This is a genomic window from Pantoea sp. GM_Pan_4 (assembly GCF_026541005.1).
Classification (GTDB): Bacteria; Pseudomonadota; Gammaproteobacteria; order Enterobacterales; family Enterobacteriaceae; genus Pantoea; species Pantoea dispersa.
In genome coordinates this window covers 272,731-327,728 of record NZ_JALNUZ010000003.1, presented here as the reverse complement: position 1 = coordinate 327,728, position 54,998 = coordinate 272,731, and the positions used below count along the sequence as shown (strand labels likewise).

The 54,998-nt window shown below is 59.3% G+C and carries 57 protein-coding genes (2 of these 57 only partly in view); 23 read left to right on the top strand and 34 right to left on the bottom strand.

What is annotated here, in order from left to right; translation table 11 throughout:
• Nucleotides 1-688, top strand: the 3' portion of a protein-coding gene (locus tag OXR61_RS10580) for an alpha/beta fold hydrolase (protein WP_021508981.1). It extends 476 nt beyond the left edge of the window; the window shows 688 of its 1,164 coding nt (coding positions 477-1,164); its start codon lies off the left edge, out of view; it ends in the stop codon at nt 686-688.
• A 91-nt stretch (nt 689-779) separates the two neighbouring features.
• Here OXR61_RS10580 and OXR61_RS10575 read toward each other — a convergent pair whose 3' ends face one another.
• Nucleotides 780-998 (bottom strand): hypothetical protein, encoded by a 219-nt coding sequence (locus OXR61_RS10575; protein ID WP_021508980.1) that lies wholly within the window; start codon nt 996-998, stop codon nt 780-782.
• Nucleotides 999-1,329: 331 nt separating this feature from the next.
• On the opposite strand from OXR61_RS10575, the gene OXR61_RS10570 reads away from it, so the two are divergent.
• From OXR61_RS10570 to OXR61_RS10555, 4 genes are all read left to right on the top strand, one after another.
• Nucleotides 1,330-3,042 (top strand): ATP-binding cassette domain-containing protein, encoded by a 1,713-nt coding sequence (locus OXR61_RS10570; RefSeq protein WP_267412047.1) that lies wholly within the window; start codon nt 1,330-1,332, stop codon nt 3,040-3,042.
• 143 nt (nt 3,043-3,185) lie between these two features.
• Complete coding sequence (locus OXR61_RS10565) at nt 3,186-4,361, top strand: efflux RND transporter periplasmic adaptor subunit (protein WP_031279986.1); 1,176 nt, start codon at nt 3,186-3,188, stop codon at nt 4,359-4,361.
• Nucleotides 4,358-6,295: a MacB family efflux pump subunit gene (locus tag OXR61_RS10560; protein WP_021508977.1), complete on the top strand. Its 1,938-nt coding sequence runs from the start codon at nt 4,358-4,360 to the stop codon at nt 6,293-6,295. Before OXR61_RS10565 ends, OXR61_RS10560 begins: the two co-directional genes overlap by 4 nt.
• Nucleotides 6,296-6,471: 176 nt before the next feature.
• Nucleotides 6,472-6,750 carry a hypothetical protein gene (locus OXR61_RS10555; RefSeq protein WP_021508976.1) on the top strand — a complete coding sequence of 93 codons (279 nt, stop codon included), beginning with the start codon at nt 6,472-6,474 and terminating at the stop codon, nt 6,748-6,750.
• 352 nt (nt 6,751-7,102) lie between these two features.
• On the opposite strand, the gene OXR61_RS10550 is transcribed toward OXR61_RS10555, so the two are convergent.
• The 5 genes from OXR61_RS10550 to OXR61_RS10530 form a co-directional block, all read right to left on the bottom strand.
• Nucleotides 7,103-7,318 carry a YdgH/BhsA/McbA-like domain containing protein gene (locus OXR61_RS10550; protein WP_021508975.1) on the bottom strand — a complete coding sequence of 72 codons (216 nt, stop codon included), beginning with the start codon at nt 7,316-7,318 and terminating at the stop codon, nt 7,103-7,105.
• A 114-nt stretch (nt 7,319-7,432) separates the two neighbouring features.
• Nucleotides 7,433-7,591, bottom strand: coding sequence for a hypothetical protein (locus OXR61_RS10545; RefSeq protein ID WP_021508974.1), 159 nt, complete (start codon nt 7,589-7,591; stop codon nt 7,433-7,435).
• 141 nt (nt 7,592-7,732) lie between these two features.
• Entirely contained in the window at nt 7,733-7,948 is a 216-nt protein-coding gene (locus OXR61_RS10540; protein ID WP_021508973.1) for a YdgH/BhsA/McbA-like domain containing protein, read from the bottom strand.
• Nucleotides 7,949-8,268: 320 nt separating this feature from the next.
• Entirely contained in the window at nt 8,269-8,820 is a 552-nt protein-coding gene (locus OXR61_RS10535; protein WP_021508972.1) for an NlpC/P60 family protein, read from the bottom strand.
• Between the two features lie 259 nt (nt 8,821-9,079).
• Nucleotides 9,080-10,597: an MDR family MFS transporter gene (locus OXR61_RS10530; protein WP_021508971.1), complete on the bottom strand. Its 1,518-nt coding sequence runs from the start codon at nt 10,595-10,597 to the stop codon at nt 9,080-9,082.
• A 78-nt stretch (nt 10,598-10,675) separates the two neighbouring features.
• Between OXR61_RS10530 and OXR61_RS10525 the strand changes: the two genes are divergently transcribed.
• The gene (locus OXR61_RS10525) at nt 10,676-11,338 is read left to right on the top strand and encodes a TetR/AcrR family transcriptional regulator (protein WP_021508970.1); all 663 of its coding nucleotides are present in this window, start codon (nt 10,676-10,678) and stop codon (nt 11,336-11,338) included.
• Nucleotide 11,339: 1 nt separating this feature from the next.
• Here OXR61_RS10525 and OXR61_RS10520 read toward each other — a convergent pair whose 3' ends face one another.
• Nucleotides 11,340-11,495, bottom strand: coding sequence for a hypothetical protein (locus tag OXR61_RS10520; protein ID WP_021508969.1), 156 nt, complete (start codon nt 11,493-11,495; stop codon nt 11,340-11,342).
• A 183-nt stretch (nt 11,496-11,678) separates the two neighbouring features.
• On the opposite strand from OXR61_RS10520, the gene OXR61_RS10515 reads away from it, so the two are divergent.
• From OXR61_RS10515 to OXR61_RS10500, 4 genes are read left to right on the top strand one after another with little or no spacing between them, the layout of a single operon-like run.
• Nucleotides 11,679-12,245 (top strand): peroxiredoxin, encoded by a 567-nt coding sequence (locus OXR61_RS10515; RefSeq protein ID WP_021508968.1) that lies wholly within the window; start codon nt 11,679-11,681, stop codon nt 12,243-12,245.
• Nucleotides 12,246-12,259: 14 nt separating this feature from the next.
• On the top strand, nt 12,260-13,489 hold the full coding sequence (locus tag OXR61_RS10510; RefSeq protein WP_021508967.1) for a thioredoxin family protein: 1,230 nt from the start codon (nt 12,260-12,262) through the stop codon (nt 13,487-13,489).
• Between the two features lie 17 nt (nt 13,490-13,506).
• Nucleotides 13,507-14,058, top strand: coding sequence for a sigma-70 family RNA polymerase sigma factor (locus tag OXR61_RS10505; RefSeq protein WP_021508966.1), 552 nt, complete (start codon nt 13,507-13,509; stop codon nt 14,056-14,058).
• Nucleotides 14,051-14,680, top strand: coding sequence for an NrsF family protein (locus tag OXR61_RS10500; protein WP_021508965.1), 630 nt, complete (start codon nt 14,051-14,053; stop codon nt 14,678-14,680). The genes OXR61_RS10505 and OXR61_RS10500 overlap by 8 nt, the downstream gene beginning before the upstream one ends.
• Nucleotides 14,681-14,701: 21 nt before the next feature.
• Here the strand turns inward: OXR61_RS10500 and OXR61_RS10495 are convergent, their stop codons facing one another.
• Nucleotides 14,702-15,766 carry an SDR family oxidoreductase gene (locus tag OXR61_RS10495; protein ID WP_021508964.1) on the bottom strand — a complete coding sequence of 355 codons (1,065 nt, stop codon included), beginning with the start codon at nt 15,764-15,766 and terminating at the stop codon, nt 14,702-14,704.
• 100 nt (nt 15,767-15,866) lie between these two features.
• On the opposite strand from OXR61_RS10495, the gene OXR61_RS10490 reads away from it, so the two are divergent.
• Entirely contained in the window at nt 15,867-16,769 is a 903-nt protein-coding gene (locus OXR61_RS10490) for a LysR family transcriptional regulator (RefSeq protein ID WP_021508963.1), read from the top strand.
• A gap of 7 nt (nt 16,770-16,776) precedes the next feature.
• On the opposite strand, the gene OXR61_RS10485 is transcribed toward OXR61_RS10490, so the two are convergent.
• The 7 genes from OXR61_RS10485 to OXR61_RS10455 form a co-directional block, all read right to left on the bottom strand.
• A complete protein-coding gene (locus OXR61_RS10485) occupies nt 16,777-17,427 on the bottom strand; it encodes a methionine ABC transporter permease (protein WP_021508962.1) in 651 nt (216 codons plus the stop codon).
• A complete protein-coding gene (locus OXR61_RS10480) occupies nt 17,411-18,508 on the bottom strand; it encodes an ATP-binding cassette domain-containing protein (RefSeq protein WP_021508961.1) in 1,098 nt (365 codons plus the stop codon). The genes OXR61_RS10485 and OXR61_RS10480 overlap by 17 nt, the downstream gene beginning before the upstream one ends.
• Nucleotides 18,509-18,510: 2 nt before the next feature.
• Nucleotides 18,511-19,311: a MetQ/NlpA family ABC transporter substrate-binding protein gene (locus OXR61_RS10475; protein WP_021508960.1), complete on the bottom strand. Its 801-nt coding sequence runs from the start codon at nt 19,309-19,311 to the stop codon at nt 18,511-18,513.
• Between the two features lie 20 nt (nt 19,312-19,331).
• Nucleotides 19,332-20,693 carry an LLM class flavin-dependent oxidoreductase gene (locus OXR61_RS10470; RefSeq protein ID WP_021508959.1) on the bottom strand — a complete coding sequence of 454 codons (1,362 nt, stop codon included), beginning with the start codon at nt 20,691-20,693 and terminating at the stop codon, nt 19,332-19,334.
• Complete coding sequence (locus OXR61_RS10465) at nt 20,690-21,892, bottom strand: SfnB family sulfur acquisition oxidoreductase (protein ID WP_021508958.1); 1,203 nt, start codon at nt 21,890-21,892, stop codon at nt 20,690-20,692. Before OXR61_RS10465 ends, OXR61_RS10470 begins: the two co-directional genes overlap by 4 nt.
• A gap of 9 nt (nt 21,893-21,901) precedes the next feature.
• On the bottom strand, nt 21,902-23,107 hold the full coding sequence (locus OXR61_RS10460; RefSeq protein WP_021508957.1) for an SfnB family sulfur acquisition oxidoreductase: 1,206 nt from the start codon (nt 23,105-23,107) through the stop codon (nt 21,902-21,904).
• Between the two features lie 341 nt (nt 23,108-23,448).
• The gene (locus tag OXR61_RS10455; RefSeq protein WP_021508955.1) at nt 23,449-24,873 is read right to left on the bottom strand and encodes a hypothetical protein; all 1,425 of its coding nucleotides are present in this window, start codon (nt 24,871-24,873) and stop codon (nt 23,449-23,451) included.
• A gap of 184 nt (nt 24,874-25,057) precedes the next feature.
• Here OXR61_RS10455 and OXR61_RS10450 point away from each other — a divergent pair, with 184 nt between their 5' ends.
• Nucleotides 25,058-25,945, top strand: a complete 888-nt coding sequence (locus tag OXR61_RS10450) for an alpha/beta hydrolase-fold protein (protein ID WP_267412038.1) — start codon at nt 25,058-25,060, stop codon at nt 25,943-25,945.
• An 8-nt stretch (nt 25,946-25,953) separates the two neighbouring features.
• On the opposite strand, the gene OXR61_RS10445 is transcribed toward OXR61_RS10450, so the two are convergent.
• On the bottom strand, nt 25,954-27,063 hold the full coding sequence (locus tag OXR61_RS10445; RefSeq protein WP_031279983.1) for a lactonase family protein: 1,110 nt from the start codon (nt 27,061-27,063) through the stop codon (nt 25,954-25,956).
• Between the two features lie 373 nt (nt 27,064-27,436).
• On the opposite strand from OXR61_RS10445, the gene OXR61_RS10440 reads away from it, so the two are divergent.
• A complete protein-coding gene (locus OXR61_RS10440) occupies nt 27,437-28,075 on the top strand; it encodes a LysE family transporter (protein WP_021508952.1) in 639 nt (212 codons plus the stop codon).
• 113 nt (nt 28,076-28,188) lie between these two features.
• On the opposite strand, the gene OXR61_RS10435 is transcribed toward OXR61_RS10440, so the two are convergent.
• The 4 genes from OXR61_RS10435 to OXR61_RS10420 form a co-directional block, all read right to left on the bottom strand.
• The gene (locus OXR61_RS10435; protein WP_021508951.1) at nt 28,189-28,989 is read right to left on the bottom strand and encodes an inositol monophosphatase; all 801 of its coding nucleotides are present in this window, start codon (nt 28,987-28,989) and stop codon (nt 28,189-28,191) included.
• Nucleotides 28,990-29,003: 14 nt separating this feature from the next.
• Complete coding sequence (locus OXR61_RS10430; RefSeq protein WP_021508950.1) at nt 29,004-30,065, bottom strand: ABC transporter ATP-binding protein; 1,062 nt, start codon at nt 30,063-30,065, stop codon at nt 29,004-29,006.
• Nucleotides 30,062-32,284, bottom strand: coding sequence for an iron ABC transporter permease (locus tag OXR61_RS10425; RefSeq protein ID WP_021508949.1), 2,223 nt, complete (start codon nt 32,282-32,284; stop codon nt 30,062-30,064). Before OXR61_RS10425 ends, OXR61_RS10430 begins: the two co-directional genes overlap by 4 nt.
• 89 nt (nt 32,285-32,373) lie before the next feature.
• A complete protein-coding gene (locus tag OXR61_RS10420) occupies nt 32,374-33,402 on the bottom strand; it encodes an ABC transporter substrate-binding protein (protein ID WP_021508948.1) in 1,029 nt (342 codons plus the stop codon).
• A 217-nt stretch (nt 33,403-33,619) separates the two neighbouring features.
• Here OXR61_RS10420 and OXR61_RS10415 point away from each other — a divergent pair, with 217 nt between their 5' ends.
• Entirely contained in the window at nt 33,620-34,654 is a 1,035-nt protein-coding gene (locus OXR61_RS10415) for a LacI family DNA-binding transcriptional regulator (protein ID WP_021508947.1), read from the top strand.
• Nucleotide 34,655: 1 nt separating this feature from the next.
• Here the strand turns inward: OXR61_RS10415 and OXR61_RS10410 are convergent, their stop codons facing one another.
• Complete coding sequence (locus OXR61_RS10410) at nt 34,656-35,558, bottom strand: LysR family transcriptional regulator (protein ID WP_021508946.1); 903 nt, start codon at nt 35,556-35,558, stop codon at nt 34,656-34,658.
• A gap of 131 nt (nt 35,559-35,689) precedes the next feature.
• On the opposite strand from OXR61_RS10410, the gene OXR61_RS10405 reads away from it, so the two are divergent.
• Nucleotides 35,690-36,382, top strand: a complete 693-nt coding sequence (locus OXR61_RS10405) for an SDR family NAD(P)-dependent oxidoreductase (protein WP_021508945.1) — start codon at nt 35,690-35,692, stop codon at nt 36,380-36,382.
• Between the two features lie 5 nt (nt 36,383-36,387).
• Here OXR61_RS10405 and OXR61_RS10400 read toward each other — a convergent pair whose 3' ends face one another.
• Entirely contained in the window at nt 36,388-37,317 is a 930-nt protein-coding gene (locus tag OXR61_RS10400) for a LysR family transcriptional regulator (RefSeq protein ID WP_021508944.1), read from the bottom strand.
• A gap of 79 nt (nt 37,318-37,396) precedes the next feature.
• On the opposite strand from OXR61_RS10400, the gene OXR61_RS10395 reads away from it, so the two are divergent.
• Together OXR61_RS10395 and OXR61_RS10390 are read left to right on the top strand one after the other, a co-directional pair.
• Nucleotides 37,397-38,218 (top strand): MBL fold metallo-hydrolase, encoded by an 822-nt coding sequence (locus OXR61_RS10395; RefSeq protein ID WP_021508943.1) that lies wholly within the window; start codon nt 37,397-37,399, stop codon nt 38,216-38,218.
• A gap of 3 nt (nt 38,219-38,221) precedes the next feature.
• On the top strand, nt 38,222-39,583 hold the full coding sequence (locus tag OXR61_RS10390) for an amidase (RefSeq protein ID WP_021508942.1): 1,362 nt from the start codon (nt 38,222-38,224) through the stop codon (nt 39,581-39,583).
• Here the strand turns inward: OXR61_RS10390 and OXR61_RS10385 are convergent.
• The 4 genes from OXR61_RS10385 to OXR61_RS10370 form a co-directional block, all read right to left on the bottom strand.
• Entirely contained in the window at nt 39,558-39,965 is a 408-nt protein-coding gene (locus tag OXR61_RS10385; RefSeq protein WP_021508941.1) for a DUF2000 family protein, read from the bottom strand. The two genes, OXR61_RS10390 and OXR61_RS10385, sit on opposite strands and share 26 nt — an antisense overlap.
• Nucleotides 39,966-40,000: 35 nt before the next feature.
• The gene (locus OXR61_RS10380) at nt 40,001-40,858 is read right to left on the bottom strand and encodes an AraC family transcriptional regulator (RefSeq protein ID WP_021508940.1); all 858 of its coding nucleotides are present in this window, start codon (nt 40,856-40,858) and stop codon (nt 40,001-40,003) included.
• A 27-nt stretch (nt 40,859-40,885) separates the two neighbouring features.
• The gene (locus OXR61_RS10375; protein WP_021508939.1) at nt 40,886-42,181 is read right to left on the bottom strand and encodes an SLC13 family permease; all 1,296 of its coding nucleotides are present in this window, start codon (nt 42,179-42,181) and stop codon (nt 40,886-40,888) included.
• A gap of 92 nt (nt 42,182-42,273) precedes the next feature.
• Complete coding sequence (locus OXR61_RS10370; protein ID WP_021508938.1) at nt 42,274-43,173, bottom strand: LysR substrate-binding domain-containing protein; 900 nt, start codon at nt 43,171-43,173, stop codon at nt 42,274-42,276.
• Nucleotides 43,174-43,270: 97 nt separating this feature from the next.
• Between OXR61_RS10370 and OXR61_RS10365 the strand changes: the two genes are divergently transcribed.
• On the top strand, nt 43,271-44,041 hold the full coding sequence (locus OXR61_RS10365; RefSeq protein WP_021508937.1) for a 2OG-Fe(II) oxygenase: 771 nt from the start codon (nt 43,271-43,273) through the stop codon (nt 44,039-44,041).
• Here OXR61_RS10365 and OXR61_RS10360 read toward each other — a convergent pair.
• Entirely contained in the window at nt 44,026-45,108 is a 1,083-nt protein-coding gene (locus tag OXR61_RS10360) for a DUF2817 domain-containing protein (RefSeq protein WP_021508936.1), read from the bottom strand. The two genes, OXR61_RS10365 and OXR61_RS10360, sit on opposite strands and share 16 nt — an antisense overlap.
• 38 nt (nt 45,109-45,146) lie before the next feature.
• The gene (locus OXR61_RS10355) at nt 45,147-45,917 is read right to left on the bottom strand and encodes a transporter substrate-binding domain-containing protein (protein WP_267412036.1); all 771 of its coding nucleotides are present in this window, start codon (nt 45,915-45,917) and stop codon (nt 45,147-45,149) included.
• Nucleotides 45,918-46,184: 267 nt separating this feature from the next.
• Between OXR61_RS10355 and OXR61_RS10350 the strand changes: the two genes are divergently transcribed.
• Nucleotides 46,185-46,859 (top strand): heavy metal response regulator transcription factor, encoded by a 675-nt coding sequence (locus OXR61_RS10350; protein ID WP_021508934.1) that lies wholly within the window; start codon nt 46,185-46,187, stop codon nt 46,857-46,859.
• Complete coding sequence (locus OXR61_RS10345) at nt 46,856-48,235, top strand: heavy metal sensor histidine kinase (RefSeq protein ID WP_021508933.1); 1,380 nt, start codon at nt 46,856-46,858, stop codon at nt 48,233-48,235. The genes OXR61_RS10350 and OXR61_RS10345 overlap by 4 nt, the downstream gene beginning before the upstream one ends.
• A 37-nt stretch (nt 48,236-48,272) precedes the next feature.
• Here the strand turns inward: OXR61_RS10345 and OXR61_RS10340 are convergent, their stop codons facing one another.
• Nucleotides 48,273-48,926: an oxygen-insensitive NAD(P)H-dependent nitroreductase NfsB gene (locus OXR61_RS10340; RefSeq protein WP_021508932.1), complete on the bottom strand. Its 654-nt coding sequence runs from the start codon at nt 48,924-48,926 to the stop codon at nt 48,273-48,275.
• Nucleotides 48,927-49,030: 104 nt separating this feature from the next.
• Complete coding sequence (locus OXR61_RS10335; RefSeq protein ID WP_021508931.1) at nt 49,031-50,032, bottom strand: zinc-binding alcohol dehydrogenase family protein; 1,002 nt, start codon at nt 50,030-50,032, stop codon at nt 49,031-49,033.
• 136 nt (nt 50,033-50,168) lie between these two features.
• Here OXR61_RS10335 and OXR61_RS10330 point away from each other — a divergent pair, with 136 nt between their 5' ends.
• The 3 genes from OXR61_RS10330 to OXR61_RS10320 all read left to right on the top strand — a co-directional run bounded on the left by OXR61_RS10330 (nt 50,169) and on the right by OXR61_RS10320 (nt 52,235).
• Nucleotides 50,169-51,086, top strand: coding sequence for a LysR family transcriptional regulator (locus OXR61_RS10330; RefSeq protein ID WP_021508930.1), 918 nt, complete (start codon nt 50,169-50,171; stop codon nt 51,084-51,086).
• Between the two features lie 494 nt (nt 51,087-51,580).
• The gene (locus tag OXR61_RS10325) at nt 51,581-51,952 is read left to right on the top strand and encodes a type II toxin-antitoxin system RelE/ParE family toxin (protein WP_021508927.1); all 372 of its coding nucleotides are present in this window, start codon (nt 51,581-51,583) and stop codon (nt 51,950-51,952) included.
• Complete coding sequence (locus tag OXR61_RS10320; protein WP_021508926.1) at nt 51,936-52,235, top strand: helix-turn-helix domain-containing protein; 300 nt, start codon at nt 51,936-51,938, stop codon at nt 52,233-52,235. The genes OXR61_RS10325 and OXR61_RS10320 overlap by 17 nt, the downstream gene beginning before the upstream one ends.
• Nucleotides 52,236-52,312: 77 nt before the next feature.
• On the opposite strand, the gene OXR61_RS10315 is transcribed toward OXR61_RS10320, so the two are convergent.
• The 4 genes from OXR61_RS10315 to OXR61_RS10300 all read right to left on the bottom strand — a co-directional run.
• Nucleotides 52,313-52,780: a hypothetical protein gene (locus OXR61_RS10315; RefSeq protein ID WP_021508925.1), complete on the bottom strand. Its 468-nt coding sequence runs from the start codon at nt 52,778-52,780 to the stop codon at nt 52,313-52,315.
• A 185-nt stretch (nt 52,781-52,965) separates the two neighbouring features.
• On the bottom strand, nt 52,966-53,895 hold the full coding sequence (locus OXR61_RS10310) for an ABC transporter substrate-binding protein (protein ID WP_021508924.1): 930 nt from the start codon (nt 53,893-53,895) through the stop codon (nt 52,966-52,968).
• A 9-nt stretch (nt 53,896-53,904) separates the two neighbouring features.
• On the bottom strand, nt 53,905-54,639 hold the full coding sequence (locus OXR61_RS10305; protein WP_267412031.1) for an ABC transporter permease: 735 nt from the start codon (nt 54,637-54,639) through the stop codon (nt 53,905-53,907).
• A protein-coding gene (locus OXR61_RS10300; RefSeq protein WP_021508922.1) for an ATP-binding cassette domain-containing protein crosses the window boundary here: on the bottom strand, nt 54,623-54,998 show its 3' portion. The gene runs 341 nt beyond the window's last position; only the last 376 of its 717 coding nucleotides appear in the window; its start codon lies off the right edge, out of view; the stop codon is at nt 54,623-54,625. Before OXR61_RS10300 ends, OXR61_RS10305 begins: the two co-directional genes overlap by 17 nt.

The window sequence follows — 54,998 nt, the reverse complement described above, 5'->3', positions numbered from 1 at the left end:
GGCGCTCCGTGAGCAGGTCATTGAAGACAGTCTGAGCGCCGGAACTGAAGCGAAGGCTGCCTGGCCCGACATCGCCATGCGCGAAGACATTACAAGTGCAGTTGCCTCCATTAATGTTCCCGTAAGAGTCATATCAGGAGAGCTGGACCGGGTCGATACCCCGGAAACGTTGCAAAGAGAGCTGCTGCCTCGCATTCCTCACGCAGCAATGATGATTGTTCATGGCACAGGACATCTTTCGCCGCTGGAATCACCTCAAGAAATTGCAGGATACATTTCCAATTTCGCAGCTTCGGTTGAGAGGAGCGATACTGTCCATCGATCGCCAGCTGAAACCATTGCTGCATTTGATGAAGCATTTAATGCCGGAAATATTGACGCATTGATGTCTGTTTTCAGTAACCGTGCCTCGATGAGAATGCCCAGCAATGTTGTCATCGAAACTGATCCTTATGCATTGCGTATGGCTTTTACCACGTTGATAGCATCAAGGCCAATTATCAGAAACCAGATCCATACTCTTATCCCTTCAGGTGACCTTATTCTTGCCATCATTAAATGGTCGCTGACTACGACATTAGAAGACGGCACTCAAAGAGATGATTGCGGCGTCGCCACACAGGTGATGGAACAAGGGGCGGATAAGGGCTGGCGGATACGCATTTCAAACCCGACGGGAATTAACTGACTGGTCAATGTCCGCTTTTGCTCAAAGCGGACATGGACTTGTGCACCGTCCGCTTTATGCCAAAGGCAAACAACCCAAAACAATCAGGTTTTTATTCGATGCGTTTCACATCAGGATGATGCTCAGTTGCAGCTTCATGAAAGATATCACCCAGCCAGCCTGCAATTTCGTCTTCTGGCATATCATCTGGAATAGCAATATCAAACATTCGTGAGAATTTTCTTTCTGTCACGTCGGCGCGAAATACCTGCCAGCCATCATCCTTGCGCAGAACACCAATGTGGCGGCCAAAAACGTCATAAATCAACATATTCAATCTCCTGTGACATCAATCAGACTCTGACGCCATACTATACCAACGCCGATACAAATCGCTGGAAAAAGCCGCACACCGCCACTATTATCGGCTGACTTATTCACCTGCTGATAACTAAGGAGGAACTCTATGCCGTCGTGTGAACTGTTTGTTTACTCACACTTCTATGGTGACTGGATCCGCTCAGGTTTTACCGCACTCGTGCTGCGATAATCCGCCTGAGCGAAGTTCTGACAATCTAATCCCTTCTCTCCGGCTTACCGGGTTGTCGTCAGCGAAATTCTGACGTCAGGCCTTTTTGCGCCTGCAACTTGAGAGTAAGTAGATGAGCACACTCCTTTCCGCACATGCCGTCGGCTTCGACAATGCCTTTGGCCCGCTTTTCCATTCCCTGGATTTCAGCCTGAAAAAAGGCGACCGCATCGGCCTGATTGGCGACAACGGCAGCGGTAAAAGTACCCTGCTGAAAATTCTCAGCGGTGAACTGGCCGCCAGTCACGGCAGCGTCACACCCGCCAGCCACTGTCTGCTGGCGCGCATCGAACAACACCTGCCGGAAACGTTATTCGGGGCCTCATTGCTGGATGGCGTTATCGCCCGGCTGCCCTCAGCACAGCGCAGCAGCGAGCGCTGGCGTGCTGAGGCGCTGCTGCATACGCTGGGTTTCAGCACAGCGCAGCAGTCACAAACCGCGGCGACGCTGAGCGGCGGACAGCATATGCGGCTGTTGCTGGCGCGCGCGCTGATTCTGCAGCCCGATTTACTGTTGCTGGACGAACCGGGTAACCATCTCGACCTGCCGACCCTGCTGTGGCTGGAGAATTTCCTGATCGGCTGGCAGGGCAGCTTTTTGCTGGTGTCCCACGACAGCGCGCTGCTGGACCGCGTCACCAACTGCAGCGCAATCCTGCGCGATCGCACGCTGCATGTTTTCCGTCTGCCCTGCACGGCCGCCCGCGAGGCGCTGGCGCAGCAGGATGAGGCCGATGCGCTGCGCCACCAGGCACAGCAGCAGGAGATCGCCCGGGTTGAGAGCAGCGCAAAACGGCTGGCGGTCTGGGGTCGAACCTATGACAACGAAGGTCTGGCGCGTAAAGCGAAACAGATGGAGAAGCGCATCGACTGGCTGAAAGCTGCGCAGACCACGCTCAGCGCCGGCAGTCCGTGGCAGCTGCAGTTACAGGGCGAAGCGCTGCAGGCGGATCGCGTGCTGGCGCTGCCGCCGATGTCGATTCAGCCTGCTGCCGGGGCGCCGACCCTTTTTTCCCTGCCCGCGCTGCAGGTGAAAAGTGGCGATCGCATCGCGATTGTCGGCCACAACGGCTGCGGCAAATCCTCACTGCTGCGCCAGCTGTGGCATAGCTGGCAGCAAGGCGACAGCCCGCTGTTTCATCCGCGCGCCCGCGTCGGCTATTACGACCAGAGCCTGCAACAGTTGCGTGACGACCAGACATTAAGCGCGGCATTGCACGGTTTCGCTGCGCTGAGCGATGAGCAGTGCAAAATGGCACTGATTAGCGCAGGCTTTCCCTGGCTGCGCCACCAGCAGAAGGTTGCCTCCCTCAGCGGTGGTGAGCGCTCGCGCCTGCTGTTTGTCGGCCTGACGCTGGCGCGCTACTCGCTGCTGCTGCTGGATGAACCGACCAACCATCTGGATATGACAGGCAAAGAGGAGCTGGCGCAGGCGCTGCAGCAGTTCGCCGGCGCGGTGCTGCTGGTGTCTCACGACCGCAGCCTGATCGCCAGCAGCTGCAATCGCTTCTGGCTGATTGAACAGCAGCAGCTGAGCGAGTGGCACGACTGGCCGCAGGTGACCGCCAGGCTGGCCACCGCCCATGTGCCCGTCGATCACCCGCTTGCCGCTGCTGCCGTCGATGACCGCCCGGGCGATGAAGATGCGCTGTTGCAGGCGCTGCTGGTGCTGGAAGAAAAGCTGCAGCAGGACGAAGCGCGTAAGGCAAAGCATCAGAAACCGGCGCAGCAGCAGCAATGGCGCAGGGAGATTGCGCAGCTGAAGCAACAGCTGAATCTGCTCTGAACGGATTGACTGATGGGGTATCGCTAACCCACAACCTGCGCCAGGGATGGCGCACTCCTCTGCGGCTGACAAAATTCCGCAGAATTTTTCTCCAGTTTGTCCCGCTTAGTGATTATTATTCTCGCTAAATTTAAGGGACGATGATGCACACAATGACGAAAAAATGGCTGTTTGCCGCGCTGACCGCGCTGGTGATGATTCTGGTTCTCTGGGCGTATTCGGCGTCACGCAGTAAACCCAATCCGCTGATGACCGCCGCGGTGCGCCAGGGCGACATTGAAAACGTGATTGCCGCCACCGGCAAAATGGACGCGATTGAGCGCGTTAACGTCGGTGCGCAGGTCTCCGGTCAGGTGAAAAAGCTGTATATCAAAGCCGGCGACAACGTGCGCAAGGGCCAGTTGATCGCGGAGATCGATGATCAGCCGCAGCGCAGCGATCTGCGTAATGCGCAGGCGGCGCTGAGCGTGGCGCAGGCGGATTTACAGACCCGTCAGGCTACGCTGGTACGCCAGCAGGCGCAGTTTCAGCGCCTGCAGCAGATGGTCAAAACTAACGCCGTTTCCCGCCAGGATTTTGATACCGCCGCCGAAGCGTGGCGCATCGCCCAGGCAGAGCTGACGGCGCAGCAGGCGCGGGTGATTCAGGCGCAGATCGAAGTGGATAAAAAGCAACTCGATCTCGGCTACACGCGCATCATGGCACCGATTGACGGCACGGTGGTGGCGATCGTCACGAAGCAGGGCCAGACCGTAAACGCCGTACAGAGCGCCCCAACCATCGCCAAACTGGCGCAGCTCGGCACCATGACCATCAAAGTGCAAATCTCCGAGGCGGACATTACCAATATTCAGCCCGGCCAGCAGGCGTGGTTTACCACTTTCGCCAATCCGGATAAACGTTACAACGCCACGCTGCGCAGCATCGAGCTGGCTCCTGAGTCGGTGATGAAAGATGATGCGCTGATGGGTAACAGCGAAAACAATACCGTGAGCAGCACGAACGCGGCGGTGTATTACAACGCCCTGCTCGATGTGCCGAACCCGGATAATGCACTGCGCATCTCCATGACGGCGCAGGTTAATCTGCTGCGTGACCAGGCGAAAAACGCGCTGCTGGTGCCGGTACAGGCCACGAAAAAGGCCAGCGATGGTCGTACTTACGTCGAAATCGCGGATCAAAATAATCAGCCTGAGAAGCGCTACATCACCACCGGCATCAGCGACAGCGTTGACATTCAGGTGCTGAGCGGGCTGCGCTTAGGGGAAAAAGTGATCCTTGCCACGCAGCAGCCGGGCGCGGACAAGGTGGTGATGTGAATATCATCGAACTGCACAACATTCAGCGCAGCTACGTCAATGGTTCCCAATCCCTGCAGGTGCTGAAAAACATTAATCTGCAGATTGCCAGCGGCGAAATGGTGGCGATCATCGGGCCCTCGGGCTCAGGCAAATCCACGCTGCTGAACATTCTTGGCTGCCTTGATGCGCCGGACAGCGGTAATTACCTGATTGGCGGTAAAAATACCGCCACGCTCTCGCCCGATGCGCTGGCGCAAGTGCGGCGCGAGCACATCGGCTTTATCTTTCAGCGCTATCACCTGATGCCAGATCTCAGCGCGCTGAGCAACGTTGAAATACCGGCGATTTACGCCAATTTATCCGGCACCGCACGCCGTCAGCGCGCCGCACATCTGCTGGCACGGCTCGGATTACAGGGGCGCGAACAGCATAAGCCGGGCGAGCTGTCAGGCGGCCAGCAGCAGCGTGTCAGTATTGCGCGTGCACTGATCAACGGTGCCGAAATTATCCTCGCCGATGAGCCCACCGGCGCGCTCGATTCGCACTCCGGTGAAGAAGTGCTGCGCATCCTCAGCGAACTGAACCGCGAAGGTCACACGGTGATTATCGTTACCCACGATATGAAAGTGGCGCAGCACGCGGAACGCATCATTGAAATTCAGGACGGCGAGATTTTTGCCGACAGCGGCAGCGCTGCCACGGCCGCAAAAACGCGCTTTACGCCAGCGCCACGCAAGCGGCAAAGCAGATTCCGCGGTCTGCTTGACCGGCTGCGCGAATCATTACGCATGGCGCTGAATGCCATGAACGCCCACCGCCTGCGCACCGCACTGACTATGACCGGCATCATCTTTGGCATTGCCGCCGTCGTCACCGTGGTGGCGCTGGGCCAGGGCGCGCGGGAAAAAACGCTGGAGAGCATTTCCGGACTGGGTACCAATGTGGTTTCTATCTATGCCGGGGGCGATTATGTCGAGGATGATGCGCATCCGGTACAAACCCTGGTGATGGCCGATGCCGATGTGATTGCGCGCCAGCAGTTTGTCGCCGCCGTCAGTCCGGAGATCATCGCCACACAGCCCATTCGCTACCTGGCCAACGCCTCCAAAACTTCAGTTTCCGGCGTAGGCGTCGACTATTTTCGCATTCAGGGCATTAAGCTGGTGGAAGGCAGCAACTTCAGCGATGAGCGGCACGCGCGCCAGGAAGTCATTATTGATATCAACACACGCAATAAATTATTTGGCGAACAGGGCCCGAGCCCGATTGGCAAAATGATTGTGCTGGGATCGGTGCCGGTGCGGGTTATTGGCGTGGCCAACAATGAAGATGGGCTTTCGCCCAACCGTCTCAGCGTCTGGCTGCCGTGGAGCACGGTGATGTATCGCATCAGCGGTCAGACCGCGCTCACCAGCATAAGCATCAAACTTAAAGATGATGTGGTGAGCGGTGCGGCGGTGGAATCGCTCACCCAGCTGCTGACGGCGCGCCACGGCACCAAAGATTTCCTGATGTTCAACCGGGACAAGTATCGTAAAGCGATAGAAGGTGCGGCGGCCACGCTGACGCTGCTGATTTTACTGGTGGCTTCGATTGCGCTCATGATCGGCAGTATTGGCGTAATGAACATCATGCTGGTGTCGGTGACCGAACGCACCCACGAGATTGGTGTGCGCATGGCGGTGGGTGCGCGACGCGGCGACATTATGCAGCAATTTATGATTGAGGCCGTGCTGGTGTGCCTGGTGGGCGGATCGCTCGGCGTGGCGCTGTCTCTGGTGATAGGTCCGGTCATTTCACTACTGGCTGGCGGCGTGCTGACCGCCATTTACTCGTGGCAATCGGCTGGCGCAGCGTTTGCCTGCTCAACCATTATCGGCATGATATTTGGTTATCTGCCCGCGCGCAAAGCCGCACGAATGGATCCGGTCGCCGCGCTCGCCAGCGAATAAAATCAGCAACCGGACCGGCACATTATTCATGCTGGTCCGGTCATTTCAGGTCTAATCCGAAAGTCATTAAATCAATTAGCCCCGCAGGTCATCATCGGCGTAGACTGAATGCGTCTCTAATTTAGACACATCACCGATTATCTATTCGATGGCTATCACTCGCCCGAGAGTAAGTTATGTTAGAACCGCACTATTTTTATTTATGTCACGATCCGGACGCCGGCTGGGTATTGCATAAAAAAGGCTGTTACGTACTGGAATTTGAGGAAGAGAAGCGCTTTATCGGCTCTTTGTATACCGTGCATCAGGCGCTGACGGTAGCGCGTATCCACCATCCGCAAATAGCCTGTTGCCGCGACTGCCTGCTGGACAAAGGCCGGTCGAAAAGAACGCCGGTTAATAAAGAGAAAAATCTGATTCCCTCTCGCCATTTTGACGACGACCAGAAAAAATAACGGTGCAGATTACGCAAACGTAATGTGTTTTGAAATGGTGAAATAAACTCACCCGCTTCGCGTTTATTTAGCCGCAACCGGATTCATTTCTGACAAAATAACCGACGGGTAAGTCGGGAAATCCACTCAGCGTTTATCGCCTGACGGTTTGATATTAAAGCAGTTATCCACAACTGACGTGCAAAGAGGCTGGCTTATCCTGTGGATAAACGCCTGGGCTCCGCCTGTTGCGCCCGCTGAGCAGGATTGGTCAAATTTCGAACGCCAGCCTGCTGCTTTTGATAGCTTTCAGTCGGGCCGGAAACAGCAAAGCCGCCCGAAGGCGGCCTTAACGCAGTGAACCAGTCTGAACTTAGTTATACAGTTCAGCCGTCATGTGCACGCGGTTGTTGGTGTTGGCTTCAGTAATTTTATACTGAGCGCCCTGCTGTTGCGCCTGCGCGGCGATTTTAGCTTCTGCACCGTCCAGCGTAGAGGAAGTCACGGTTACGCTCTGGGCAAAGCTGGCAGCTGACATCAGTGAAAGAGCGGCAACAGCGGCGATTGACATAGCTTTAATGGTTTTCATGGTCTTATTCCTTAATGGTTGTGGCTGAAGGCTGTGTGCCTTCGATGGAACTAATAATAACTCAGGTTACTATACTGCAATTGATAATTAGTGCGGTTATCGTGATCGTGCTAATTATTCCTGATTGCCCGGTTGCGCCAGCTCAGCGCGCACCGTCGCAATAAATTGCGGCCAGTGGGCAAAACGAATCACCGGAACGTGAGCATGGCGTTGCGTGCGTAATGCATCTGCAAAAGCCAGCGCCTGCCGGTTGATATCCACGTTGTTCAGCATATTGCGTTCTCCTGCCAGACGGTCTGCGCTGCAAATTCAGCAACATCGCCAGAATGATTGTTACGCCGCGAGCCTGACTGCACGACAAAAAAGGCCGCCCGTCAGGCGACCCGTTCTGGCACATCCCTGTGCAACCATCCGTTATTTGTAGAGTTCAGCGGTCATGTGCACCAGGTTGTTGGTGCTGGCTTCCAGAATTTTATATTGCGCACCCTGCTGCTGAGCCTGAGCGGCAATTTTCGCTTCGGCACCATCCAGTGTGGTGGAGGTGGCTGAAACGGTTTGCGCGAAGCTGGCAGCAGACATCAGGGAAAGCGCGGCGGTGGCGGCAATGGTCAGTGTTTTGATAGCTTTCATGGTCATATTCCTTAGCGTTTGATGAGAAGGCGCTGCGCCTTCAATGGGGATAATAATAACCATGTTTACTATTACAAAATTGATAATTAGTGCGAATACTATGATCGCACTAATTGTTAACGCGTGATATTTAAATTATTTATTTATAATCAACAGGTTGAATGTATTTCAATGCCCATAAAGCGGCACAGAGCGTTAAAGCAGCCATCATGTTGGATGCGAATTGCCACTGAAACAGGAGACGAATGGTTGACGGCGGGATGGGTCTGAGCACGGGCGCGAAAACGTCGCGCCGCGGCTTTGTGGAAGGATGTCTGACTTCAGACTTTATTTTTATAATTGAAACTGATCTGCGAATTTTGCTCGCGCGGAAGTCGTCTGGCTTCTAAATATACCGATTTCCAGTACGGATTATTCAGTGACGAGCGCATCACACCCTGGCTGACTGATGCATGCAGGAACTGGCGATCGGTGTCGTAAAAGCCGACGTGCAGCTCATGCTTAATGCGGAAGAACACTAAGTCGCCAGGCTGTAAATGCGCCTGATCGACCGGCTTACCCATGGCAATCAGTTCACGCGTTGTGACGCGATCCATGGGAATATTGAAACGATCTTTTAAGGTGCGCCAGACAAATCCGGAACAGTCAACGCCGGATAATTGCGTTCCGCCCCACTGATATTTGGTGCCTTCCCACGAATGCATTTGATCGTGCAAAGCGGCTATTACCGGAATTAAATCGGGCTGTTTACCACCGTCCTGCGAGGTATCAACACTTTCCTGCTCCGGTGCTGGCGAGGAGTGAGACGAGCAGCCAGCCAGGGTTAATAACATCAGGCAGGCAATCAGGTTGCGGGCCGCAGTAGCAATCATAGGGTGACGTTTCACAGTGGATAACAGGGATAGCAGATTTATACCGTAAAGAAGTTGCAGAAATAAAGCGTCTCCGCCCGAATTCTCGCTGTCTTCACTATTTTTACCTAAGTTTACAGAAAGGTAACGCTATGTATTTAGGATAAAAATCTATATCTTTTGCTGCTTTGCGCCGACAGCGCATATTTATCCGGCAAATTGCGTTTAAATTTTATTCCGCAGCCTGACCGACGGACCTGCTGCGAAATAACCGGAAAGCTTATTTGCGCACGTTATCGCGCAGCGGCGACTCCGGCAGCAGCAGCGAAAGTATAAACGCCAGCAGCATAACGCCGGCGGCCATCTGAAATGCGGCATGCACCGCATCACTGAACACCAGCAAATAAGCCTGACGCAGCGCTGCAGGCAAATGGTTCACGGCGACCGGATCCAGCGAAGGCGGCAGCACATTACCCTGCTCTATCAGTCGGGTCGCTCCGGATTTCAGCACGTGACTGAACACAGCGCCAAACAGCGCAACGCCGATCGAACCACCCACCGAGCGAAACAGCGTAACCGATGAGGTCGCTACGCCGATGCGATCGGGCGTCACCGCATTTTGCACCGTCAGCACCAGCACCTGCATAGTCATGCCCATTCCCATGCCGAGCACGCTGGAGAACAGATAAATGTGCCAGAGCGGCGCATCCAGCGTCAGCGTTGTCATCAGCGCCATCCCGGTTGTGGCCAGTAGCGTCCCGGCGATGGGGAATAAACGGTATTTCCCGCTGCGGCTAATCATGCGACCACTAATGATCGAGGTGACCAGCAGCCCGCCCATCAGCGGTAACAGCTGTAGTCCGGCCTCGGTGGGCGTGGCGTTTTTTACTACCTGCAAATAAAGCGGCAAAAACGTCACGCTGCCAAACAGCGCCATGCCGATAATAAACGCCATCAGACTGGCGAGGGAAAAACTGCGATTGCGGAACAGATCGAGTGGAATGATCGGTTCCCACGCGCGTCTCTCCTCATAGACAAACCCCAACACGCCAACCAACCCCATGGCCAGAATGCACCATAGCTGGGGATCTGACCATTCGCGCAGCGTGCCGCCTTCACTGGTAAACAGCGTCACGCCCACCAGCGCCAGGCTGAGAAACACCGCACCCGGATAATCGATTTCATGGGGTTTGCGTCGGCTATCCGCTTTAAACACCGCATTAATGATCAGCAGCGCCAGCAGGCCGAGCGGCAGGTTAATGTAGAAAATCCAGCGCCAGGACATGTGCTGCACAATAAAACCGCCCAGCAGCGGCCCAATCACCGTCGCCAGACCAAACACGCCGCCAAACAGGCCCTGGTACCGGCCGCGTTCGGCGGGCGGAATGACATCCGCGACCGCCGCCATGCTCACCACCATTAATCCGCCGCCGCCCAGTCCCTGCAGCGCGCGGGTAAAAATCAGCTGCGGCATGTTTTGCGCCAGCCCGCACAGCGCCGAGCCCAGCAAAAACAGCACCACCGAGATTTGCAGCACCGTTCGGCGGCCAAACAGATCGCCAAATTTGCCGTACAGCGGCACAACCAGGGTTGAGGCCAGCATGTAAGCAGTGACGATCCACGACAGGCGATCCAGCCCGCCCAGTTCGCCGACGATAGTCGGCAGCGCGGTCGAGACGATAGTCTGATCAAGCGCGGACAGCAGCATCACCAGCATCAGCGCGCCCATCAGCAGGCGAATGGAAGGCGGGCTGGTTGCCCCGCTGTCGCGCTGCGATGTGATAGATTGAGGTTTCATAACGACACCGTTTGAAATTAATTAAATGCACAATTAATATTAACCGAAGTCTGACACGAAACCCGTGAGTACGTAAAGATGACCGCACAAAAAGTGATGGAGAGCAAGACAGCGCCTTCTGATAAACCCCGCCGGCCGGGCCGTCCACGCGGCGGCGCAATCAATGCCCAGCAGCGCGAGCATCTGCTGGACATCACGCTCGCGCTGTATGCGCAAAACGGCATCGCGGAAACCTCGCTCAACGCCATAGCCCGTAAAGCTGGCGTCAGCCCGGCCATGCTGAATTACTATTTTCAGTCGCGCGAGTCACTGCTGGATACCGTGGTCGCGGAACGCTTTGTGCCGTTACGGCAACGGCTGGAAGCGCATTTTGTCGAAGAGAGTAGTGACCCTGTCGCTGCGATCAGCGGATTCATTAAGGAGTTTGCGGATATCGTGCTGAGTCATGACTGGTTCGCACCGCTGTGGCTGCAGGAAGTCGCCAGTGGTCAGGGGCTGGGCGGCACGCTGAAACAGCGTCACGGTCATGCCGGACGCGAACGGATTCGCGCGTTGCTGATTCAATGGCAGCAGCAGGGATTACTGAACAACCAGCTGAATGTCGATGTGCTGATGACCTCAATTCTCAGCATGGTACTGGTGCCCTTTACCCGCTTTGCCCACGAGCCGGGCTTTGATACCGAAATGATTCTGCAGCACACCCTGAGCATGGTGTGCCACGGTATACAGCCGCGCAACTGAGTCAGGCGTCGTCGCCGTGGGTCAGCGTCTCCAGCTGCTGCCAGAAATCTTCCGGCACCGGCTGCACCCGGGGTGGCGGCTCGGCAATGTGCTGTTCCAGGGACGCCAGCAGCTGCTGGGTTTCACTGTTCTGTTTATCGCAAGACGTTGAAGACATATCTAAAACCTAAAAAAACATCAGGCGATTATTGTAAGGATTTCACGCAAAGAATAAATAAACGAGACGGGAAAAAGGGATCTGCCCTGCTTTTTTTTGCCCTTCGCGCAACTTTTTACCGACTGCGGCGAACTGTCTGACTGAACACCCCTAACCGGACCTCTTTCACCGCAGGAGCAGATCATGACAACTATCAGGCATCTCATCGCTACCCTCACCCTCGGCACCACGCTGAGCCTCGCCGCCTTCGCTGCCAGCGCGGCGCTGCCCGTCGGTGCCAAAGCACCTGACTTTGAACTTCAGGGCGCGCTGGCCGGTAAGCCGCTCACCTTCTCGCTGCAGCAGGCGCTGCAAAAAGGGCCGGTGGTGCTCTACTTCTTCCCGGCGGCCTTCAGCGCGGGTTGTACCATCGAGGCGCACGACTTCGCCGAAGCCACGGATGATTTCAAAAAAATGGGCGCCACGGTGATTGGCGTCACTGCCGGTAACACCGAGCAGATCAGCGATTTTTCTAAGCTGGAGTGCCGTGACAAATTCGCCGTGGCTGCCGATCCGGGTGCCAAAGTGGCCGCCGAATATAAAACGCTGATGCAGATAAAAGGCAAAACGCTGTCTGACCGCACCTCTTATGTGATTGCCCCCAACGGCAATATTCTGCTGAGCTATACCGACAGAAACCCGGATACCCACATCGAAAAAGCGCTGGCGGCGGTGAAAGAGTATGACGCTGCGCATCCGCAAGCGCAGTAAGTGAGAGGGCAGCCATGTTAACCGCGATGCTGGCCGCCTTTTTGGGCGGCATCATCCTCAACCTCATGCCGTGCGTCTTTCCGGTAATTTCGCTGAAAGCGCTTGGCCTGTTGCGCCATCAAAGCCAGGCTGCCAGCGCGCGCCGTGAAGGCCTCGGTTTCCTGCTCGGCGTGCTGATGACCATGATGGCGCTGGCCGGCATTCTGCTGGCCGCGCGCGCGGGTGGCGCCGCGGTCGGCTGGGGCTTTCAGCTGCAGTCACCGCTGGTGATCGCCCTGCTGTCGCTGGTGATGCTGGCTGCCGCGCTTAACCTGCTTGGCGTCTTTGAGGTGGGACTGGCGGTGCAGCGCGTCGGGGCCATCGACATCCAGCGCGGCGCTTTTTTGCGTTCCGCGCTGACCGGGGCACTGGCGATCATCGTAGCCACACCCTGCGCCGCGCCCTTTATGGCCAGCGCCATCGGCTACGCGCTGGTGCAGCCCCCTGCGGTTGCGCTGGTTATTTTCTTTGCGCTGGCGCTCGGCTTTGCCGCGCCGTTTACCCTGCTGTCGCTGTTCCCACCGCTGGCGCGATTTTTACCGCGCCCTGGCGTCTGGATGGATATCCTTAAGCGCGGGCTGGCCTTTCCCATGCTCGGTGCCTGGGCCTGGCTGGTGTGGATTCTGGCCCAGCAGGCGGGCAGCAGCGCGCTGGCTGTTGTGCTGGCCGCCTCGGTGGTGCTGGCGTTTGCCGGCTGGCTGTATGGCATGGCGCAGCAGCGCCGCTTTGCCGAAAAAGGGCACAAAGCGCTGTTCAGCGTCACGGCGATATTGCTGATTGCGGTGATCGCGCCGCTGCCGGGGCTGATCAAGCCAGGCGCGGCGCTGCAAGGCGATATGCAGACGCAGGTCAGTAAACAGACGTGGACGCCGCAGGCGGTGGCCGCTCAGCGCGGGCATGGCAAAGCGATTTTTGTCGATTTTACCGCATCATGGTGCATCACCTGTCAGGTGAACGAGAAGACCTCGCTGTCGACCCAGGCGGTGAAAACCGCACTGGCGAAAACCGGTACGCTGTACATGGTGGCAGACTCGACTAAATTTAACCCGGACGTTGATGACGTGATGAGTGAGTTTGGTCAGGGCGGTTTACCAATGTACCTGGTGTATCCGGCTGATGGCGGACCACCGAAAGTACTGCCGCAGGTGCTGACACCCGGCATCGTAGTGGATGCGTTAAACCAGGCGGCAGCGAAGAAGACGTAACGGCAACAAGGCAGCGTATGCACACAGGCGATAGCGCACGTGAAAACTGGCCCGGACTGATGGAACGCGCGCAGGCCGGGGATCAGTGTGCCTATACCCGGCTGCTGCGGGCGCTGGTGCCGGTGATACGCGCGCAGGTGCGGCGCAGGCTGAGCGATGAAGCCTTAACGGAAGATGTGATTCAGGATGTGCTGCTCACGCTGCATCGCGTACGCCATACCTACGATCCCGCTTACCCTTTTCTGCCCTGGCTGACGGCGATAGTCTCGGCGCGCGCCATTGATGCCCTGCGCCGCCGCGGCCGCCAGCTGCACTGCGCGCTTGACGACGCTCAGGCCGCCGATCCCGCCAGCACGGCAGAACAGCAGCAGCTGGACACCCGGCAGGAGCTGGCGGGCTATCTCAGCCAGCTGCCGCTGCGTCAGCGTGAAATCGTTGAGCATGTTCATTTGCATGAAATGAGCCTGAACGAGGCGGCGGCACACCATAATCTGAGCGTATCGGCGGTGAAATCGCTGTTGCACCGCGCGCTCATCAATCTGCGCCGCTTTGGAGCAAACCATGACTGACCATCATTTGCTGATTGAAAAACTGGGGCGCGATCTGCGCCCGGTGAAACGCCCGCCGGCGACCGGAAAACGCGTGCTGGGCTGGCTGGCGCTGGCGCTGCCGGCCGGCATCGCGGCCAGTTTGCTGGTGCCGCGCACTCTGACCGACTGGTCGCAGGCCGGCGCGATACAGGCCGCACTGCAACTGATGCTGGCCTTTATCCTCGGGCTGCTGGCGATGCGCAGCGCCTTTGAACTCAGCATTGCAGGGCGGCGCGGCATCAGCGCAAAGCTGCTGTTGCCGCCGGGTCTGCTGTGGCTGGGATTGAGCGCCAGCAGTCTGCTGCAGACGGCCACGCCGCTGCAGCAGCACGACACGCTGCCGTGCTTTGTTTTCCTGCTGGTGGTGAGTCTGCCGATGCTGCTGCTGACCATCATCAGTCTGCGCCGGACGCGGGCGCTCTATCCGGCCCGCAGTCTGGCCATGGCGGGCCTGGGCGTCGCCTGCATGGCGGTAAGCCTGCTGGCGTTCTGTCATCCGGTGCACCTGCATGCGCTGGATTTGCTGCAGCACCTGGCGGCCATCGTGAGCATCATCGTGCTGACCGTATTGCTTGGCCGGCGCTGGGTGCAGATCGCCTGACGACGCCGGCCAGTAACGCTATCAGGGAATGATGCGCTCCGCACGCAGTCGGTCGAACAGCTGGGTGAAGGAATCCAGCGTGGCGCGATAGCCGGTAAAGCCGGCTTTACGGCTCTTGCTCATATCGGTAAATGCCTCCATCGGCCGGCCCAAATCCGCATCGGTGTGCCACCACGACGCCAGTTTATCGATGTCCGCTTCACGCAGCTGATAGCGCACAGCGATCTCACGCCAGGCCGCTGCGGCTTCCTGCATGCGTCCTTCCAGCGGCATCATCTGCGCCGGATAGTCTGCAGCTTCAATACCGAAATAGTCTGCCAGACGCGGCCACAGCCAGTTCCAGCGGAAGACATCGCCGTTCACCGCGTTGAAATCCTGATTGGCAGCCCCCTCAGCACGGGTCGCCCACAGCAGCTGTTCCGCCAGTAAACCGGCTTCGGTGACATCGGCCAGACCGTTCCACTGCTCCGGCGAGCCGGGAAAGATGAACGGCCAGCCTTTTTCACGGCACAGCGTGGCGTAAACGGCCAGCGTCTGCCCCATGTTCATGGCGTTACCCAATGCATAACCGATGATGGTGTGCGGACGGTGCACGCTCCAGCTGTAGCCATATTGCTCTGCGCCTGCAAACACTTCATCTTCCTGCGCATAGTAAAAGTTATCGACCGGCTGACGTCCCTGTTCTTCGCGGAACGGCGTCACCAGCACCGCACCTTTGCCATACGCTTCGAATGGACCAAGATAGTGCTTCAGCCCGGTCACCAGTGCCACATGCGCACCGTTCAGCCGCTCGCCGAACGCGGCAATGACGTTATGCACCATGCCCCCGTTAACGCGAATGTTCTCTTTTTCATTCGCCTGGCGTGACCAGACGCTAAAGAACAGCGCATCCGGTTTTTCCTGCGCCAGCGCATTGCGCACCGCTTCTGCATCGGTCAGATCGGCCGTCAGACTGCGGCAACCTTCCGGAATAGCACCGCGTCCGCGCGACAAACCGGTTACCTGCCAGCCCTCGCTTTGCAGCCTTTCCGCCAGCGCACGGCCAATAACCCCGCTGATCCCCACGATTAACGCCTGTTTTTGCATGTCGAATCTCCTCTGTTGCAGTTATCCTTAGCGTAATAGAGAATTAAATTCTTAGCCGTGGCATTAATTCACATCATTCCTGAACTGGGTTCACTAATACATGCACGATCAGCGTCTGAAAGACATCGTTCCTTTTGTCGCCAGTGTTGAAAGCGGCAGTTTTGCCGCTGCCGCTGAGCGTCTGCACCTGACCGGTTCCGCCATCAGCAAAAGCGTGACGCGGCTGGAAGCGCGGCTCGGCTCTCGCCTGCTGGAGCGCACCACCCGCAGCCTGACGCTCACCGACGCCGGCAGCGCCTATTATCAGACCTGCCTGCGCATTATGGAGGAGCTGGCGGAAGCCGAAGCAGTGCTGGCGGCGCAGCGCACCATTCCTTCCGGGCGATTGCGGCTGGCGGTGCCCAATACCTATGGCCGGCTCGGCGTCATGCCGCTGCTGATTCCGTTCTGTCAGCAGCATCCGGATGTGGAACTCAGCCTGACCTTCTCGGATCGCTTTATTGATCTGTTTGATGAGGGCATTGATGTCGCGGTGCGCATCGGCGGTTCGCCGGATCTGCCCGCCTCGCTCGGCTGCCGGGCGATGGGCCGCGAGCGTATGGTGTTTTGCGCCGCGCCGGACTATCTGGCGCGCGCAGGCAGACCAACCAGCGAGAGTGAGTTGCTGCGGCATCGGGCGATTCTGTACGAGCGCGTTGACGGCAGCACCAAGCCGTGGCTGTTCACCACGGAGGATGGACATCCGCACTGGCGCCAGGTGCCGTCTCGCATGGCGCTGGGCGACGTGGATGCACAAATGCAGGCGCTGTGCGCTGGCCTCGGGGTGGCGCAAATGCCGTCTTGGCTGGTGCGTGACGCGCTGGCGAGCGGCGCGCTGGAAGTGATTGTGCCGCAGCAGCAGCCGGACGGTCTGCCGCTGTCGGTGATTTGGCCACGGCGCAAACAGCTACTGCCGAAGGTCGACGCGCTGCTGGCGGCGCTTGACGGCCTGCAGATCAGGTAAAACGCCTTTAGCGATGGTTCAGCCGGCGCGACAGCCGGTCGCCACACAGCTGCAGCAGCGTGACCAGTGCCACCAGCACCACGATCACCGTGAGCATGACCTGCATATCGAAACGCTGGTAGCCGTAACGATAAGCCAGATCGCCCAGCCCGCCGGCGCCGATCGCACCGGCCATCGCCGAGGCATTAATCATCGTCACCAGCGTAATGGTAAAACCGCTGACGATGCCAGGCCGCGCTTCCGGCAGCAGCACGTGCCAGACAATATGCCAGCGCTGAAAGCCCATCGCCTGCGCCGCTTCCGTCAGCCCTTTATCCACTTCGCGCAGACTCACCTCCGCGATGCGGGCAAAAAACGGCGTCGCCGCCAGCGTCAGCGGCACCACGGCCGCCCAGACGCCGTAGGTAGTGCCGACAATCCAGCGGGTAAACGGGATCAGCGCCACCATCAGAATCAAAAACGGAATCGAGCGGAACAGGTTCACCAGCCAGCCCAGCAGCCGGTTGAGCAGCGGATTGGGGAACAGATCGCCGCGCCCGGTTACCACCAGAATCACCGCCATCGGTAAACCGATCAGCAGTGCCAGTAGCGACGACACGCCGACCATCAGCAGCGTATCCAGCAACCCCTGCCATAAACGATCAATAGCCAGTGACATAACCTGCAACCTCCAGTTGGTCCGCCAGCGGATGAAGCGCGGTAAGGGCTGCCGGCGCGTCGTGCCGGGCATCCAGCAGCAGCAACAGCTGGCCGGTGGGTTTGCGATCGACCCATTCAACCGCACTAAACAGTAGCGTCAGCTCGCCGCTGACCTGTGCGCTGATCGCCGCCAGATCCGGTTGCGCGCCCTGCCCGCTGTAGCGCAGCCGCACCAGCAAACGCGAGTCCACGTTCTGACGTTGCGGCGTAAGCAGCGGCTGGATGGCCTCCGGCAGCGCGCCGAATTGCGGATTAAGCAATTGCCGCGTCGTCTCATGCTGCGGATCGCTGTACACCTGCCACACCGGACCGCGCTCAATGATTTCACCCTGATCGATCACCGCCACCTGGTGACACAGGTCGTGCACCACGTCCATCTCATGGGTGATCAGCACAATAGTGATATGACGTTGTTGATTGATTTTTTTCAGCAGCGCGAGGATGGCGCGTGTGGTTTCCGGATCCAGCGCCGAGGTTGCCTCGTCGCACAGCAGCAGTTCCGGATCGTGCACCAGCGCGCGCGCAATGCCGACGCGCTGCTTCTGCCCGCCAGAGAGTTGCGCCGGCCAGGCATGCTGGCGCGCTTCCAGCCCAACCAGCGCCAGCAGCTCATCCACTTTTTGCCGCCGTTGCGCCGCCGGTATGCCGGCCACCTTCATCGGCAGTTCAATGTTTTGCCGCACCGTTTTAGCGGACAGTAAATTGAAGTGCTGAAAAATCATGCCGGTGCGGCGCCGCCACTGCACCAGCTGGCTGGCGCTCAGTGAACTGAGATCGATACCGTCAATCACCACCGCACCCTGCGTCGGATTTTCCAGCCGGTTCAGACAGCGGATCAGCGTCGATTTGCCCGCGCCGCTGCGGCCTATGATGCCAAAAATTTCGCCGCGTTTAACCTGCAGGTCGATGTGCTTCAGCGCATCCTGCGACTGGCCGTCATAGCGTTTGCTCAGCCCGCGGATCTGCACATGCGCACGGCCCGCGACCGGCGTCGTCGTGTGCAGCGCCGCCTGCTCGCCAGGAAGAGTCAGGCTGACCATGATTACTGGCTCCAGCCCGGCTGATACAGCTTGCCGTAGAACTCATCCAGCTTCGCGCGCACCACCGGCGAGTGCTGATAGATATCAACAAACTTTTTGAGACGCGGATCGTCCTGATGTCCATCGCGAATCACGAACTGAATCACATATTCCGGATGCTCAAGGCCATCAAATAACAGGGCCTTGTTAGGGTCGATGGTCTTCGACAAACGCAGATAGTGCGGATACCCCTGTGCCAGGTCGACCTCATCCAGCGAGCGCGACAACTGCACCGCCTCCACTTCGATGATTTTCAGGTGTTTTGGATTGCTGGCGATATCATCCACGGTGGATTTCAGCCCGCTGCCCGGTTTTAACGTAATCAGCTGCGCTTTTTGCAACAGCAGCAATCCGCGCGCACCGTTAATCGGGTCATTGGCAATCGCCACCGTGCCGCCGTCCGGAATCTGATCGATTGCCGTGTGCTTCTTCGAATAGAGCCCGATGTTATTGATGATGGCGGGCGCATACGGCACCAGATGGAAACCGCCCTCGCGGTTGGCATTATCAAGAAACGGCTTGTGCTGGAACAGGTTGACGTCAATGTCGCCATTTTCCACGCTCACGTTCGGCGCAGTCCAGTCAGTGAACTCCACCAGCTCGACCTGCAGTCCCTGCTTTTTCGCTTCAGCCACGGCGGTTTCCAGCGGCGGCGCGAAAGCCGCCGTGGTACCGACTTTGAGGGCACCGCTGTAGTCACCGGCGGCAAACGCGCTGGCGGTTAATATTGCGGCGCTCAGCGCCACTAATGAGGCAAATTTCATCCTGATTTCCTGAGGTTAAATTAACGAACGTCAGCCGCAGGCCGCCAGCGCGCGGCCGGGTGGCGCGCGGGCAGACGATCCTGCTGCTGAAAAATTTTTTGCCGGAGCGATCCCGGCTGATAGGCGGTTTTGAAGCGGCCGCGCTGCTGAAGTTCCGGCACCACCAGCTCAATAAAATCGCGGTAGCTTTGCGGATTCAGGATGCGCGTCAGATTGAAGCCGTCGATGTCGCCTTCATCAATCCAGCGGATCAACTGGTCGGCGACCTGAGACGGGTTGCCGACAATCACCGGATAGCGGCTACCGAGCGCATGCTGCTCCAGCAGCTGGCGACGCGTCCAGCCGTTATAGGCTTTGCTCACCGATTCAATGGCGCGCGTGTCGCCGCTGTGAATCGGTTCATCGAGGCCAAACGCAGCGAGATCGACGCCAATTGAGCTGGAGAAGTGCGCAATGCCGGCTTCAGCACTGGCGTATTCCAGATAGCTGCGGTGCTTCTCCTGCGCTTCGCGTTCGCTGGCGGCGACGATCACGCTGACGCCCATAAAGATGCGTAAGTCGTCCGCCTGACGACCCGCCGCCACCGCCGCGTGGCGCAGACGCTGCGCCTGCTCGCGCAGCGCCGCCGGCGAGCTGGCATTCACGAAACTGCACTCGGCGTGCCGCGCAGCAAACGCCACGCCGCGCGCGGATGATCCTGCCTGGAACAGCAACGGCGTGCGCTGCGGCGAAGGGCTGCTCAGGTGATAGCCCTGCACCTGATAAAATTCACCCTGATGATTGATCGCGTGAATCTTCTGCGCGTCGGCATACAGCCGGCGCTGTTTGTCGGCCAGCAACGCATCGTCCTGCCAGCTGCCTTCCCACAGCTGATAAGTGACATCAAGAAACTCATCGGCCTGGTCGTAGCGCCGATCGTGCGCCAGCAGTTGCTGCTGACCCATGGCGCGCGCCGCGCTGTCGAGATAGCCGGTCACGATATTCCAGCCGATGCGACCGTTGGTCAGATGGTCGAGCGTCGACAGGCGGCGGGCAAAAGGATAAGGGGCTTCGTAGCTGAGATTGGCGGTCACGCCAAAGCCCAGATGCTGCGTCACACTGGCCATGCCGGAAATCAGCATCAGCGGATCGTTCACCGGCAACTGAATGGACTCGCGCGCCGTCAGGCCGATACCCTGCTGATACACATCGTAAACGCCGAGAATATCGGCAATGAACAGTCCGTCGAACAGGCCGCGCTCCAGCAGACGCGCTAAATCCAGCCAGTACGCCAGCGAATTGAACTCCACTGAGCGGTCCTGCGGATGGGTCCACATGCCATGGTGAATATGCCCAACGCAGTTCATGTTAAAAGCATTGAGCAGAATCTGTTTGCGGCTCATAGCGTTCCCCGTCGCGGCGGCAGCACGCCGTTAAGCAGATAGTTGCCGATGACCGGATATTTCCAGCGTACCGGGTCATGCAGCGTATGGGTACGCGCGTTGCGCCAGTGGCGATCGAGGTTGTGCTCGCGCAGGCTGGCGCGCGATCCGCCCAGCTCAAACAACAGATTGCCGGCTTCCAGCGCCACCTCAGTGGTCCAGGCACGCGCTTTCGCCACTTCAACCGATGCCAGCGCGACGTGCTCAGCACTCGGGTTGCGTTGGGCGATATCGACCGCCTCCCCGGCGACATCCAGCAACGCATCACCGGCGCTGAGTCGTGCGGCGAGCCGCCCGGTGCGATCCAGCGTCAGCGGATCGTCACAGGCTCGCTCGACGCCGCTGTCCGGCCACGGCCGCGCGCGCTGCTGCACAAAAGCCAGCATGTCGTTGAAGGCCGCGCGGGCAATGCCCTGGTCGATAGCCGCATGCATAATCTGGGCAAACGGTCCGACGGTGGTCGGCCGCTCAAACGCGCTGTGAAACGGCACCACATCGTCCGGCGCGATCGCCACATCACGAAACTGCACGCTGCCGCTGCCGGTGGTGCGCTGGCCGAAACCGCTCCAGTCATCAATCACCGTCACACCCGGCTGATGGCGCGGTACAAACACCAGCTGTTCTTTGCCGTCATCGGCGATGGCCAGCGTCGGGATGCGGTCGGCAAACAGCGCCCCGGTGCAGTAAAATTTGTCGCCGTTGAGGTGCAGCCCGCTGGCGGTCTGGCTGAAGGCGGTGGTGCGCTGATGCGCCGCCGCAGAGCCGAACTCCGCCAGCGCGTTACCATAGTGAACGCCCGCCAGCACTTCGTTGTACAGCCGCTGCTGCTGGGCGTCGCTGCCGTTAACGCGCAGCACTTCCAGCGCGTAGAAGTGGTTTTGTGGCACCTGACCGATCGATGCATCGGCAGCGCTGAGAATGACAAAAATCTGCGCCAGTTCTGCGCTGGAAATCTCAATGCCGCCCCACGCACGCGGCACGGTAATGGCACCTAAGCCGGACTGGAAATAGTGCTGAAGTTCAGCATGTGGCAGCTCACGCTGCCGATCGCGCTGCGCTGCGCCGCTGCGAAAGCGTTCAGCCAGCTCTTCTGCCACCTGCAGGGCCTGCTGCGCACTGCGGATGCGTGCTGCCGGCTGTTTAGCGAAAACCTGCGTCATCATCGCTCCTTAAATCCACGCATGACGCGCGGGCAGAACATCATTGAGGTAATAGTTGCCGATGGCGTGCGTTTTCCAGCGCACCGGATCGTGCAGCGTATGGGTGCGCGCGTTGCGCCAGTGGCGATCCAGCCCATGCTTCAGCAATGTGCCGCGGCTGCCGCTCCACTCCAGCAGCTTTTCACTGGCTTTCAGTGCAATTTCGGTGGTCAGCACTTTGGCTTCTGCAACCGCGATGGAGGCGCGCGCGCAGTGCGCAGCGGTAAGCGCATGCGGGTCAATGCTGTCCAGTACGCGCGCCGCCCGCACCAGCAGCGCGTTGGCGGCGCTCAGTTCGGTGCTGATACGCCCGACATCGGCGAGAATGTAAGGATCTTCTGCGTTGCGGCTCACGCCCGCGTCCACCCACGGACGCGAGCTGCTGTGAATAAACGCCAGCGCCTCATCCAGCGCGCCCTGCGCGATCCCGGCGTCAATCGCGGCCTGGATCAGCTGCGATACGGCACCGCGCAGCGTTGGCTTATCGGGCGACGGTAGCGCAATGGTCAAACCGGCATCGACCGCCACCTGCTGGAGTTTCACCGTGCCGCTGGCGGTGGTGCGCTGACCGATACCCGACCAGTCGTCGATAATCTCCACCCCTGCCGTCGGCAGCGGAATGAACGCCATCACCGGCTGGCCCTCCTGCTGCGCGGTGGTCACCAGAATGTCGGCAAACAGTGCACCGGTGGAATAGAACTTTTCACCGCTGAGCCGTAAACCCTCCGGACCTGACACCAGCTGCGCCTGCACATCACGCGTGTGTTTGCTGTTCTTTTCCGGACCACCGTTGCCCAGCCGCTGTCCCTGAACCACCGCGCTGAGCAGGCGCTGCTGCTGTTGCGCGCTGCCTTCCCCCAGGATGAACTGGATCAGCCCGAAGTGGTTTTGCGGAATCTGGCCAAGCGACGGATCGCTGGCGGAGATCAGGCGGAACACCTCCGCCACGGTACCAAAAGACAAACCGCCGCCGCCAAACTGGCGCGGCACGCTGATACTGCCCAGCCCCAGCTGGGTGAACTGATCGAGCAGTTCACGCGGATAGATACGCTGTTGGTCACGTTCGGCTGCCCCGGCTTTCGCCTGTTCCGCCAGGTGGCGGGCGGCGTCGATTGCCGCCGCGTCAGACGTGATCACCGCCGCGCGCTGAAGTTGTTGAGCCCTGATTTGCGTCATCGCTGGATTCACTTTTTATTTTTGCTGTGATTCACAGGCTCATTCTGCCAGGGCAGAGAGCCGTAACTTAATAACAGATTGAGCGCGATGATAATCAGCGGGAATAACAGCGGTAAAGAGCGCGGTTATGCTATATCCGGCAAACGGCATGCAGAAAGGGAATAAAGAATTTATCAGGGATAAGAAGGCGTTAGCGGGCGCGGAGATGCAGGGTTATTACGCTGAGTGATACGGGTGAATTATCTTAAGTATTAATTCCGCTATCGATAGTGATAAATGACATTATTGCTTTATTGCGCCATGGGCTGGCGCAATAAAGTGGGCATTACGCCATCCTGGTATTACGCCTGCGCCAGATACATCGCCGGGGAATAGTGGCGCGTCGATTCACTCTTCTCACTGTGCGGTGTACTGGTACTGTCGATCAGCTTCGCCAGCTGATAGGTCTTCACCGTTTCCTGCTGCGTCAGCTGCCGGGCGAAACGGGCGGTGAGATTGCCCTGCGCATCCTGCGTCACCTCAGTGGTGCTGCGCGTTTCATCGTGAATCTGGTGGTAGTGATAGTTTTGTGATTCTTTGGTTTCATTGAGCGCCAGCGGCGAACTGGCGCTCAGCGCGGTATGAAAACTGGCGTTCAGCTTAAACAGGGTTTCCTGCGTCATGTGCTGCGTATCGCCGTTCTTCTGCTGGCTGCTGCGCTGCGCCACATCCAGAGCGAAAGTATCTTCTTCTTCCGGCTTCAGCGGATTACTGGAGCGCGCCGTCTGGTGATAGCTGGCCGAGAAATCCGCCAGGCCGCTGATGGCACCGGCCTGCGCCGCATGCGCGCCTACGGTGATCGCCTGCGGGGTGCGCATCGCCACGCCGGCCGCCGCGCTGGTGCTGTTTAAGCTCTCGAAACCCTGCTTAAACAGTGCCAGCGCCGCGCGATCGCCGTGACCGCGCGAAGCGGCCTGATCAAATTTCGCGCTCCACTGCGCCAGGGCGCTCTGCTGCTGACCGGCGTTGCTGGCCTGCGCCAGGCTGCGCATGTCCGTCGTCAGTTTGAAACTGGCGTCAGCATTATGGAAACCCAGCCAGCGTGAACCCGGGTCGGCATGCAGATTCAGCGACTGCATCACTTCGCCGCTGCGACGCAGGTCGGTTTTCAGATCAACGCTGGCCAGCTGGTTACTGTCAAAACTGAGCAGGTCACCGACATCCAGTTTACCGTTGCCGTTATCCAGCCCGCTCAGGGTTTTCTCCAGCGCGCCGGAAAGTTTGGCAATTGCCGCAGCTTCGTCATCGTTCAGCTTACCGTGAGTGGTTTTCAGCGCCACCGCTACGCCATCCTGCTGCCGCGTCATCTGCAGGGTGAGGCTAACGCCGGACTGAGTGGTAATCTCCAGCGCCACCGCGCTCTGCGTGTCAGTTTGCGCGCCGCCGCTGGCCGGTACGCTGATGGTGACATCGTCACGCTGCTGCGTCAGTGCGCTCAGCAACGCGCTGCCAATGCCGTTCATGCTGACGCCCGTGCTGCGCAGCGCACCCATCGCCTGCGTCTGCATATCAGGCGAAAGAGGCGTGCTGGCGGTGACGCGCGCCGGCGTCATTTGGTACACCGCAGAGATGGCGTCGGTGGCTTCGCTAAAGGTGACTTTCGCTGAGGCGTCTGCCGTCAGACTATTTTGCCGGGTCGCATTGCTTGCCGTGCTGCTGGTCACGCGTGCGCTGGCGCTGCTGAGATGGAGCTGTGAGAAACTACCCGGTCCGATACCGTTAATCATCCTGACTATCCTCGCTGGTATTATACCGCTACGTTATCGGCGATCCTGACGAAATCTTTACACTTCCGCACGGCGCATGACGGTGCAAAATGGTTGTTGAAATTAATAATCATTATCACTAATCTGTCTGGCGCTTTCGCTGTGACACGGAAGTAATTGACTCGCCAGCTAGTAAGGAAGCGCCATGGTTTATCGCCTTATCATTCCGCTGTTCACCCTGCTGAGCCTGCTGCTCGGTCCCGCTGTCGGTTTCGCCCGGCCTGATATGACGCCGCTCGGACCCAACATTGCCGACAAAGGCTCTGCCTGGTATCGCTTCACTGTAAACACGTTTGATTCCGCTGACGGCCAGCGCCATTACAAAGTGTGGACGGCGGTACCACGTAAACCGGCACCGGCCGCAGGTTACGCGGCGCTGTATATGCTGGATGGCAACGCCGTGATGAACCATCTCAGCGAAGCGCTGTTGCAGAAGCTGGCGGCAGGCAACCCGCCGGTGCTGGTGGCGGTAGGCTATCAGACCCCGCTGCCGTTCGATCTCGCTGCGCGCACGCTGGATTACACCCCGCCACAACAGGTGCAGGATCGTCGCGGCCGGCCAGCCGGCGGCAGCGCCGCATTCCGCCAGCTGCTGGAACAGACTATCGCGCCGCGTGCCGAACGGAATCTGCCGATCAATGCGCAGCAGCGTGCGCTGTGGGGCCACTCTTACGGTGGGCTGTTTGTGCTGGACAGCTATTTAACCTCCGGATTTTTCCAGCGCTATTTTGCCGCCAGTCCTTCCCTGCGCGGCGACGCAACGCTGTTGCAGCAGATGGCGGCGGTGACGCCCGCATCGTTCAAGCAGAAGCAGCTGGTGCTGATGGAAGGCAACGGCGAATTCCGTTCTGGCGTCAGCGATGTGCTGAGCCGGATTCGCACCACCCTCGACGGCATGCAGGAGAACGGCCTGGCGGCTCGCTTCCAGCTGTTTCCCGGGCTCAGTCACGGCCAGATGTTTCCGGCTTCGCTGGAAAGCGCGCTGTCGGCCATGGCGGAAGACGGTGCGCCGTCACGCGCACCGGATGAGTGAAAGGGCAGCTAGTTAAAGAATTTGATGTCGGTTGGCGTTGCCAGCTTCGCCGCCACACCGCGCGCGCTCAGCTTGCCGCTGTGCGCATCAAAATCAAACAGCGTAATGGTGTTGGTAAACACGTTGGTGACATAGAGATGTTTACCGCTGTTATCAAACGCCAGCGCGCGCGGCTCAATACCGTCGGCGGCATAGCGCTGTGGATCTGTCAGGCTGCCATCGGCGGCAATCTTAAACACCAGCAGATGATTGTCAGATCCGCGGTTAGCGGCAATCAGGAATTTACCCTGCGGGCTGAGAATGATGCCGCCACCGCTTTTATAGGCGGCGCTGCTGTTTTGCGTATTCAGCGCCACCTGTGCCTGCCGTTCCAGCCGGTCATCAGTGACGCGGAACACCACGATTTCGCCCGCCATTTCAGTAATCACATAAGCATGTTTACCGTCGGCGGAGAACACCATGTGGCGCGGACCCGCACCTGGCGCAAAGCTTACATCACGGCTGGTATCCGCCTGCAGCGGCTCTCGCCGATCCGCGTGGTAGCGATAGGCATGCAGTTTGTCGTCACCGAGATCGGCCGCATACAGATAGCGGCCATCATGGGTAAAGGTGGTGGAGTGCGCATGGCCGCCATCCTGCCGATCTTTTACCACGCCGCTCCCCTCGCTGAACGCGAAATGCTGGACCTGTTCGCCCAACTTGCCGTCCGACGCAATCGGGAACACCGTTACCCCTGCTCCGCCTTTCGCCACCGAATAGTTGGCGACAAACAGGAATTTGCCGTCCGGGCTGAGAGTGGCGTGCGTCGGCTGCTCGCCGTGGCTGTCGACCTGATTCAGCACCCGCACTGCGCCCTGTTTATCGATCGCCAGCGCGGTAACGGCACCGGCATTCTCTTCATTGGTGGTGTAAGCAAACCGCCCGTCGCGTGATTTAACGATCCACGACGGGCTTTTCATCCTGATCACCTCCAGCGGCTTGAGCGTCCCGTCGCTGTTGACCTGCATGCGATACAAACCTTCACTGGGTCGATCCGGCTTTTGTACCGCAGGGGCATCCGGAATACTGGTCCAGGTGCCGACTAATGCTGTTTGATGATGTTCCGTGTTCTGCGCCATAGCACTCCCCGCCAGCGTCAATAGAGCCAGTGATATTGCCACGGTTAAGTTTGTTGCTAAACCGCCAGTTGCCGGTTTTGGGTATCCACTCATTGTCTTTCCACCATAATCGGAATTTTCACGGGCCTGCGCCCAAACCAGGTTGATTTTTTTGTATTGAAACGGACGTTGTTAACGTCTCGTTAACGACTATAGTGGCATTCCCTGCGCGCAAAGCTGCGCAGGCCGATCGGCTTCACAAATCGGTTTATTTAATTGTGCCTTTGCTAATGGGTCATAGCGTTTGGTTATGGATGGCAGGAAGCAGTGTAAAAAGCCCCGGCACGCATGCTTTAATCTTTCCTTTACCGAACTCAGGGATGGTCACGACGTTATGCTGCCGTTTTCTAATGGTTTTTTATTGAGTTTATCGCTGTGTCTGGATATCGGACTCGCCAACATCGCCATGCTGACGCTGGCGATGCAGCGCGGTTATCTGCACGGTTTCTGGCTGGGCATGGGCACCTGCGTGGGTGATTTAATTTACGCCTTACTGGCGATGGCTGGCATGGCGGTGGTACTGCAGTTTACGCCGGTGCGCTGGTTGCTATGGATTGGCGGCGGCATCTTGCTGCTGTGGTTTGCCGCTAAAATGCTTTACGCCGCGCTGGCCAAAAAAATCGACATTCCCGCGGCTGAAACCCAGCCTTATCGTTCACTGCTGCGCGAATTCCGGCGCGGCATCGTGCTGGCGATGTCGTCCCCGACCGCGATTCTGTGGTTCGCCAGCGTGGGCGGCGCGCTGATAGCGCGCATCGGCCACAGCGATGTGGGCGCGACCTCGTGGTTTCTCAGCGGCTTTTTCCTCGCCGGCGTGGTGTGGACCTGTGTGATCTGCCTGATCGGCAGCATGGGCGGCAAGCTGCTGGGCGAGCGCCTGCTGAAATATTCCTATCTCGCCTCGGCGCTGATTTTCTGTTATTTCGCGGTGTATGTGATTTGGTCGGGATACCGCGAGTTCGTAGCAGTTTAAGTCACCACGGAATCGTTAAAAATCACTGATTATCCCGTTACGACAGCGCAAGCGTTGTAAGGTCGCCCTCCATGGCGACCAGGAAAACGCCGCGCTGCGCTGGAACGCGCCTCTCAAACCCCGGCGATGCGCCGCAGTTCCGCCTGCGCGCCCGGCGCAACCGCCAGCACCTGCGCGCCTTTCAACAGCCGGTCGCCCTCGGTGTTAAACGGGTGATACCAGCCGCCGGCCTCTTTCACCAGACAGTAACCGGCCAGGCAATCCCACGCGTGCATGTAGGGTTCGAAATAGCCCACCACGCGTCCGGCCGCCACCCACGCCAGCATCAGCGCACCAGATCCGATACGGATAAAGTTGCCCCCCGCTGCCAGCAGTGACGCCAGCAAGCGGCCCACCTCTTCCGGGCTGACATAGCTATTGGCACCAAAGCCGGTAACGTGATTTTGCAGCGTACGTGACGGATCCACCTGCAAACGGCGGCCATTCAGCGTTGCGCCCTGGCCGAGCGCGGCGACGTAGCACTCCTGATAGGTCGGCGCAAAGATCACGCCAATCACCGGTACGCCGTCATGCAGCACCGCAACGGAAACGCACCAGTTTGGCATACCGTTGAGGAACGGGCTGGTGCCGTCAATCGGATCGACCACCCAGGTATAGCCTGACGTGCCCGGCTGCAGGCCGTACTCCTCGCCAAGAAAACCGTCGTCAGGGAAGCTGGCGCGAATCTGCTGGTCGATCATCTGTTCCACCTCGCGGTCAGCGCGTGATACCACATCCTGCAGGTCGTGCTTAGTTTCGACCACCAGCGTGTCACGCTGATTGAAGTAGGCCAGCGCCTTCTCCCCGCCCGCCCGCGCGACGCGTTCGGCCAGCAGCAGACGCGATTGCAGCGCGTCATTTTTCGTATCACTCATGCGTTATCCTTAAATTAACCGGCAATCAGGGCCAGACCCTGAGGTTTAAAATCAATCGCCACCCGGGCGGCCAGCGGCAGCTGCTGCTCCATCTGCGCATCGACGATAAACAGCGAGCCCAGTTCCGTGTTGACCTCGTATTCGATGTGATCACCCAGCCAGGTGGCATGCGTCACCTCACCGCGCAGTGCGCCTTCAGCACCGCTGTGCAGGGTAATGAACTGCGGTCTGACCGACAGCTGCGCGGATCCGGTCGCAACGCCGTTACCGCGCACGCGATAGCGCTGCCTGCCGAGTCGCACCAGCGCTTCGCTGCCTTCTACCTGTTCGACTTCGCACGGCAGAATATTGGCTTCGCCCATAAAGTCAGCGATGAACACCGAATTGGGCGCGTGATACAGGCTTTCCGGCGCGCCCTGCTGAGCAATATCGCCCTCTTTCATGACAATAATTTTATCCGACACCGCCAGCGCCTCTTCCTGGTCGTGCGTGACATACACCGCCGTGAAGCCCAGCCGCTGCTGCAAATCACGAATATCGGTGCGCACCCGGCGGCGCAGGCGCTCGTCGAGATTGGAGAGCGGCTCATCCAGCAGCAGTACCTGCGGCTCGAGCACCAGCGCGCGCGCCACCGCAATGCGCTGCTGCTGCCCACCGGAAAGTTCGGACGGCAACCGCTGCCCCTGACTCTCGAGCCCCACCAGCTTTAGCCCTTCGCGCGCACGATCCTGCGCTTCCTTTTTGCTCATGCCGGACGATTGCAGGCCGTACATAATGTTGTCGAGCGCACTCATATGCGGAAACAGCGCGTAGGATTGAAACACCATCGCCACGTCGCGCTCGTTGGCTGGCAGATGCGTCACGTCTTTACCACCAATCAAAATGCGCCCCGAGGTCGGATGCTCCAGGCCGGCCAGCAGGCGCAGCGTGGTGGTTTTGCCGCAGCCGGAAGGCCCCAGTAGCGTCACCAGCGTACCCGGCTCCACCGTCAGCGATAAATCCGGCAGCGCGGTAAAACCGGCAAAGCGTTTTTCGACGTGTTCAAACACCACGGAACCAGCAGTAATCGCGGTCATACGGCACTCTCCTGAGTTAACGAAGGGGAAGCAGGTGGCGCGGCGACGTCCACCGGGCGCGCCACACGGCGCAGGCGACGTTCGCCCACCAGCCACTGGAACACGCCAATGATCAGCAGCATCACCACAATCAGTACTGTCGAATAAGCAATGGCGACGCCGTATTCGCCATTCTCTACCAGCCCGACGATGTAGGACGTCGCCATGTTGTACTGGGCGCTGACAAGGAAGATCACCGCGCTGATCGAAGTAATGGCGCGGACAAAGGCATACACCAGCGCCGCGCTGATCGCCGGTTTCAGCAGTGGCAGCACCACTTTGCGCAGCGTGCGGAAACTGCTGGCACCCAGCGTCAGTGACGCTTCATCAAGGCTTTTATCCAGCTGGCTCATCGCTGCGATACCGCCGCGCACGCCGACTGGCATATTGCGGAACACAAAGCAGGCAATCAGGATCATTGCGGTGCCGGTAATCTCCAGCGGCGGCAGGTTATAGGCCATCACGTAACTGACGCCGATCACCGTGCCGGGAATGGCAAAGCTCAGCATCAGCAGGAACTCAAACGTCTGACGACCGGCAAATTTCTGCCGCACGATGAGCCAGGCGGTCAGCAGGCCCACCACGGCGGTGAGCGGTGCGGCAATCAGGGCAATTTCCAGCGTGGTCCAGAACGAGTTCCACGCCACGCCGCTCCACAGCAGATGACCGTCACTGACGCTGACGCGGAAAGCGCGCACGTAGTGTTCGATGGTCAGCGCATCGTTCAGGCCCCACGACTGCACAAAGCCGCCCACCACAATCATGCCGTAGATCACCAGGGTAAACAGACCCCATGGAATCACCATGCCGTATACGCCGTAGCGCAGCAGACGCGGCAGCTGACCATGTTTGCCGCCGTCGCCCTTGCCGGTCACCGTGGCGAAGTTTTTGCCACCCAGCCACAGCCGCTGCAGCACAAAGGCGGCCAGCGTGAAGCACAGCAGAATCATCGCCAGCACCGCGGCGCGACTCGGATCGTTTTGCGCGCCTACCACCGAGAAGAAAATTTCGGTAGAGAGTACGCCGTGACTGCCGCCCAGCACCATCGGATTACCAAAATCGGCCATGCTTTCGATGAAGCTGATTAAAAAGGCATTAGCCAGACCCGGCGCCATCAGTGGCAGCGAAACGCGGCTGAAGGTGCGCCAGCGGTTAGCGCGCAGCGTTTGCGACGCCTCTTCCAGCGACGGACTGACGCCTTCCACTACGCCAATCAGCACCAGAAAGGCAATCGGCGTGAACGACAGCACCTGAGCAATCCAGATACCGGTCAGGCCATACAGCCAGCGGCCGGGCTCGATGCCAAACAGCGCCGCCAGATGCTCCGTCACTACGCCCGAGCGACCGAACAGCAAAATCAGCGCCAGACCAATCACGAACGGTGGCGTGATGATTGGCAGAATAGTCAGCATGCGCAGCGCTTTTTTGCAGGGCAGCGGCGTGCGCGTTGCCGCCAGGGCAAAGGCCAGACCCAGCAGCGTCGAACCGCTGGCAGTCATCAGCGCCAGCCACAGCGTGCGCCAGGCGGTGCCGCAGGTGCCGCCTTTCAGACAGGCAAGGCTCCAGATCGACGGATCCTGTAAATTGCTGATCAAACCGTCCGGTTTGAAACTGCCGTCAACGTCCTGCACCGACACCACAAACATGCTGAGCACCGGATAGAGTACGAAGATGCTGACCAGCGCAGTCAGCAGCACCAGCGACGCCACCACAAAGGCATCGCCTTTCAGCACGCCGCGTTCGGCCAGCGCAAACGAGAACAGCAGCAAAAATACGGTCAGCAGCAGGAGCGCGCCAGCGCCCATCGCTGGCTGCCCCTGCGGCAGCGCGCCGAAGCGGTTTTCCAGCCACAGCCAGCTCCAGCCGCTGTAACCAATCGCGTGCCCTTCCACAATCAGGAAGATCACGCCCAGCGCGCTGAACAGCAGCAGCAACCGGCTGCGTGCGCTGCCGGGCAGTAAACCGCAGGCGGCGCACAGCGCCAGCAACGCCACGGCGATCGCCAGCCATGGATGGCTGCCGATCTGCCACAGTGCCGGCGCGCTGGCTTCATCACGCCACAGGTTAAGCAGCCAGCCGCTATCGAAAAAGCCTGCTTCCAGGCTGTACCACGGCAGCAGCAACAGCGCGACGGCGCCCAGCAGCAGCGCGCCTGTCAGACGGCGATTATTTGCGTTCATGTGTCACCTCAATGCGGGATCATCGCGCCATCCTTAGCGCTGTCGGAACCGGTATGCCGCCGTCAACGGCAGCGTCCGGCGATGCGGCATTACTGCGCGCTGGCGCCGATCTCTTTATCCCAGCGGCTCAGCAGCGCTTTACGTTTGGCGGAATCGCCGTAGGTTTTGAAGTCATAATCGATCAGTTTGATGTTCTCGAAGCGCGGCGCGTATTCGGAGATCTCTGCGTTGCGGTTTGACGGCAGCTGGAAGGATTTGGCCTCTTTCATGTGCGACTGCGCTTCGGCGCTAAGCGCCCAGTCGTACCACACTTTGGCATTGGCCAGATTGCGTGCCCCTTTGACGATCGACATTGAGCCAATCTCATAGCCGGTACCTTCACAGGGCGCCACGGTTTTGATCGGGAAGCCGTCGACTTCCATCGCCACCGCGTCGTGCATAAACACGATGCCCACGGTGGTTTCGCCGCGCGCCGCCGCCTTCACCGGTGCCGAGCCGGATTTGGTGTACTGGGAAATGTTGGCGTTGAGCTTTTTCAGGTAATCGAACGCTTTGTCCTCGCCCATGATCTGCACCAGCGTCGCCAGGGTGTTATAGGCGGTGCCAGACGAGTTCGGATTGGCAATCTGAATTTCGCCTTTGAAGGCCGGATCGAGCAAATCAGCCCAGCAGGCTGGCGCTTTGAGCTTTTTATCCGCCAGCAGTTTGGTGTTGTAGCCCCAGCCGAGCGCACCGGCATAAATCCCCACCGTACGGTAACCTGAGTTTTCCGCCTGCTTCTGCGCCCAGTCCTGCTGCTGGTCGAGCAGCGGCGATTTATACGGCTGCGTCAGCCCCTCTTCCGCCGCCTGCATATGCGGATCGCCGGTGCCGGCCCACCAGATGTCGGTGCGCGGGTTACGCGCTTCGCTGCGCAGGCGGGCATAGGCTTCACCCGCTGACAGGCGCACCATGCTGACTTTAATATCCGGATGTGCCTGGCTGAAAATGCGCGTCATGTGTTCGCACACCACCACGTCCGCCGAGCAGACCATATTGAGATTGCCAGCGGCCGTCGCGGCAAACGGCAGCGCAGTACAACTGAGGGACAGCGCGATGGCCAGTGAGGTGTAGCGCATGATGTTCTCCTTGGTTGGCAGGGTTCCGTGCTTAACAGAGGTTTTTATTTGCACGTGTGTGCAAATTAGTAATGAACAGAAAATAGCCTGTCAAATAGCGCAATCTGCAATTGACAGGCTGTGTCACAAAAATGCAACAAATGTGATCGCAGACAAATTGCACAGCTTTGCAATTTACGGCAGACTGCTTTTCAGCCGTAATTGTGAGGAGGTGAAGATGCAGAATGACAAAGCCGGGGTGAGCGCACAGGATGTGGCGGATCGGGCGGGCGTGTCGCGCTCGGCGGTGTCGCGCGCCTTTACGCCCGGTGCCAGCGTTTCTGCAGCCACGCGTGCCCGGGTGATGAAAGCGGCGCAGGAGCTGGGCTATCACGTTAACCACCTGGCGCGCGGGCTGGTGCGCAACCGCAGCGGCATCGTCTGTCTGATCGTCTCGGAAATCGCCACGCCTTACCGCGCAACGCTGGTGCGCTGGCTGACACAGTTTTTACAGGAAGCGGGCAAAGTGGCGATGCTGATAAATACCGATCGTTCCGACAACAGCGTCTCCGCCGCGCTGCTGCAGGCGATCAATTTTCGCGCCGATGCCTCCATCATCCTTTCCGGCATGCCGGATCGCACCATCACCCGCCAGTGCTATCAGCACGGTCAGCGCATCATCCTGATCAACCGCGACGAAGCGCTGCCGGGATCGCTCAGCATCAACCTCGACGCGCAGGCAGCGGCCGAAACGGCGGTGATGGCGTTTCAGCGCGCCGGCTGCCGTCAGCTGGCGTTCGCCAATTCGCTGGCCGGTACGCCGAGCCTGATCAAACGTGAAGCGGCGTTTATCGCCGTGGCGGAGCGCGCCGGACTGAAGGTCAGCGTGGAGCGATTCGGCACCACCTCGTATGAGAGCGGTCAGATTCTGGCGCATCGCCTGCTGACGCGTCATCAGCGCCCGGACGCGGTGTTCTGCGTCACCGACCTGATGGCCTGCGGTTTCATGGATGAAGCGCGCCACCGTTTCCAGCTGCGCGTACCGGAGGATTTGTGCCTGATCGGCTACGACAACATCGCGCAGGCTGGCTGGTCCTCTTACAATCTCACCACCTTCGCCCAGCCGGTGGAGCGCTTTGCCCGCGACGCCATCGCGTGGCTGACGCAGACCGAGCAGGCGGAGAGTGGTTTTACGCCGCAGAGTGAGCAGCAGCACGACACGCTACTGTATCAGGCTGATGTGGTATGGCGCGGATCGGTGCGCGGCGGCTGATCTAAGCGCGGCATACCTGCCGCACCGTGTCACGCAACCAGCGGTGTGCGGCATCCTGCTCCAGCCGCGGATGCCATAGCTGTGACACTGTCACCTCTGGTGTGGCAAACGGTAATTCGAACATCGCAAACGCCGGATTATCTTTGATTAGCGGATGGTGCAGGCACAGCGTATGCGGCACCAGCGCCAGCCAGTCGCTGTGCAGCGTGAGCGCGACGGCAGTGGAAAAAGCGGGTACCACGGCCGCCACCTGGCGGGTAAAACCGGCGGCGAGCAGCGCCTCATGCACCGGTCCGCCCAGCTCACCGCGCCTTGACGCCACGATGTGACCATATGCGGCCAGCTGCGCCAACGTCACGTCCGCGAGTAACGGATGCCCGGCGCGCACCACGCCGACGAAGCGATCGCGAAACAGCGCCTGCAGCCGAATCTCCGGTCCCATATTGCCCAGTACGCCAATCTCAAGATCGACGTCGCCGCTGCGCAGCGGTCGATCATTTTTTTCTGCTTTCGGCATGAAGCGCAGCTGCACGCCGGGCGCCTGTGCGCGGACTGCGGCGATCAGCGCGCTGCCAAACGCTTCGACAAATCCTTCGTTGGTACGCAGCGTGAAGTGGCGCTGCAGCTCAGCGGCAGCAAAGCGTTGCGCGGGTGGACTCAGCAGCGCCTGCGTGTCCTGTAAAGTGGCATGCACCTGGCTGCGCAGCGCTTCGGCGTGTGGCGTCAGCACCATCGCGCGCCCGGCGCGCACCAGTAGCGCATCGCCGGTGGCGGCACGCAGTCGCCCCAGCGTGCGGCTCATTGCTGACTCGCTCAGCCCCAGGCGACGCGCAGCGCCCACTACGCTGCCTTCACTGAGCAGCGCGTCCAGCGCAGGAAGTAAATTCAAATCGATGGTATTCATCGCATCATCCTTATCGATTAAGCGCCATCTGGCAAGGCGTTTGCTGCAGGTTATCTATGCAGATGCTGCGCGTTCCGCCTGTTGTCACGCAAGGGTAGACTTTTCACTCACCCCAAAACCAGGAGAGGGTCATGAACAAAGCTTCCCGTGCTTTATTGATTGGTGCTTCACGCGGCCTCGGCTTCGCGCTGGCGGAGAATATGCTGCAGCGTGGCTATCAGGTGGTGGCGACCGGACGCCAGCACTCCCTTCACGCGCTGCAACAGCTGGCGCAGCGCTACCCGCAGCAGCTGACGGTGGAGAGCGTGGACATCACCGTGCCAGCAGAGGTCAACGCCCTGCATCTGCGGCTAAGCGGCCAGCAGTTCGATCTGCTGCTGGTCAACGCGGGCGTGAAAAATGACGATCGCGAAACCCTTGCCGATGTGTCGACGGAAGAGTTTATTCGCGTAATGGTAACCAACGCGCTGAGCCCGCTGCGCGTGCTGGAAACCTTCAGAAACAACGTCAGCGCGCATGGCACGCTGGCGGTGATGTCCTCCGGCCAGGGCAGTCTCACCAACAACACCCATGGCAACTACGAGGTGTATCGCGGCAGTAAAGCGGCGCTGAATATGTTTATGCGCAGCTTTGCCGCGCGTCACGACGATGCACGCACGCTACTGCTGCTGGCCCCCGGCTGGGTGCGCACCGACATGGGTGGTGCCGGGGCGCGACTGAGCATTGATGAGAGCATCCCGAATCTGCTCAACACGGTGGAAAGCCAGACCGGACGTGGCGGCCTGCACTATCTCGATTACCTCGGCCGCGTAGTGCCGTGGTAAGCGTTTCACGCCAGCTTGCGTTCGATCAGCTGACGCAGCGTGGCGCGCAGCCAGCGGTGCGCCGGGTCTTCGGCCCGGGCGTTATGCCACAGCAGCGAAAGTGCATAATCCGGCATGCCGATCGGCACCGCCGCCGTACTCAGCGCATAGCGCTGTTGCCATGCCTGCACCAGTCCCTGCGGAACGGTCGCGAACAGCGGCAGACGCTGCAACATTAGCGGTAACACCGAGAAGTGCGGCGTGACATAACGCACGCGGCGCGTCAGCCCCTCGCGGGCTAACGCGGCGTCCAGCGCACTTTCACTCACGCCGCGATAGGAGACCAGCGCATGCTGATACTGCACGAACTGCGCCAGCGTCAGCGGTGGCGCAAGGTCAATTTGTCCACGATGCCATACCGTGCGGAAGCCGGCGCGCGCAATGTGCTCCCGCGTGAGATCGTGACTGGTTTCCTCTCCGACGGTCACCACCACGTCAGCCTGCTGCTGCTCCATCAGCGGAATGGCCTGCCACGGATCGGCAGCCACCACCCGGATATCAATATTTGGGGCCGAGGCGGCCAGCTGCAGCAGTAAATCGGGCATCAGCCAGTGCTCAAGCCAGTCGCTCATGCCGAGCGTAAAACTGCGGCTATCGTGCGCGGCATCAAAGCGATCGGCAGTGAAAATAACGCGATGGACGCTCTGCAGCAGCGGTGCGATCTGGCGCACCAGCTGCTCTGCGCGCGGTGTGGGCGTCATGCCTTGCGAGGAACGCACGAACAGCGCATCGTCAAACATTGCCCGCAGTCTTTTTAATGCCGCGCTGACCGCCGGCTGCCCCAGATAAAGCCGGTTTGCCGCCTGAGTTACGCTGCGCACGTCATAAATGACCAGCAGCACAATCAATAAGTTAAGGTCGATTTTGCTGAAATCATTTTCATTGATGCTTTTCATGATTTTAATCGATTTAAATAATGAAACAGCCCTCAGTATAGTGACCTGCAGTAACAGGCACCACGCTTTAGGAGGCAATATGACCCTGCACATAGGTGAATGCAGCATTGATAAAGTGATCGAGCAGACCAGCTCACTCCCCTTCGCTGCGCTGTTTCCGGCACACCGCGAGACGATGGGCGACACGCTGGCACAGCAGCCAGCAGAGCTATCCATCCATAGCTGGGTGGTGCGCACCGCTCGCGACACCATCGTGATTGATACCGCAACGGGCAATGGCCGTAACCGCGATAACAAGCCGCTGTTTCACCAGCTGCAAACCGCGTGGCCGCAACGTCTGGCCGAAGCGGGCGTCGACCCTGATGAAGTGACGCTGGTGCTGATGACGCATATCCACACCGATCACGTCGGCTGGAATACCTGCTGGCGCGCTGGCCGCTGGCAGCCGATGTTTCGTCATGCGCGTTACATCTGTTCAGCGCGTGAACTGGCACAGTGCCGCAGCACGCCGTCGATGCAGGCGCTGTATCACGATAGCCTTGCGCCGCTGCTGGCGAGCGGCCAGCTGGAAACCATTGATGTGCAGCACTCCCCGCTGTTTGCCGGTGTGCTGCGCTATATGCCGACGCCGGGCCACAGCGTCGATCACGCTTCAATTGTGCTGCAAAGCGCCGGTGCCCACGCGGTATTTAGCGGTGATGTGATGCATCATCCAGTTCAGTTTGCACATCCGCAATGGAACTCAGTTTTTTGTGAGGATTTACCACGCGCCGTAACGTCACGTCAGTTACTGATAGACTGGTGCATCAGCCATCAGGCACTCTGGTGCAGCTCACACTTTGCCGGCAGTTCGTGCGGCCGGGTTTCGCCAGAGCGGCAATGGATTCCTGTGGAGGCCTGAACCATGCAATACGCTGATTACCTCACCGCGTCGCTGGGGGATATGCAACAGGCGCTGGCCCAGCGCCGGGTGAGCGCACGCCAGCTCACCACATTTGCGCTGCAGCGCATTGCTGACGTGGATCAGCCGCGCTACAACGCCATCAGCTGGCTGTTTGCCGATGACGCGCTGGCTGCGGCCGCTGCCAGCGATGCCGCACGGCAGCAGAATGCGCCAGTTGGCCCACTGGCCGGTATTCCGCTGCTGATTAAAGACAACATTGAAGTCAAAGGCTGGCCGACCAGTGCCGGTTCGGCGCTGCTGCGCGATGTGATTGCCAGCGAGGATGCACCGCTGGTTACGGCTCTGCGTCAGGCTGGCGCAATCCTCATCGGCAAAACCACCATGCATGAACTGGCAGCAGGCATCACCGGCGCGTCGTCGCTGAGTGGCTTCACCCATAATGCCTGGCAGCAAGGCCGTTCTCCGGGAGGTTCAAGCAGCGGTTCAGCCGTGGCGGTGGCCGCAGGCTTCGTGCCGCTGGCGATAGGCAGTGATACCGCCGGTTCGGTGCGCATTCCGGCCGCGTTTAATGGCCTGTTCGGCTTACGTATGACGCGCGGTGCACTGAGCAGCGCTGGCATCGTGCCGCTGTCGCCCACCCAGGATATCCCCGGACCGCTGGTGCGCCACGCGGCTGATTTGCGGCTGATCAGTGAAATACTCACGGGCCAGCGTTTTTCCCGTCCCGACCGGCCGTTGCGCATCGGCATCTGGCAGGAAGGATTTGCCGCAGAGGAAACGGAGATTAACCAGGCGGTGCAGGACGCTGTGGCGCCGTTTCAGCCGCGCATGCTGAGCTGGCCGCAGCTGGAGACGCTGGCGGCGGAAGCCAATATTATTGCCTATGAATTTGCTGACGCGCTGGCCGCCTGGCTGGCGGATAAATCGCAGGCACCGCTGCGCACGCTGGCGGCGATTGCCGCGTCAGGACGCTATCATCCCCAGCTGGAGGCCACCTTCAAAATCCGCGCGCAGCATCCCGGCATGCAGAGTGACGGCTATCGCGAGGTGCAGCTGCGCCAGCAGAGACTGTATCAGCAACTGGCGCAGTTTTTTCAGCAGCAGCAGATCGACCTGCTCGCTTATCCGGTAGTCCGCCATCCGCCAGTGAAGCATGGCGAGTTACAGCCTGGCAGCAACGCGCTGATCTCAGCCGTCACCGGCGCACCGGCAATCAGCATTCCGGTCGGCCTGAGTACGGAAGGGTTACCCATCGGCCTGGAGCTTCTGGCGCTGCGCGAGCGGGAAGATGTGCTGTTAATGGCGGCAGAACAGATTGAACAGGCGCACCCGCCGTTCAACTGTGCAGCGCCAGCCCTTTGATGGCTTTATCCACCGCCTTTTTCGGGCCGCGCAGCGCGATGCCCACCAGGTTGAGATTATCGGCGTCTTCGGCCAGAAACACCGCGCGGTTGGCGGCATCGTGGCCGGTGGAAAACATCGCTTCGACGTAGGGAATCAGCGTTAACTCGCGCTCCACGCCCTGGCGATGCGCCCGTTGCAGGCCGGCTAAATCGGCGGCAAACACAAGCATCGGCTGGCCGGCCATGTTGCCGTACTGACGACCGAGCGCGTCGACGTAGGGTTCACCCATCATCTCCGGCGCGGCTGCCGCAATGCCGGTCGCCAGAAAAGCCACCACATTCAGGCGCTGCCAGGTGGCTAAATCATCACGTACGATCAGGGCAATTTTGGTATCAAACATCTGTCAGAACTCTCCGGTGAGGATTAAAAATCCCATCATCGGATAGCCGGCAGAGAGCGGTATAGAACGTTTGTGCACTGGCGCTGATAGGCGGCGGGCGTCAGGCGATAAGCACGCTGGAACCAGCGGCCAAGATGGCTTTGGTCGGCAAAGCCCACCTGCGCTGCGACCTGCACTGGCTCAACGCCCTGTGCCAGCAGCGCACGCGCGCTACGCAGCCGCAGCCGTACCAGATAAGCGTGCGGCGACTGGCCAAACGCCTGCTTAAACTGGCGCGTCAGGCGGAAACGATCGATGCCGGACAAGCGCGACAGATCGTCCAGCCCGATGTCCTGCGACATAAAATCGTGCAGATAGTCACGCAGCAGATGCATCTGCCGCTGGGCGTCACTGAGCTGCACGCCGGGTTTATTTTCCAGATGCCGGGACAGCAGTGTGAGCAGATGATCCAGGCTCTGATCGCGCGCCAGTCGCCCTTCCCGCTGATGCACTGCAAACCATGCCTGCTGAATCGCACTGGCCAGCTGCGCATCATCGGTGAGCGTGGAGCGAAACGCCCCCTGAATATTCGCCACATCGCCCAGCCCGCGGCGCTGCATCATCTCCGCCACCCAGGGTTGCGGCAGATAAAGCATCACATAGGTAAAACCGGCGGCATCAGGCGCGTGACCATCGTGTACCGCGCCCGGCTCAATCAGAATAGCGCGACCCGGCGTGCTGGTGTGCAGCGCGCGGTGACAGTTAAAGCGCTGCAGCCCCTGCTGCGTCACGCCGACCAGCAATTCGTCGTGGTCATGCGGATCGTAAGCGTGGCCGCAGAAGTGCGCGTTAACACTTTCAATGCCCGTCTCTTCATCGCGACGGAAATCAACCCAATCGTTGGTAGCTGACATAGCGAATTCGTGACCTCTGACGGCGTATCAGGTATAGCCTAGCAGCCGGAACCACAGATAATCCAGCGGTAACAGCAGCAGTGCGCTCAGCACGAACACCAGCAGGCACAGCTGCAGACCGGCTCTGGCTGGCACATTCCCCAGCCCCATTGCCACCACGATGGGCGACGCCTGATACGGCAGCAGCGGCGTGGCGTAGGCAAAAACCTGCAACATCACCACGCTCAGTAGCGGAAAGCCCGAAGCGGCAGCCAGCTCCTGCGCCATCGGCGTGACCATCGCCGGCACGCCGTTGGCGGTGAGCACAAAATTCAGCAGCGTCACCAGCGCATTGAGCACGGCAAAATTACTGAATGACGGCGAGTCATGCAGCGGCAGCAGGTGAAGCAGTGCATTGGCGATGAGCCGCCCCAGGCCAGAGTCCACCACCACCGTGGCGACGCCGAGAATGCCGGCGATATAGATGCAGGTGCGGAAATTGACGCCGCTGGCAAAATCGTCGCCCGAAAGAAAGCCCACGCGCGGTAACAAACACAGACACGCCGCGGCCAGCCCGACCCACGCAGCGGATAAGCCGTGCAGGCTGTCGGTCATCCACAGCAGTAACGTGACGGCCAGTAGGGCAATCAGCCGCCATTCGCGCCCGCTGAGCACCGGCAATGCTTCCCGCGTTGCCACCGGCTGCGGCTGAGCGCGGAACATCAGCGTAATGCAGGCAACCAGCAGAATACCTTTGCCCAGCCCCACCACCGGCATGTGCAGCAGCCACCACGGCAGCCATTGCAAATGCAGCTGATACGCGTTTTCCGCCGCGCCGCTCAGCACCAGGTTTGGCACGTTGGCGGGCAGAATACTGGCAGAGAGTTGAAAGGTGCCGAAGCCCACCGCCAGCGCCAGCCCAATGCTGCCGCGACTGCACGGCCGGATACCGGCCCGCTCGCCCAGCGCCAGCACCACCGGCATCAGCAGCGCGATGCGTCCCATGTTCGACGGCATCACCAGCGCCAGCAGATAACTCAGCAGCACCGTGCCCGCCACCATCCGCGGCCAGCTCTGGCTGAACGGCACCACCAGCCAGTTGGCCCAGCGTTGGGCAAGGCCCACTTTGCGGATCGCCGCGCCCAGCACAAAACCGCTCAGCACCAGCCAGAACGCTGAGGAGGCAAAACCGCTGAATACGCTGCTGGCTGGCGCTATCGACAGCAGCATCGCCGCCGCAAAAAACAGCAGCGCGGTAAGGTATTCCGGCAACCGCGCCAGCGCCCACAGCAAAATTGTGATGCTGACCACCAGCGTGGTCAGCCAGAATGAGGTATCAATCATCGTGCCTGAACTCCCTTTCTTCGCAACTGCGCACAAAGCGCATCAGCATAGGGCAATCCCTGTCGCAGAACGCTGCGGCAGTTAACAGTTTGTTAACTCGCCAGCTGCGTTAGCCACTGAATCAGCGCCTCGCTGCCGGGCTGACTGCGGGAGCGCTGTGGCCAGGCGAGGAAATAGGGTTTGCTCAGCGGCAGGCTGAGCGGATCCACCACCTGTAGCGCGCCGCGCGCCAGTTCGCCGGCAATCAGACGACGCTGTCCCAGCAGCACGCCGACCCCGGCTACCGCCGCGTCGATGGCCAGGGAGGTGAGATTAAAACTTAATGCCGGCTGGGCGGCCGGCTCCATGCTGCCTTTGGCCTGAAACCAGCTGCGCCAGTCGGGCAGAAAGCGTCCTTCATTGCCCCAGTCCAGATGGATCAACGGCGCCTGGCTGAGCAACGATTCGCCCGGGAAACGCTCTATCAGCGCCGGACTGGCGACCGGCAGCACCTCGTCACAGAACAGCCGTTGCTTGTCGAGTTGCGGGTAGCGATCCTCACCAAAGCAGATGACAAAATCTGCCGGTGTGGCGCTGAAATCCACCGGCGCATGAGTGCCGTGCAGGCTGAGATCGCAGCCCGGGCAGTGAGCCCGCCAGGCGGTGATATTTGGCAGCAGCCATTTCGACGCCAGCGCCGGCAATGAATAGAGCGTCAGCTTTGGCATGCTGGCCGCATGGCGCAAATTTTGCTGCCCCAGATGCAGAATATCGAACGCTTCACTGACATAGCGCAGATACTCTTTGCCGGTTTCCGTCAGCATCACGCCGCTCTGGGTACGCACAAACAGTGCGCTGCCCAGCTGCGCTTCCAGCTGACGAATTTGCTGGCTGACGGCAGCCGGCGTCAGCGCCAGCTGCGCGGCGGCTTTCGCCAGGCTACCAAGTTCCGCCGCCACTTTGAACGACTGAATCACGCTGATTTTCGGCAAACGCGACGCGGGTGCAGGCATTAAGGTTTCCTTAGCAAGGCGTTAAATATTTATCGTTAGGCATCAACATATCAGGCCGTTACAGTCTCTACACCTGCCAAAAACGAGAACCACCGCCATGTCTGCTTTGATTCGATTTGATTTACATCCGCTGGCCGACGCCGACTGGCGTCAGCACTGTCGCCAGCAGCTTGAGCAACACGGCGCGCTGGTGCTGCGTCAGTTTTTGCAACCGGCTGCGCTGCAGGCGATCGTGGCTGACGGGCTGGCCCAGCGCCATCTGGCTTACCACACCGTCAGCAAGCACAACGTCTATCTGCTGAAGCCGGACGAGGCGTACCGTGCCGATCATCCGCGCAATCGTGACGTAATCAGCACCAAAGGCTGCATCACCGACGATGTGATTGCAGCGGAATCGCCGCTGCGTCAGCTGTACAATGACGAACTGTTTAAACGCTTTCTGTGTGATGTGCTGGACGAAGACGCGCTGTATCCGTATGCCGACCCGCTGTCGTCCATCAATCTGCATTATGCACCTGACGGCCAGGAACTCGGCTGGCATTTTGACAACTCCTCTTTCGCCATCACGCTGCTGGTGCAAAAACCGCGCGGCGGCGGGGTATTTGAGTATGTGAAAGATTTGCGCGATGCGGATGCCGGCGAGATGAACTACGACGGCGTCGCCGCCGTGCTCGATCAGCGCCAGCCGGTCGAGGCGCTGGAGATTGATGCCGGTGACCTGGTGCTGTTTCGCGGGCGCAATTCGCTGCACCGCGTGACGCCCACCGAAGGCGATGTCACGCGTATGCTGGCGGTACTGGCCTACAACACCCAGCCCGGTATCGCGCTGTCCGAAACCGCGCGCATGACCTTTTACGGCCGGTTATAAGCCACCAGCCCGCGCCAGCCGCGCAGGAAAATCTGCCGGGTACGAAACGCAGTTAAGGCGCGCCAGTCTTCATCGGCGGGCCAGAACCCCTCCACCAGCTGCTGCTTCAGCGCGCGTCCGGCGTGGCTTGCCGGATCGCCCTGCAGATGCAGCCAGTGATCGTCGCGCACCCGGCGGTGCATCTCCTCACCCGGATAAGTGCCGCACTCCACCACCAATGGCAGCAGCTGCGTGTCAGGCAGCGACGTCAGCAGAAATTGCGAGACATAGCCCGTTGCCGTGGCGGTCACCCCGGTGTCGCTGTCGCGCCCGGCGCCGGTAAACAGCAGCGTCAGCCACTCATCGTATAACGACTTGCCCCAGTCATGCGCCGGATAGCGCTGTTCAGCAATCGCCAGCAGCATCGGATGGCCCCACGCGCCGGCACCGGTGTGCAGGTCGAAACTCAGGATGACCTGCGCCTGACGCAGATGCTGTTCGACGATGGCGTGCAGCGTGCGGTGCGACCAGGCCGGCTGCTGCCCGCCATAAAACAGGCCATCTGCTGCCTGATATTGGCCCGCTTCCACCACCCGTTTCAGCGCCGGCCAGCCTGACTGCTGCAGTGTCTCTGCCAGCAGCCGATCGGCATGTGCGCGGTCGCCGTGGTACAGATCATGCCATAGCGCATAGTGCGGATTAGCGGGTGCGGGCTGGCTGAAATCGATGAAATTCCGGTTGAGATCGATATTGTCTTCATTGACGCGCCGCAGATGCGCAGCGCCCCACGGATTCAGCAGATGAACCAGCACAAGGGCGCAGTCGGGCGGTAACGCGGCGACATCGAAGCTATCAAGCCAGGCGATCTGGCTGTCTGAACCGTAATAGCCCTCCACACCGTGTGTGCCGGAGAGAATCAGCATGCGTTTGGGAGCCGCCGGATCGCCGATCACCGCGACGTCGGTGTACAGCGCGGCCCCGTCGGGCGCGGTCAGCGGATGGCGATAGGCAGTCAGCGCGCCGTGCTGGCGCGTGACGCCGGCCAGGAATCGCGCCCGCTGCTGGGTATAATCAGGGAGTAAAGACATGATTTTCCTGTGCGTAATGAAGGCAAATCGCCCTGCGATTAGGGATAAACCTTAACCTTAAAGTACTTCTGCGCCAGCCGGTCATAGGTGCCGTTGCTGTGCAGCGCAGCCAGCGCATTGTTAATTAAAGTAAGATTGGCCGTATCGCCTTTACGCAGCCCGATACCTACGCCGTTCCCCAATAATGCTTTATCCACCAGCGTGGCTTTATTGACATAGCCCTTGCCTTCCGGCGTGTTGAGAAAGCCCTGCTCGGCCGAAACCGCATTCGCCAGGCTGGCATCGAGTCGACCCGCTACCAGATCCGGATAGATCTCCATCTGATTCGGATACGAGACCACGTTGACGCCCTGCGGTGCCCACTTCGTTTTGGCGTAGGTTTCCTGGATGGTGCCCTGCGCGACGCCGATATTCTTCCCGCGCAGCGTGCTGATATCCGCCGTCAGCGTGCTGTTGGCAGGCGTCAGCAGCGCGCTGGGCGTGATATACAGCATATCGCTGAACGCCACCTGCTCGCGGCGCTTCTCCGTCATCGACATCGCCGACAGAATGGCGTCAAATTTCTTCGCCTGCAGCGCCGGAATGCTGCCATCAAAGCCAATCTGCACCCACTGACATTTCACTTTGGCCTGCGCACAGATGGCATTGCCCAGATCAATATCAAAACCCTGCAGCGAGCCATCGCTGGCTTTGGATTCGAACGGTGGAAAAGTGGGATCGACGCCAAAACGCAGCGTCTGCTGCGCCGCAGCCAGTTGGCTGAGGGCGATGAGTGACAACAGTAAGGCAAAAGACCAACGCTTTTTCATGATGCTCTCCGGCAGGCTATCTCACAGGTTTTAACCTTGTAATAACACGATGCCGCTGACGCCACCATCAAAAGCGCGCAAAAATGCAGAGCAAATTCTTATATATGTTAATGAGTTAGCGAAATTTGTCGCGCCATTAAGTTTTACTTAACGCTCTGTCATGATTTTGTCATCAGGGGCTCATGCCGCTGTCAGCCTCGGTTTTCTATGCTAACCCGCGTTATACTGCCCGCCATCAGCAAGCGGCCGCCACTACCGGGAGATCGCATGAAAATATTGGTGATAGAAGATGAAGCCGGGGCGCGTGATTACATGCGCAAAGGATTGACCGAGGCCGGTTTTATCGTCGACGTGGCGGAAAACGGTCAGGATGGCCTGTTTTATGCGCAGGAGCACCATTACGATCTGATTCTGCTGGATGTGATGATGCCCGGAATCAATGGCTGGGAGGTGATGGCGCAGCTGGATAAGCAATTGCAAACGCCGGTGATTTTCCTGACTGCCAAAGGCACGGTGGAAGATCGCATCAAAGGGCTGGAACTGGGTGCCGATGACTATCTGGTCAAACCCTTCTCTTTCGCCGAACTGCTGGCGCGCGTGCGCACCCAATTGCGGCGCGGTAGCCAGCAAAAGCTGCCCGACATCCTGACGCTGGCCGATCTGCAGCTGGATATTGCCCGTCGCCGGGTCGAGCGCGCCGGACAGCGCATCGACCTGACCAACAAAGAGTTCAATCTGCTGCATCTGTTTCTGCTGCATCCCGGCGAGGTACTGACGCGCACGGTGATTGCGTCGCGCGTCTGGGATATGAATTTTGACAGCGACACCAACGTAGTGGATGTGGCGGTAAAACGGCTGCGGCAGAAAATTGACGGCCCTTTTACCCGACCATTAATTCATACCGTGCACGGTGTCGGTTATCGCTGCGAAGCTGAAACATGAAACCCCGCTCGCTCGCCGTCCGCCTTTCGCTACTGCTCAGTGCTACGGTGGTGGTCATTTTTACACTCAGCGGCATGGCGCTGTATCACGCACTGGCGAAGCAGATCGGCGTGCGCGATGACGCAGCCCTACTGACGCGCATCGATCAAATGCGCACGCTGCTGCGCGATGAAGATGCGCTGACGCTGATTCAGCAGAAGCCGCGGCTGTTCGCCAACATGCTGGGCAATACCGAATCGTTGCTGGTGCTGCGCTTTCCCGGCCAGCCGCCGCTAATCGTGATCAATCCCGGCGGGCGTCCGGTGCCAGCCATTACGCCGGTCGCCGCCGATCAGCCGTTAACCCTGCAATCGGTCCACCATCAGCAGGCGGCGGACGGCACGCCGTTTATCGCCGCCGCCGCGTTAACACCAACGCGCGATGGCAGCGGCCAGATCGAAATCATCACCGGTCGCCTGATGAGCGACCGCACGCAGACCCTCACCGGCTATCGCCACCAGATTATCCTGTGCACCGCGCTGGCGGCGCTGCTGGTCGCCGCGATCAGTGTGCTGCTGGTGCGCCGCGGCCTGACGCCGCTGCGCCGGCTGGCGGCGGAAGCTGGGGTGATCGACGTGCGGCGGCTGTCGCATCGCATTGAACTGACCAGCGCGCCAGGCGAGCTGCAACCGCTGCTGGCGGCGCTCAACCAGATGCTGAGCCGGCTGGAGCAAGGTTATCAGCAACTTAGCCAGGTCTCAGCGGACATGGCACACGATCTGCGCACGCCGATTGGCACGCTGCTTGGCCAGACGGAAGTGGCGCTGAACCAGCCGCGCAGCGTCAGCGAGTATCAAACGCTGCTGGGTTCCAATTATGCGGAGCTGGAGCGGCTGGCGAAGATGATTGATAACATGCTGTTTCTCGCCAAAGCCGCAGACGCCAGCCAGGCGCTGGACAGGCAACGCATCGATCTGACACCGCTGGGTGAGCGGTTGAGTGACTATTTTGAGGGCATGGCGGAAGAGCATGGCATGCAGCTTGTCATCTCGCTTCACGGCGAGTTGCACGCCGATCCGCAGTTGTTACAGCGCGCGCTGGCGAATCTGATCGCTAACGCGCTGCATTACGGCACGCGCGACGGCACCATTCACGTCTCCAGCATTCCGCAGCCAGACGCCGTGCTTTTGATGGTGGAAAATCAGGGGCCGACGCTAAGTCAGGCGCAGCAGGCACGCCTGTTTGACCGCTTCTGGCGCGCCGATGCGTCACGCCAGCAGGGCGGCAGCGGACTGGGTCTGTCGATCGTGCGCGGGATCATGCAACTGCATCAGGGCAGTTGCACGGTGAGCAGCGAACACGGCATTACCCGTTTCTGCCTGCGGTTCCCACGTTAAGCGCGCAGGTGCGCAGACACGCACCTGGTTAAGTCCCTTAGATAAACGTGAAAATTTCGTCCTGCGACAGACGCGATTTCGGCAGCGTGGCGTTGAAATCTTCCTCACTGCGATAGCCAAGCGAAACCAGCACCACGCTGGTAAAGCCCTGTTCACGCAGGCCCAGCGCCTGGTCAAGTGCGCGCGCATCAAAGCCTTCCATCGGGGTGGCATCAATGCCGAGCATCGCGGCGCCCAGTAACAGTCCGCCCAGCGCCAGATAGACCTGTTTCTCCATCCACTGCGGCACGTCGCGCAGCTCATAACGGTGCATATCCACATAGCTGCGGCGGCTCTTATCCTGACCGGCTTTGGCTTCGGGTTTGGCAAAACGCCCGTCCTTCTCTTCCTGCGCCAGCACATTTTGCAGGTGCGCTTCATCCAGATCGGTGCGCATGCACAGCGCAATCACGTGTGAGGCGTTCAGCACCTTAGGGTTGTTGTAAATGAACGCGCCGCTGGTGGATTGCGCCATCTTTTCCCGCCCTTCCGCAGTCGACGCGACAACAAAGTGCCACGGCTGCGAGTTAACCGATGACGGGCTGTTGCGCAGCAGGTTAAGCAGCGTGTCGATCTCCTGCTGCGGCAGCGTTTTGCCCGCAGAGAAAGCTTTTACGGTGTGACGGCGGGCAACCGCATCATTAAGGGTCATGAGAGTCTCCTGATTGAAGATTGCGCCAGAGCGCAGATAAATAGCAAAGTCGCTACCATAACCGCCCGGGCTGACGGACGGTTAACCTTACGTGTTTTAATGACTTAAAAGCCGCTGAGGACAATCTTGCCGCGTGCGCGACCGCTTTCAATCAGCGCATGCGCTTTACGCAGGTTGGCCGCGCTGATGCTGCCGTGATGCTCGCCAGCGGTGGTCTGCAGGGTTTGATCGTCAATCAGCTGACTCACCTGCTGCAGAATCTGATGCTGGCGCTGCATATCGGCGGTATGGAACAGCGAGCGGGTAAACATCAGTTCCCAGTGCAGCGAGATGGCTTTGCGCTTCAGCGGCACCGCATCCAGTGTTTCCGGATCGTCAATCAGCGCCAGTTTGCCCTGCGGAGCCAGCACATCGATCAACTGCGGATAGTAGCTGTCGGTATGGGTCAGTGAGGCCACGTAGCGCACCTCTTTATGGCCAATCGCTGCCAGCTGCTCGCCCAGCGGACGCTGGTGATCGATAACATGATGGGCACCCAGCGAGCGCACCCAGTCGGCGGTTTCCGGGCGAGAGGCGGTACCAATTACCGTCAGTCGGGTCAGTTTGCGCGCCAGCTGCGTCAGCATCGAACCCACGCCGCCGCCCGCGCCGATGATCAGCAATGTGCCTTCGTCGGCAGCATCAATTTCCAGGCGATCAAACAGCAGTTCCCACGCGGTAAGTGACGTCAGCGGCAGCGCGGCGGCATCAGCGTCGCTCAGCGTGCGCGGCTTGAGTCCGGCGATGCGTTCATCCACCAGTCCGTACTCGGCATAGCTGCCAGCGCGCGTGATGTCGCCAGCGTAGTAAACTTCATCGCCGGGCTGAAACAGCGTGACATCGCTGCCCACCGCCTCGACCACGCCCACCGCATCCCAGCCGAGAATGCGCGGCGTGTCCGTCGGGGCGCCAGCACGCACTTTGGTATCAACCGGGTTAACCGCAATCGCGCTGATTTTCACCAGCAGATCGCGTGCGCCTGGCTGCGGTTTCGCCACGTCCAGTTCATACAACGCATTTTCATCTGAAATCGGTAAACCGTTTTGGCTATAAACAATCGCTTTCATGCAACAGGCTCCAGGTGAGTGAATATTTTCAGGGTGTTGACAGCAGCATAGCCAGACATCGCGCCGGGAAAAATGCCTGTTGCAGGACAACACTTTCACTCGTAGAGTGAAAATCCCGATAATGGCGAGAACGTCGATGATTCGTTTAGAAGATGTCACCCTGTTTGTGCGCTCTGCCGCGCTGGGCAGCTTTTCCCGCGCAGCGCGCGAAGCCAACCTGCTGCCCGGTCAGGTCAGCGCCGCCATTCAGCGGCTGGAGCGCGATCTCGATCGCCGCCTGTTTGCGCGATCGACGCGCAGCCTGCGTTTGACGGCGGAAGGCGAAAAGTATCTGCCTTTCGCGCAGGAGATGCTGGCGCTGATGCACGCCGGAGCGGAAAGCCTGCAAAGCCACGACGATGCCCTGAGCGGCGAGCTGAAAATCGCTCTGCCGTCTGACATCGGCCGCCATATTATTCTGCCGCTGCTGACAGAATTTTGCCGGGCGCATCCGGCGCTCGGGCTGCGTCTCTCGTTTTCCGATCAGGTGAGTGACGTGTTCCGCGATCCGGTGGATATCGCTATTCGCTACGGTAAGCTGGAGGACAGCAGCTATGTCGCGCTACCGCTGGCGGAAGAAAACCGCCGTGTGATGGTCGCCGCACCCGATTATCTCGATCGACATGGCCGTCCGGAAAAACTCGAGGATCTGGCACAGCATCACTGTCTGCCGTTTGTCATGGGCGGCCACGTGTATGATAAATGGACTTTTCCGCAGGAAGGGATGCGGCGGCAAGTCACGGTGAAAAGCCGGCTGCTGTGCGACGACGCTGAAGTGGCGCGCCGCTGGGCAATTGCCGGAATGGGGATTGCTTATAAATCCTGGCTTGATGTCTGCGACGATATCAGGCATGGCCGGCTGGAACGGGTGCTGCCGCAGCTGCCAGGCGAAAGCACGCCGCTGCATTTAATCTGCCCGCATCGCAAACAATTCTCGCCGGCGATTCGCGCTTTACATCAATTACTGCGTGAGCATTTACGCACTCTGACGGCGCAAATCTTACCGGCGATTTAATCTCACCGCTGCGCCTCGACGCCATCAGCCACGCAATCCGGACCAGCCATCAGGCGAATGCCTCTGCGATTTATCTTTAAAATTAAGGACGCGCGGCCGCAAGCGGATGAAATGTTGTGCCTTCTGAACCCGCGCATGAAAACGCAGCCGTCCGGCACCTCTGATAACCGTGGCACAGCATAGTAATCTTATTCTTAACAGGTAATATTTAACGTTACTTCACTGTATTCACGTTAATTATTCAGGACTGATGATGTCTCAACCCAAAGCGATGTCCGTTAATGCCCTCACCCACATTATCCTGTTCTTCCTGGTCATCAACGCGATTGATGTCGTGTATGCGTTGATGCACTGATGGCTTATTGCGCTTTACCGCTGTTTTTGCGAGCCAGATTCGAAAGATGAGATAAATTCCCCGTCACGGATTTTTTAATCCGCGAGCCTTGATAGACTGCAGACGATAAAATAGACTACAGACTATCAAGGATGGCATCGTGTGGCAGGTTGAAGCAACAGATCGGTTTTGGAAATGGTTGCAGGCTCAGGATGAAGCGTTGCGTCTCGATGTGCTTGCCGCCATGAAGCTTCTGGCGCAGTACGGTCCGCACCTCGGCCGCCCTTTCGTTGATACCCTGATGTTATCGCGGGTGCCCAATATGAAAGAGCTACGCGTGCAAAGTAAAGGTCGTCCCATCCGCAGCTTTTTTGTTTTCGATCCGCGCCGCCATGCGATTGTGCTGTGTGCCGGCAACAAACAAGGTAAAAATCAGAAGCGTTTCTATCAGCAGATGCTTCGCATTGCCGAAACCGAATACCATCATCATCTGAACGCAATCGGGGAAACTCATAATGAAAACCTTGGATGAGATGCTGGCGGCGCTGACGCCCGAACAGCAACATCAGGTCGATGAACGCGTCAGCCAGATGCGTCTTGAATACCAGCTTTACCAATTACGTGAGCAGATGCAGCGGACTCAGCGTCAGCAAGCGCAGGCCATGCACATTGCCCAGTCATCTGTGGCGGCGATGGAAGCGCGTGGCGCAGAGTTAAAAATCTCCACGCTGAAGCGCTACATTGAGGCGCTGGGTGGAGAGCTGACGCTGGGTGTAAAGATGCCGGGTGGCCAGCATGTCGACTTAATTATCTGACCGTTCAGGCAGAGCGCATTACGCCCTGCCCCAGACTTCGATCAATGGTGCCGACATCTGGCCCGCACCGCAGTCAATCAGGAGTTGTTTGGCGTGGCAGCGCTTTCGCTGAACTGCGGTTTTTGCCGCGTAACGGAATAGACCACGTTTTTCGGGCCATTGGTGTCTGTGGTGACATCGACCGCAGGAATCGTCACTTTGCCAAAACCAAACAGTGTTTGCACGTAGCCGCCAATCTGGTGTTTACCGGCCGGAACGCGGAGCTCTTTACTCTCGCCCTTTTGCAGCAGTCCGGCTTCCTGGCCATCCACCGTCACGTACACGGATGAGCCATCGTCGGTGCGCGTCACCAGATGGGAGACATTGATGACGGTCGGTCCGCTGGCAAACGGCGAAGCGCTGTCGTTGTTTTCGACCGGAGCGGAAGCGGTAACCGGGGCTTCTGCGGCGGCAGCATCAGCGCTGCTGTCGCTGGCAGCATGACGCGCGCAGCCGGTGAGCAGGAGTGTGGCCGTTAACGTGGCCAGTGTGAAACGCGAAAACATCGTGACGAAAAACCTTCTGCTAAATGAGAAGTATTTATTTTAGCGTTACCCGCGCAGTGATAACAGTCACAGAAATCCAGTATTTTCCGAAAACCGGGGATGCGGGTCTCCGTTTGTCCCCCGGCCGCACGCAATGTCAACGCGCGCCGTTCTCCCGGCCCGGGAAAACGGCGCAAGCGGATGGATTACAGTGAATAGCGCGCCAGTGGCGCCACGGTGGTGATCAGCCCATTGGCTTTCATATATTCACCAAATGCCTGATAACGCGCCTGATTAAATTCCGCACTGTGCGTTGCAAAATAAGGCAGCGTCGCCTGCCAGGCCTGATGATTGAGCGGCGTATCCAGTTCAGGATAACGCTTAATGAACGCCTGCCACACCTGTTGCGGGTGAGCGCGCAGCCAGGCGATGCCCGCATCCAGCCCACGCAGAAATGCCGGGATGCGGGGATCGTTTGCCGCCGTGTTGCTGTTGGCCAGAATAATCAACTCATCGTAGGCCGGCACGCCGTAATCTTCCGGTTTAAACGACACCGGCTTTGCGCCTTTGTCCTGCAAATCCAGCAGCTCGTAGTTACGGAAGATGGTCAGCGCGCCGTCAATTTTATGCGTCAGCAGCGCGGAGACGGCGTCCATATTCAGATTTACTAGTTTCACGCTGTTAACGTCGACGCCCTGCGATTTCAGCATATTGCGGATAGCCACATCTTCCGCGCCGGGAATCGCATAGCCAATCGATTTACCGGCGAAATCTTTAATACTGTGGATATCGCCCGATACCGCTGTCAGGGTGTTCAGCGGCTGGTTAATCAGGGTACCAACCCGGATCACCGGCACCTGCTTGTCCACCAGCGTATAGAGCTGCGGCTGATAGCTAATCGCCAGATCCGCTTTACCTGCCGCCAGCAACAGCGGTACCGATGCGGAATCCGCCGGTGCGATCATGTCGACATCCAGCCCCTGCTGTTTAAACGCCCCGCTGTACTGAGCGGCAAAGATCGCCGCGTGGTTAGGGTTAATGAACCAGTCGAGCAGCAGCCGCACCTTTTCGGCTGCCTGCGCGTTGATGGTGGCCAGCAGCAGTAACGAAGCGATGGCACGAAGAAGTCTATTCACTCAAGTTCCTTAGTATGATTGCCAGAGAAATTTTTTACGCACCAGCGCCACGGCCGCTGAGAGCAGTAGCGCCAGGCTCATTAACAGCAGCAGTGCGGCAAAACTGGTGGCCGTTTCCAGCCGCGCGTTGGATTGCATCATCAGGTAGCCCAACCCTTCGCTGGCACCAACCCACTCGCCGATCACCCCCCCAATGGGTGCCAGCACCACCGCCATTTGCAGGCCGGCGAAAAACTGCGGCAGCGCAGCCGGCCAGCGCACGCGCCAGAAAATTCGCCAGCGCGAGGGATACAGCGTTTGCGCCAGCTCCAGCCAGCCGGCAGGCGTACGGCATAAACCGTCGAACAGCGACAGGCACAGCGGGAAAAACAAAATCAGCGCCGCCACCACGACTTTTGACGCGATGCCAAAACCCAGCCACAGCACCAGCAGCGGGGCCAGCGCAAATACCGGGATGGTCTGGCTGGCCGTCACCAGCGGAAACAGCACCCGACGCAGTAGCGGGCTGGAAGCCATCAGCACCGCCAGCACCACGCCACCGCCGACGCCCAGCAGCAGCGCCAGCACAATTTCCGCCAGCGTGAACATTGCGTGATGCGCGAGCAGCTGCCGCTTTTGCCACAGAGCCTCCAGCACCGCCTGCGGTGCCGGCAGCAGAAATGCCGGTACGCCGTTGTGGCGCGCCAGCAGCCACACGCCCAGCACCACCGCGATCAGGTAGATACCACTACTCAGCTTTTTCATAGGAATTCAGTCGGGAAAAGAGTTCGGCCTGCGCCTGCAGCAGTCCGGCATCATTGAGCGCGCGCGGCACCGTACCGTTCGGCACAGGCCAGTGCGTCATCTGCAGCGGCTGGCCGTGCAACAGCAGAATGTCATCGGCCATACGGCAGGCTTCCAGCGGATCGTGCGTCACCAGCAGCACCGTTTTGCCGCGCAGCAGCGTCGCGGTCAGCGTTTGCAGCTGGTGTTTAGTCATCACATCCAGCGTGGCGAACGGCTCATCCATCAGCACCAGCTCGCGCTGCGCATACAGCGTGCGCGCCAGCGCGACCCGCTGCCGCATACCACCCGAGAGCTGTGAGGGCGCGGCTTGCGCCTCG

What these genes read in the sequence shown, in the direction of transcription:
- OXR61_RS10575 (WP_021508980.1), bottom strand. Translation starts at nt 998, where the DNA reads ATGTTGATTTATGACGTTTTTGGCCGCCACATTGGTGTTCTGCGCAAG.
- OXR61_RS10570 (WP_267412047.1), top strand. Translation starts at nt 1,330, where the DNA reads ATGAGCACACTCCTTTCCGCACATGCCGTCGGCTTCGACAATGCCTTT.
- OXR61_RS10565 (WP_031279986.1), top strand. Translation starts at nt 3,186, where the DNA reads ATGCACACAATGACGAAAAAATGGCTGTTTGCCGCGCTGACCGCGCTG.
- OXR61_RS10555 (WP_021508976.1), top strand. Translation starts at nt 6,472, where the DNA reads ATGTTAGAACCGCACTATTTTTATTTATGTCACGATCCGGACGCCGGC.
- OXR61_RS10550 (WP_021508975.1), bottom strand. Translation starts at nt 7,318, where the DNA reads ATGAAAACCATTAAAGCTATGTCAATCGCCGCTGTTGCCGCTCTTTCA.
- OXR61_RS10545 (WP_021508974.1), bottom strand. Translation starts at nt 7,591, where the DNA reads ATGCTGAACAACGTGGATATCAACCGGCAGGCGCTGGCTTTTGCAGAT.
- OXR61_RS10540 (WP_021508973.1), bottom strand. Translation starts at nt 7,948, where the DNA reads ATGAAAGCTATCAAAACACTGACCATTGCCGCCACCGCCGCGCTTTCC.
- OXR61_RS10535 (WP_021508972.1), bottom strand. Translation starts at nt 8,820, where the DNA reads ATGATTGCTACTGCGGCCCGCAACCTGATTGCCTGCCTGATGTTATTA.
- OXR61_RS10530 (WP_021508971.1), bottom strand. Translation starts at nt 10,597, where the DNA reads ATGAAACCTCAATCTATCACATCGCAGCGCGACAGCGGGGCAACCAGC.
- OXR61_RS10525 (WP_021508970.1), top strand. Translation starts at nt 10,676, where the DNA reads ATGACCGCACAAAAAGTGATGGAGAGCAAGACAGCGCCTTCTGATAAA.
- OXR61_RS10520 (WP_021508969.1), bottom strand. Translation starts at nt 11,495, where the DNA reads ATGTCTTCAACGTCTTGCGATAAACAGAACAGTGAAACCCAGCAGCTG.
- OXR61_RS10515 (WP_021508968.1), top strand. Translation starts at nt 11,679, where the DNA reads ATGACAACTATCAGGCATCTCATCGCTACCCTCACCCTCGGCACCACG.
- OXR61_RS10510 (WP_021508967.1), top strand. Translation starts at nt 12,260, where the DNA reads ATGTTAACCGCGATGCTGGCCGCCTTTTTGGGCGGCATCATCCTCAAC.
- OXR61_RS10505 (WP_021508966.1), top strand. Translation starts at nt 13,507, where the DNA reads ATGCACACAGGCGATAGCGCACGTGAAAACTGGCCCGGACTGATGGAA.
- OXR61_RS10500 (WP_021508965.1), top strand. Translation starts at nt 14,051, where the DNA reads ATGACTGACCATCATTTGCTGATTGAAAAACTGGGGCGCGATCTGCGC.
- OXR61_RS10495 (WP_021508964.1), bottom strand. Translation starts at nt 15,766, where the DNA reads ATGCAAAAACAGGCGTTAATCGTGGGGATCAGCGGGGTTATTGGCCGT.
- OXR61_RS10490 (WP_021508963.1), top strand. Translation starts at nt 15,867, where the DNA reads ATGCACGATCAGCGTCTGAAAGACATCGTTCCTTTTGTCGCCAGTGTT.
- OXR61_RS10485 (WP_021508962.1), bottom strand. Translation starts at nt 17,427, where the DNA reads ATGTCACTGGCTATTGATCGTTTATGGCAGGGGTTGCTGGATACGCTG.
- OXR61_RS10480 (WP_021508961.1), bottom strand. Translation starts at nt 18,508, where the DNA reads ATGGTCAGCCTGACTCTTCCTGGCGAGCAGGCGGCGCTGCACACGACG.
- OXR61_RS10475 (WP_021508960.1), bottom strand. Translation starts at nt 19,311, where the DNA reads ATGAAATTTGCCTCATTAGTGGCGCTGAGCGCCGCAATATTAACCGCC.
- OXR61_RS10470 (WP_021508959.1), bottom strand. Translation starts at nt 20,693, where the DNA reads ATGAGCCGCAAACAGATTCTGCTCAATGCTTTTAACATGAACTGCGTT.
- OXR61_RS10465 (WP_021508958.1), bottom strand. Translation starts at nt 21,892, where the DNA reads ATGACGCAGGTTTTCGCTAAACAGCCGGCAGCACGCATCCGCAGTGCG.
- OXR61_RS10460 (WP_021508957.1), bottom strand. Translation starts at nt 23,107, where the DNA reads ATGACGCAAATCAGGGCTCAACAACTTCAGCGCGCGGCGGTGATCACG.
- OXR61_RS10455 (WP_021508955.1), bottom strand. Translation starts at nt 24,873, where the DNA reads ATGATTAACGGTATCGGACCGGGTAGTTTCTCACAGCTCCATCTCAGC.
- OXR61_RS10450 (WP_267412038.1), top strand. Translation starts at nt 25,058, where the DNA reads ATGGTTTATCGCCTTATCATTCCGCTGTTCACCCTGCTGAGCCTGCTG.
- OXR61_RS10445 (WP_031279983.1), bottom strand. Translation starts at nt 27,063, where the DNA reads ATGGCGCAGAACACGGAACATCATCAAACAGCATTAGTCGGCACCTGG.
- OXR61_RS10440 (WP_021508952.1), top strand. Translation starts at nt 27,437, where the DNA reads ATGCTGCCGTTTTCTAATGGTTTTTTATTGAGTTTATCGCTGTGTCTG.
- OXR61_RS10435 (WP_021508951.1), bottom strand. Translation starts at nt 28,989, where the DNA reads ATGAGTGATACGAAAAATGACGCGCTGCAATCGCGTCTGCTGCTGGCC.
- OXR61_RS10430 (WP_021508950.1), bottom strand. Translation starts at nt 30,065, where the DNA reads ATGACCGCGATTACTGCTGGTTCCGTGGTGTTTGAACACGTCGAAAAA.
- OXR61_RS10425 (WP_021508949.1), bottom strand. Translation starts at nt 32,284, where the DNA reads ATGAACGCAAATAATCGCCGTCTGACAGGCGCGCTGCTGCTGGGCGCC.
- OXR61_RS10420 (WP_021508948.1), bottom strand. Translation starts at nt 33,402, where the DNA reads ATGCGCTACACCTCACTGGCCATCGCGCTGTCCCTCAGTTGTACTGCG.
- OXR61_RS10415 (WP_021508947.1), top strand. Translation starts at nt 33,620, where the DNA reads ATGCAGAATGACAAAGCCGGGGTGAGCGCACAGGATGTGGCGGATCGG.
- OXR61_RS10410 (WP_021508946.1), bottom strand. Translation starts at nt 35,558, where the DNA reads ATGAATACCATCGATTTGAATTTACTTCCTGCGCTGGACGCGCTGCTC.
- OXR61_RS10405 (WP_021508945.1), top strand. Translation starts at nt 35,690, where the DNA reads ATGAACAAAGCTTCCCGTGCTTTATTGATTGGTGCTTCACGCGGCCTC.
- OXR61_RS10400 (WP_021508944.1), bottom strand. Translation starts at nt 37,317, where the DNA reads ATGAAAAGCATCAATGAAAATGATTTCAGCAAAATCGACCTTAACTTA.
- OXR61_RS10395 (WP_021508943.1), top strand. Translation starts at nt 37,397, where the DNA reads ATGACCCTGCACATAGGTGAATGCAGCATTGATAAAGTGATCGAGCAG.
- OXR61_RS10390 (WP_021508942.1), top strand. Translation starts at nt 38,222, where the DNA reads ATGCAATACGCTGATTACCTCACCGCGTCGCTGGGGGATATGCAACAG.
- OXR61_RS10385 (WP_021508941.1), bottom strand. Translation starts at nt 39,965, where the DNA reads ATGTTTGATACCAAAATTGCCCTGATCGTACGTGATGATTTAGCCACC.
- OXR61_RS10380 (WP_021508940.1), bottom strand. Translation starts at nt 40,858, where the DNA reads ATGTCAGCTACCAACGATTGGGTTGATTTCCGTCGCGATGAAGAGACG.
- OXR61_RS10375 (WP_021508939.1), bottom strand. Translation starts at nt 42,181, where the DNA reads ATGATTGATACCTCATTCTGGCTGACCACGCTGGTGGTCAGCATCACA.
- OXR61_RS10370 (WP_021508938.1), bottom strand. Translation starts at nt 43,173, where the DNA reads ATGCCTGCACCCGCGTCGCGTTTGCCGAAAATCAGCGTGATTCAGTCG.
- OXR61_RS10365 (WP_021508937.1), top strand. Translation starts at nt 43,271, where the DNA reads ATGTCTGCTTTGATTCGATTTGATTTACATCCGCTGGCCGACGCCGAC.
- OXR61_RS10360 (WP_021508936.1), bottom strand. Translation starts at nt 45,108, where the DNA reads ATGTCTTTACTCCCTGATTATACCCAGCAGCGGGCGCGATTCCTGGCC.
- OXR61_RS10355 (WP_267412036.1), bottom strand. Translation starts at nt 45,917, where the DNA reads ATGAAAAAGCGTTGGTCTTTTGCCTTACTGTTGTCACTCATCGCCCTC.
- OXR61_RS10350 (WP_021508934.1), top strand. Translation starts at nt 46,185, where the DNA reads ATGAAAATATTGGTGATAGAAGATGAAGCCGGGGCGCGTGATTACATG.
- OXR61_RS10345 (WP_021508933.1), top strand. Translation starts at nt 46,856, where the DNA reads ATGAAACCCCGCTCGCTCGCCGTCCGCCTTTCGCTACTGCTCAGTGCT.
- OXR61_RS10340 (WP_021508932.1), bottom strand. Translation starts at nt 48,926, where the DNA reads ATGACCCTTAATGATGCGGTTGCCCGCCGTCACACCGTAAAAGCTTTC.
- OXR61_RS10335 (WP_021508931.1), bottom strand. Translation starts at nt 50,032, where the DNA reads ATGAAAGCGATTGTTTATAGCCAAAACGGTTTACCGATTTCAGATGAA.
- OXR61_RS10330 (WP_021508930.1), top strand. Translation starts at nt 50,169, where the DNA reads ATGATTCGTTTAGAAGATGTCACCCTGTTTGTGCGCTCTGCCGCGCTG.
- OXR61_RS10320 (WP_021508926.1), top strand. Translation starts at nt 51,936, where the DNA reads ATGAAAACCTTGGATGAGATGCTGGCGGCGCTGACGCCCGAACAGCAA.
- OXR61_RS10315 (WP_021508925.1), bottom strand. Translation starts at nt 52,780, where the DNA reads ATGTTTTCGCGTTTCACACTGGCCACGTTAACGGCCACACTCCTGCTC.
- OXR61_RS10305 (WP_267412031.1), bottom strand. Translation starts at nt 54,639, where the DNA reads ATGAAAAAGCTGAGTAGTGGTATCTACCTGATCGCGGTGGTGCTGGGC.